The organism is Ruegeria sp. CI1, from assembly GCF_056536925.1.
Genome location: NZ_JBQFQP010000004.1, coordinates 1 through 56,728 on the forward strand (window position 1 = coordinate 1; position 56,728 = coordinate 56,728).

50 protein-coding genes (1 of these 50 cut by a window edge) are annotated in these 56,728 nt (G+C 62.4%); 24 read left to right on the plus strand and 26 right to left on the minus strand.

Annotated features, from left to right (window positions below; all coding sequences use genetic code 11):
• Positions 1-356: hypothetical protein (locus ACR0LZ_RS05590; RefSeq protein WP_480748790.1), on the plus strand; the 356-nt coding region annotated here is incomplete at its 5' end.
• A gap of 8 nt (positions 357-364) precedes the next feature.
• On the opposite strand, the gene msrQ is transcribed toward ACR0LZ_RS05590, so the two are convergent.
• From msrQ to ACR0LZ_RS05605, 3 genes are all read right to left on the minus strand, one after another.
• On the minus strand, positions 365-961 hold the full coding sequence (msrQ, locus tag ACR0LZ_RS05595) for a protein-methionine-sulfoxide reductase heme-binding subunit MsrQ (RefSeq protein WP_480749067.1): 597 nt from the start codon (positions 959-961) through the stop codon (positions 365-367).
• 4 nt (positions 962-965) lie between these two features.
• Positions 966-1,868: a protein-methionine-sulfoxide reductase catalytic subunit MsrP gene (msrP, locus tag ACR0LZ_RS05600; protein ID WP_480748791.1), complete on the minus strand. Its 903-nt coding sequence runs from the start codon at positions 1,866-1,868 to the stop codon at positions 966-968.
• A gap of 75 nt (positions 1,869-1,943) precedes the next feature.
• On the minus strand, positions 1,944-3,431 hold the full coding sequence (locus tag ACR0LZ_RS05605) for an FMN-binding glutamate synthase family protein (protein WP_480748792.1): 1,488 nt from the start codon (positions 3,429-3,431) through the stop codon (positions 1,944-1,946).
• Positions 3,432-3,537: 106 nt separating this feature from the next.
• Between ACR0LZ_RS05605 and ACR0LZ_RS05610 the strand changes: the two genes are divergently transcribed.
• Positions 3,538-3,984, plus strand: a complete 447-nt coding sequence (locus tag ACR0LZ_RS05610) for a DUF302 domain-containing protein (RefSeq protein WP_480748793.1) — start codon at positions 3,538-3,540, stop codon at positions 3,982-3,984.
• Positions 3,985-4,078: 94 nt separating this feature from the next.
• On the opposite strand, the gene ACR0LZ_RS05615 is transcribed toward ACR0LZ_RS05610, so the two are convergent.
• Positions 4,079-4,486 (minus strand): nuclear transport factor 2 family protein, encoded by a 408-nt coding sequence (locus ACR0LZ_RS05615; RefSeq protein WP_480748794.1) that lies wholly within the window; start codon positions 4,484-4,486, stop codon positions 4,079-4,081.
• Positions 4,487-4,672: 186 nt separating this feature from the next.
• On the opposite strand from ACR0LZ_RS05615, the gene ACR0LZ_RS05620 reads away from it, so the two are divergent.
• Positions 4,673-5,677: a DUF1214 domain-containing protein gene (locus tag ACR0LZ_RS05620; protein ID WP_480748795.1), complete on the plus strand. Its 1,005-nt coding sequence runs from the start codon at positions 4,673-4,675 to the stop codon at positions 5,675-5,677.
• 130 nt (positions 5,678-5,807) lie between these two features.
• Here the strand turns inward: ACR0LZ_RS05620 and ACR0LZ_RS05625 are convergent, their stop codons facing one another.
• From ACR0LZ_RS05625 to ACR0LZ_RS05640, 4 genes are all read right to left on the minus strand, one after another.
• Positions 5,808-6,677, minus strand: coding sequence for a formyltransferase family protein (locus tag ACR0LZ_RS05625; RefSeq protein WP_480748796.1), 870 nt, complete (start codon positions 6,675-6,677; stop codon positions 5,808-5,810).
• A complete protein-coding gene (locus ACR0LZ_RS05630; RefSeq protein WP_480748797.1) occupies positions 6,674-7,111 on the minus strand; it encodes a hypothetical protein in 438 nt (145 codons plus the stop codon). The genes ACR0LZ_RS05625 and ACR0LZ_RS05630 overlap by 4 nt, the downstream gene beginning before the upstream one ends.
• Before the next feature lie 122 nt (positions 7,112-7,233).
• Positions 7,234-7,851: a cysteine hydrolase family protein gene (locus ACR0LZ_RS05635; protein ID WP_480748798.1), complete on the minus strand. Its 618-nt coding sequence runs from the start codon at positions 7,849-7,851 to the stop codon at positions 7,234-7,236.
• A gap of 196 nt (positions 7,852-8,047) precedes the next feature.
• A complete protein-coding gene (locus ACR0LZ_RS05640) occupies positions 8,048-10,942 on the minus strand; it encodes an error-prone DNA polymerase (RefSeq protein WP_480748799.1) in 2,895 nt (964 codons plus the stop codon).
• 124 nt (positions 10,943-11,066) lie between these two features.
• On the opposite strand from ACR0LZ_RS05640, the gene ACR0LZ_RS05645 reads away from it, so the two are divergent.
• Positions 11,067-11,534: a DUF1203 domain-containing protein gene (locus tag ACR0LZ_RS05645; RefSeq protein WP_480748800.1), complete on the plus strand. Its 468-nt coding sequence runs from the start codon at positions 11,067-11,069 to the stop codon at positions 11,532-11,534.
• 3 nt (positions 11,535-11,537) lie between these two features.
• Here ACR0LZ_RS05645 and ACR0LZ_RS05650 read toward each other — a convergent pair whose 3' ends face one another.
• Positions 11,538-12,530 carry an ABC transporter ATP-binding protein gene (locus ACR0LZ_RS05650; RefSeq protein ID WP_480748801.1) on the minus strand — a complete coding sequence of 331 codons (993 nt, stop codon included), beginning with the start codon at positions 12,528-12,530 and terminating at the stop codon, positions 11,538-11,540.
• An 89-nt stretch (positions 12,531-12,619) separates the two neighbouring features.
• On the opposite strand from ACR0LZ_RS05650, the gene ACR0LZ_RS05655 reads away from it, so the two are divergent.
• Positions 12,620-12,799, plus strand: a complete 180-nt coding sequence (locus ACR0LZ_RS05655) for a zinc-finger domain-containing protein (protein ID WP_480748802.1) — start codon at positions 12,620-12,622, stop codon at positions 12,797-12,799.
• Between the two features lie 126 nt (positions 12,800-12,925).
• Positions 12,926-15,733: a DNA polymerase I gene (polA, locus tag ACR0LZ_RS05660; protein ID WP_480748803.1), complete on the plus strand. Its 2,808-nt coding sequence runs from the start codon at positions 12,926-12,928 to the stop codon at positions 15,731-15,733.
• 49 nt (positions 15,734-15,782) lie between these two features.
• Here the strand turns inward: polA and ACR0LZ_RS05665 are convergent, their stop codons facing one another.
• Both ACR0LZ_RS05665 and ACR0LZ_RS05670 read right to left on the minus strand, forming a co-directional pair.
• Positions 15,783-16,013, minus strand: coding sequence for a DUF2798 domain-containing protein (locus ACR0LZ_RS05665; RefSeq protein WP_480748804.1), 231 nt, complete (start codon positions 16,011-16,013; stop codon positions 15,783-15,785).
• A gap of 69 nt (positions 16,014-16,082) precedes the next feature.
• On the minus strand, positions 16,083-16,838 hold the full coding sequence (locus tag ACR0LZ_RS05670; RefSeq protein WP_480748805.1) for a hydroxypyruvate isomerase family protein: 756 nt from the start codon (positions 16,836-16,838) through the stop codon (positions 16,083-16,085).
• 167 nt (positions 16,839-17,005) lie between these two features.
• Here ACR0LZ_RS05670 and ACR0LZ_RS05675 point away from each other — a divergent pair, with 167 nt between their 5' ends.
• Positions 17,006-17,944 (plus strand): DMT family transporter, encoded by a 939-nt coding sequence (locus ACR0LZ_RS05675; RefSeq protein WP_480748806.1) that lies wholly within the window; start codon positions 17,006-17,008, stop codon positions 17,942-17,944.
• An 80-nt stretch (positions 17,945-18,024) separates the two neighbouring features.
• Here ACR0LZ_RS05675 and ACR0LZ_RS05680 read toward each other — a convergent pair whose 3' ends face one another.
• Positions 18,025-18,606: a DUF1285 domain-containing protein gene (locus ACR0LZ_RS05680; protein ID WP_480748807.1), complete on the minus strand. Its 582-nt coding sequence runs from the start codon at positions 18,604-18,606 to the stop codon at positions 18,025-18,027.
• A 64-nt stretch (positions 18,607-18,670) separates the two neighbouring features.
• On the opposite strand from ACR0LZ_RS05680, the gene ACR0LZ_RS05685 reads away from it, so the two are divergent.
• The 4 genes from ACR0LZ_RS05685 to ACR0LZ_RS05700 are packed head-to-tail and all read left to right on the plus strand — an operon-like array spanning position 18,671 to position 25,348.
• Positions 18,671-19,678, plus strand: a complete 1,008-nt coding sequence (locus ACR0LZ_RS05685) for an AAA family ATPase (protein ID WP_480748808.1) — start codon at positions 18,671-18,673, stop codon at positions 19,676-19,678.
• Positions 19,675-20,550, plus strand: coding sequence for a DUF58 domain-containing protein (locus ACR0LZ_RS05690; RefSeq protein WP_480748809.1), 876 nt, complete (start codon positions 19,675-19,677; stop codon positions 20,548-20,550). Before ACR0LZ_RS05685 ends, ACR0LZ_RS05690 begins: the two co-directional genes overlap by 4 nt.
• Positions 20,547-23,309 (plus strand): DUF4159 domain-containing protein, encoded by a 2,763-nt coding sequence (locus tag ACR0LZ_RS05695; RefSeq protein WP_480748810.1) that lies wholly within the window; start codon positions 20,547-20,549, stop codon positions 23,307-23,309. The genes ACR0LZ_RS05690 and ACR0LZ_RS05695 overlap by 4 nt, the downstream gene beginning before the upstream one ends.
• The gene (locus ACR0LZ_RS05700; RefSeq protein WP_480748811.1) at positions 23,306-25,348 is read left to right on the plus strand and encodes a hypothetical protein; all 2,043 of its coding nucleotides are present in this window, start codon (positions 23,306-23,308) and stop codon (positions 25,346-25,348) included. Before ACR0LZ_RS05695 ends, ACR0LZ_RS05700 begins: the two co-directional genes overlap by 4 nt.
• Positions 25,349-25,354: 6 nt before the next feature.
• Here ACR0LZ_RS05700 and ACR0LZ_RS05705 read toward each other — a convergent pair whose 3' ends face one another.
• Genes ACR0LZ_RS05705 through ACR0LZ_RS05720 form a run of 4 tightly spaced genes read right to left on the minus strand, consistent with a single transcriptional unit; the run spans position 25,355 to position 34,223 of the window.
• Positions 25,355-26,197, minus strand: a complete 843-nt coding sequence (locus ACR0LZ_RS05705; protein WP_480748812.1) for a 2-keto-4-pentenoate hydratase — start codon at positions 26,195-26,197, stop codon at positions 25,355-25,357.
• Between the two features lie 13 nt (positions 26,198-26,210).
• Positions 26,211-28,247 carry a penicillin-binding protein 1C gene (gene pbpC / locus ACR0LZ_RS05710; RefSeq protein WP_480748813.1) on the minus strand — a complete coding sequence of 679 codons (2,037 nt, stop codon included), beginning with the start codon at positions 28,245-28,247 and terminating at the stop codon, positions 26,211-26,213.
• The gene (locus tag ACR0LZ_RS05715; RefSeq protein ID WP_480748814.1) at positions 28,240-28,803 is read right to left on the minus strand and encodes a putative glycolipid-binding domain-containing protein; all 564 of its coding nucleotides are present in this window, start codon (positions 28,801-28,803) and stop codon (positions 28,240-28,242) included. Before ACR0LZ_RS05715 ends, pbpC begins: the two co-directional genes overlap by 8 nt.
• Positions 28,800-34,223: an alpha-2-macroglobulin family protein gene (locus ACR0LZ_RS05720; RefSeq protein ID WP_480748815.1), complete on the minus strand. Its 5,424-nt coding sequence runs from the start codon at positions 34,221-34,223 to the stop codon at positions 28,800-28,802. The genes ACR0LZ_RS05715 and ACR0LZ_RS05720 overlap by 4 nt, the downstream gene beginning before the upstream one ends.
• Before the next feature lie 136 nt (positions 34,224-34,359).
• On the opposite strand from ACR0LZ_RS05720, the gene ACR0LZ_RS05725 reads away from it, so the two are divergent.
• The gene (locus ACR0LZ_RS05725; RefSeq protein ID WP_480748816.1) at positions 34,360-36,594 is read left to right on the plus strand and encodes a response regulator; all 2,235 of its coding nucleotides are present in this window, start codon (positions 34,360-34,362) and stop codon (positions 36,592-36,594) included.
• A 19-nt stretch (positions 36,595-36,613) separates the two neighbouring features.
• Positions 36,614-37,066, plus strand: a complete 453-nt coding sequence (locus tag ACR0LZ_RS05730) for a VOC family protein (protein ID WP_480748817.1) — start codon at positions 36,614-36,616, stop codon at positions 37,064-37,066.
• Here the strand turns inward: ACR0LZ_RS05730 and yaaA are convergent.
• From yaaA to ACR0LZ_RS05750, 4 genes are all read right to left on the minus strand, one after another.
• On the minus strand, positions 37,057-37,827 hold the full coding sequence (gene yaaA / locus ACR0LZ_RS05735) for a peroxide stress protein YaaA (RefSeq protein ID WP_480748819.1): 771 nt from the start codon (positions 37,825-37,827) through the stop codon (positions 37,057-37,059). The genes ACR0LZ_RS05730 and yaaA overlap by 10 nt on opposite strands.
• 35 nt (positions 37,828-37,862) lie before the next feature.
• A complete protein-coding gene (gene recQ / locus ACR0LZ_RS05740) occupies positions 37,863-39,902 on the minus strand; it encodes a DNA helicase RecQ (RefSeq protein WP_480748820.1) in 2,040 nt (679 codons plus the stop codon).
• A 90-nt stretch (positions 39,903-39,992) separates the two neighbouring features.
• Complete coding sequence (locus ACR0LZ_RS05745; RefSeq protein ID WP_480748821.1) at positions 39,993-40,280, minus strand: YggT family protein; 288 nt, start codon at positions 40,278-40,280, stop codon at positions 39,993-39,995.
• 70 nt (positions 40,281-40,350) lie between these two features.
• Positions 40,351-41,871 (minus strand): pilus assembly protein TadG-related protein, encoded by a 1,521-nt coding sequence (locus ACR0LZ_RS05750; RefSeq protein ID WP_480748822.1) that lies wholly within the window; start codon positions 41,869-41,871, stop codon positions 40,351-40,353.
• A gap of 365 nt (positions 41,872-42,236) precedes the next feature.
• Here ACR0LZ_RS05750 and ACR0LZ_RS05755 point away from each other — a divergent pair, with 365 nt between their 5' ends.
• The 10 genes from ACR0LZ_RS05755 (at position 42,237) to ACR0LZ_RS05800 (ending at position 51,183) form a co-directional block, all read left to right on the plus strand.
• Entirely contained in the window at positions 42,237-43,604 is a 1,368-nt protein-coding gene (locus ACR0LZ_RS05755) for an MFS transporter (RefSeq protein ID WP_480748823.1), read from the plus strand.
• Complete coding sequence (gene mepA / locus ACR0LZ_RS05760) at positions 43,601-44,464, plus strand: penicillin-insensitive murein endopeptidase (protein WP_480748824.1); 864 nt, start codon at positions 43,601-43,603, stop codon at positions 44,462-44,464. The genes ACR0LZ_RS05755 and mepA overlap by 4 nt, the downstream gene beginning before the upstream one ends.
• A complete protein-coding gene (locus ACR0LZ_RS05765) occupies positions 44,437-45,321 on the plus strand; it encodes an esterase-like activity of phytase family protein (RefSeq protein ID WP_480748825.1) in 885 nt (294 codons plus the stop codon). Before mepA ends, ACR0LZ_RS05765 begins: the two co-directional genes overlap by 28 nt.
• A gap of 93 nt (positions 45,322-45,414) precedes the next feature.
• Positions 45,415-46,059, plus strand: a complete 645-nt coding sequence (locus ACR0LZ_RS05770; RefSeq protein ID WP_480748826.1) for a queuosine precursor transporter — start codon at positions 45,415-45,417, stop codon at positions 46,057-46,059.
• 263 nt (positions 46,060-46,322) lie between these two features.
• A complete protein-coding gene (arfB, locus tag ACR0LZ_RS05775) occupies positions 46,323-46,742 on the plus strand; it encodes an alternative ribosome rescue aminoacyl-tRNA hydrolase ArfB (RefSeq protein WP_480748827.1) in 420 nt (139 codons plus the stop codon).
• 63 nt (positions 46,743-46,805) lie between these two features.
• Complete coding sequence (locus tag ACR0LZ_RS05780; RefSeq protein WP_480748828.1) at positions 46,806-47,552, plus strand: SDR family oxidoreductase; 747 nt, start codon at positions 46,806-46,808, stop codon at positions 47,550-47,552.
• Between the two features lie 36 nt (positions 47,553-47,588).
• Positions 47,589-48,596: a P1 family peptidase gene (locus ACR0LZ_RS05785; RefSeq protein ID WP_480748829.1), complete on the plus strand. Its 1,008-nt coding sequence runs from the start codon at positions 47,589-47,591 to the stop codon at positions 48,594-48,596.
• Positions 48,597-48,710: 114 nt separating this feature from the next.
• Entirely contained in the window at positions 48,711-49,124 is a 414-nt protein-coding gene (locus ACR0LZ_RS05790) for a c-type cytochrome (protein WP_480748830.1), read from the plus strand.
• A 211-nt stretch (positions 49,125-49,335) separates the two neighbouring features.
• A complete protein-coding gene (gene idi, locus ACR0LZ_RS05795; RefSeq protein ID WP_480748831.1) occupies positions 49,336-49,878 on the plus strand; it encodes an isopentenyl-diphosphate Delta-isomerase in 543 nt (180 codons plus the stop codon).
• A gap of 57 nt (positions 49,879-49,935) precedes the next feature.
• Positions 49,936-51,183, plus strand: a complete 1,248-nt coding sequence (locus tag ACR0LZ_RS05800; RefSeq protein WP_480748832.1) for a flavin-dependent oxidoreductase — start codon at positions 49,936-49,938, stop codon at positions 51,181-51,183.
• Between the two features lie 170 nt (positions 51,184-51,353).
• Here ACR0LZ_RS05800 and ACR0LZ_RS05805 read toward each other — a convergent pair whose 3' ends face one another.
• The 6 genes from ACR0LZ_RS05805 to ACR0LZ_RS05830 all read right to left on the minus strand — a co-directional run bounded on the left by ACR0LZ_RS05805 (position 51,354) and on the right by ACR0LZ_RS05830 (position 55,810).
• The gene (locus ACR0LZ_RS05805) at positions 51,354-51,524 is read right to left on the minus strand and encodes a hypothetical protein (RefSeq protein ID WP_480748833.1); all 171 of its coding nucleotides are present in this window, start codon (positions 51,522-51,524) and stop codon (positions 51,354-51,356) included.
• Positions 51,525-51,640: 116 nt separating this feature from the next.
• Positions 51,641-52,069 (minus strand): glyoxalase superfamily protein, encoded by a 429-nt coding sequence (locus ACR0LZ_RS05810; protein ID WP_480748834.1) that lies wholly within the window; start codon positions 52,067-52,069, stop codon positions 51,641-51,643.
• Positions 52,066-53,457: an MATE family efflux transporter gene (locus tag ACR0LZ_RS05815; RefSeq protein ID WP_480748835.1), complete on the minus strand. Its 1,392-nt coding sequence runs from the start codon at positions 53,455-53,457 to the stop codon at positions 52,066-52,068. The genes ACR0LZ_RS05810 and ACR0LZ_RS05815 overlap by 4 nt, the downstream gene beginning before the upstream one ends.
• Positions 53,458-53,872: 415 nt before the next feature.
• Entirely contained in the window at positions 53,873-54,241 is a 369-nt protein-coding gene (locus ACR0LZ_RS05820) for a MerR family transcriptional regulator (RefSeq protein ID WP_480748836.1), read from the minus strand.
• Positions 54,242-54,340: 99 nt separating this feature from the next.
• Positions 54,341-55,105, minus strand: coding sequence for an SDR family NAD(P)-dependent oxidoreductase (locus tag ACR0LZ_RS05825; protein ID WP_480748837.1), 765 nt, complete (start codon positions 55,103-55,105; stop codon positions 54,341-54,343).
• Between the two features lie 345 nt (positions 55,106-55,450).
• A complete protein-coding gene (locus tag ACR0LZ_RS05830; RefSeq protein ID WP_480748838.1) occupies positions 55,451-55,810 on the minus strand; it encodes a winged helix-turn-helix transcriptional regulator in 360 nt (119 codons plus the stop codon).
• 224 nt (positions 55,811-56,034) lie between these two features.
• Here ACR0LZ_RS05830 and ACR0LZ_RS05835 point away from each other — a divergent pair, with 224 nt between their 5' ends.
• Positions 56,035-56,728, plus strand: the 5' portion of a protein-coding gene (locus ACR0LZ_RS05835) for an SDR family NAD(P)-dependent oxidoreductase (RefSeq protein ID WP_480748839.1). The gene runs 83 nt beyond the window's last position; the window shows 694 of its 777 coding nt (coding positions 1-694); its start codon is at positions 56,035-56,037; its stop codon lies beyond the right edge, outside the window.

A 56,728-nucleotide genomic window follows, 5' to 3' on the forward strand; every position in this document is an offset into this window, starting at 1 on the left:
CCCATCATCGCCTCAGTTTGTCGCCTCGCTTCGCAGCCAATCCAGAACTCAATCCGTCCCAGCCGCTCCATCCAGCCCCCCAACAGCACCTCAGCGCCGCCGGTGAGGGGCGTTCTAGGCCCAACCTCAAATCACCGCAAGCACAAAATCAAAAAAATCCAAAAAAAATACAAAACCCCAATAAATCAACCTGTTTTCAAAACCTTACAAGAAATACACCCACCCAAATCAAACCAAAAAAACAAACACCAAAAACTCACAGCCCAAAAAATAACAAAACAAAACCCCAAACAATCGGACTCGCCCAAGGTTATCCACAGACTCGCCGGGGGGGGGGCGCCAGTTCAAGGGCTTGATTCACCGGTCAGGCAACAGCCCTCTTTCGACCCGACGACAAGCGCAACAGTAACAGGCCGGTCACGAGACCCAGATAAATCAGAGGTTCGATCTGGAAACCCTTCACCAGCATCACGTAATGCACAACTCCAAGCAACACTGCGGGGTAAACCAGTCGGTGCAATCCGCGCCATTTGGGGCCCAGCCTGCGCACCGACCAGTTGTTGGATGTCACCGCCAAGGGCAGCAGCAGGACAAAGCCCGCCATGCCGACCGTGATGTAGGGTCGCTTGAGGATGTCCGCCCAGATCTGGGTCAGGATCTGCACGTCCAGAACCAGCCAGACCAGCAGATGGCAGCACACGTAGTAAAAGGCGAGCACCCCTATGGCGCGCCGGAACTTCATCAGGTTCAGCCCCAGCCAACGGCGTAGAGGCGTCACAGCCAGACCGGCGATCAGCAATTGCAGCGCCAAATCGCCCAGTTTGTGCTCCAACTCCTTGATTGGCTCGACCCCAAGCCCGCCGGTGGCACCCAGATACAGGAGCCAAGGCGCGGGCAACACACCGACCAGATAGATCAGCCACACCGGAACGCGGCGGAGATATGTGTTCAGAACATCCATGGCGTCAGAAGTATTTCGCCAGATCCATACCATCGTAAAGTCCCGCGACCTCTTGTTCGTAGCCGTTGAACATAAGCGTAGGCACTCGTTTGGCAAACAGTCCACCGCCAATCTTACGTTCGGTCGCCTGACTCCAGCGCGGGTGATTCACATTTGGATTCACATTGCTGTAAAAGCCATACTCGTTCGGAATGGACATGTTCCAGCTGGTAGGTGGCTCGACGTCGGTCAGGGTAATCCGCACGATCGACTTGATCGACTTGAAGCCATATTTCCATGGAACAACCAGCCGCAAAGGCGCGCCATTCTGATTGGGCAGCGGTTTGCCATAAATTCCGGTGGCCATCAACGTCAGCGGGTGCATCGCCTCGTCCAGCCGCAATCCTTCGCGATAAGGCCAGTCGAGCACCGGGTAGCGCGTGCCAGGCATCTCTTCGGGACGATAGAGGGTTTCGAAGGCCACGTATTTCGCACCTTCCTGCACGCCTGCCAAGTTCAGCAGATCGGCCAGTTCGAATCCGTTCCAGGGCACCACCATGGACCACGCCTCTACACAGCGAAACCGATAGATACGTTCTTCGATCGTCATTTCGGACATCACATCCTTGAACGAGTAATCTCCGGGTCGGTCCACCAAACCGTCAATCTTGATCGTCCAGGGATCGGTGGTCAGAACGCTTGCATAAGCTGCCGGGTCACCCTTGCCGGTGCCGAATTCATAATAGTTGTTATAACCGGTGATCTCTTCCCAGCTGTTCGGCTCTAGCGCGTCCGCTGCCGCAGGACGGCCCAGTGTGGCCGCGATACCAAGCCCCGCGGCGCCCGCGATAAACCGTCTTCGGTTCAGGAACGCAGCCTCGGGGGTCACATCAGTGAGGCTCAGGTCATTTTGCCAGCGATGGGCCATTTCAGTCTCCGGTCAATTCACATGTTTTCGATTTAGGCGTGATCAATCAAGTGCGCAAAGCAACTCCACTCACATTCACGGCATGGAATTGTAACTTGGGAGAATCTCGTTCATGGGAATCGAGCGCCCGTTGTCCTGCATGATCCGGACATGGCGGCGGCGCATCTGGCGCGGTTCACTTACACCAACTGAATGCGCAATGATTTCCACTTCGTGAGTGATCTCTTTGGCATAAGACGCCACGCGTTTGCTTTTCTTCTGCGGGACAAGCCCTTTCTGAAAGCGTGGATCATGGGTGGTTATTCCCGTGGGGCAGGTATTGCGATTGCATTTGAGGGCCTGGATGCACCCCAGAGAAAACATGAATCCGCGCGCTGAGGTGACAAAATCAGCCCCGGCCGCCAGAGCCCAGGCGACGTCCGATGGGTTGATCAGCTTGCCGCTGGCAATGATCCGGATACGGTCCTTGAGATCGTGTTCGTCGCGCAGATCTGTGATCAGGGGCAAAGCCTCGCGCACGGACATACCGACGAGGTCGATCAGCGGCATCGGCGCCGCACCGGTGCCGCCCTCACCGCCGTCGATGGTTATGAAATCAGGGGCGCAGTCGGTACCGCGCGCATTGATTGCCGCAAAGAATTCCCGAAACACGTCCTCGGTTCCGACCACGGTCTTGATTCCCACCGGCTTGCCGGTGACTTCTCGGACCCGTACGATCAGGTTCAACAGATCTTCGATATTGGAAACGTCGGGGTGCCGGTTCGGCGACAGGCTGTCCTGCCCAATGGGTATTCCGCGAATGGAGGCGATTTCTTCGGTAATCTTAGCTGCAGGCAGGATGCCGCCCTTGCCGGGTTTGGCCCCCTGGGCCATCTTGATCTCGAACATCCGCACAGTGTCATTCGCGGCCACTTCACGCAGCTTGTTATCGCTGAGCAACCCGTGTTCGTCGCGCACACCATATTTTGCGGTTCCGATCTGGAAAACGATGTCGCAACCGCCTTGCAGGTGATAGGGGCTGAGGCCGCCTTCGCCGGTGTTGAGCCAGATCCCGGCTTTCTTTGCGCCATAGCTCAGCGCCTGCACGGCGGGTTTCGACAAGGCTCCATAGCTCATGCCGGAGATGTTGAAGAATGACGGCGCGAGATAGGGGACGCGCGCGGTCGGGCCGATCAGGAGCGGCGCGGTTTTTGCGGCGTCGTCGTCCAGCGTGGGAAAGGGCGCGTTGACGAAAATCGGCGTGCCCGGAATGCTGAGATTGCGGGTTGAGCCAAAGGCAACGGTGTTGTCCTTGCCGCCCGAGGCGCGACCGACCCAATCCCTTTGTGCCCTGTTGAACGGAAGTTCTTCGCGATCCATGGCAAAGAAGTATTGCCGAAAAAACTCTCCTAATTCTGTGAAAATATTACGAAATCTTCCGATAATCGGATAATTCCTGCGGATCGCATCCGTGGTCTGGAACCGGTCGATACAGAACAGGACAAAGGCGGCAAGCACGAAGAGGCCTACTGCTGCTGCAAAGGCAAAGGCCATTACTTCGATTGCATTCATCGCAAAACCCATGCGAAAACTCCGATATGTTGATGTGGGGCAAGGACGGCCCGAAATTTCAGCTCAAACTGATCATTGGAATGCCAGGTGGCAAGCCACGACTGATCACAAAAGGAGAATGACTTTGAAACAGTTTTTCCTGACAACAAGCCTTATTTTGATGACTCAGACAGCTCAGGCACAGGATATGGTGAGTTACGCGACCCCGGATAGCTTTGACGATGTGTCTTTCGCGGTGGAAAGCGCCATCGTGGGTCAAGGGCTGGTGGTCGACCATATCAGTTATGTCGGTGACATGCTGGAGCGCACGCGCGAAGATGTGGGATCGGACAAGGTTCTGTTTACAAAGGCAAATGTTTATTCGTTTTGCTCTGCCTCCCTGTCCCGCAAGGTGATGGAGGCCGACCCGATGAACATCGCCTTTTGCCCCTATGACATCTTTGTCGCCGAGTTGGCGGACAAGCCAGGAGAGGTGATTGTCGGCTACCGGAGTTTCCCTGAAGGCCCGATGCAGGAGGTTCAGGCGTTTTTGGACGGAATCGTGCGGGATGCCGTCGGCGACTAGATGTACCCGCGATCTGTACGAATTGTACCGGCTTCGGGACCCCTCTTGTGCGAAATGTACAAGAGAATCCGAGCGTAAGCCCGATGCCGCAACCTCAATCCGGCGGCTCGAAGACCCGGCGCAGCAAGTCGGTGTCGAGATAGACGGTGATTTCGGTGATCCGGTCACCGGGCATGACCATCGCCCAACAATAGGTTTGGTCATAGCAGATGCCGGTCGTTGTCACGCCGCGGCTGGTGAAGCGCAGGAACAGCTTGTCGCCCTCGCCCGCAAGATCGACAAATGTCGTCTTCAGCGGCCCGTCGAGAATGGAGAGCAACGGGCCAAACGCGTTGTCGATGAGCGCCTGTTTGGAGTGGTAGGTGCCAGAGACAGAGGTGGTGCCGATCACTGTCCAGGTCACGTCGTCGGCGATCATGTCAAAGAACGGTCGGCTGTCGCCGCTTTCCCATGGCCGGAACGCCTCGCGCAGGCGGCGCTTGTTGGCTTCGGTTTTCGACATGGAGAGAGTTTAGGCCAAACACGGCGCGAATGCCACGCATGTCGCGTTCAGTGCCGGCGCGATACCTGCGACGCCAAGCCCGCCAGCGCGGCGATGATTGAGATCAAGGCAAATTGCGGGGCCTTGCGTTAATGTCCGGGTGATTTTCCGAAACCATGGCCTGTATTTCAGAAAGGATTCACGATGATGAGACTGCCCCTGATCGCGCTTGCGATTTGTGCCCCTGCCCTCGGCTTTGCCGAGAACGTTACGATCGGAAACCTTGTTCGGGCCGAATCCGATACCATGATCCGCGCCAACTTGGCGAGCAACGGCGTAGGCATTGGAGAGATTCTTCACGAGCGCAATCCCGTATCGGCGGAAAACCCGCAACCGATCATCCGCGCCAATCAGGACACGCTTTATTCAGCCGTCGTGCTGGATCTTTCAAAACCGGTGACAATCACGCTGCCCAACGCCGATGGCCGCTTTCAGTCCATGCTGGTGATCAACCAGGATCACTATAGTTACGTCGAGGCAACGCCCGGGACCTATGAACTGACCGAAGACGAGGTGGGCACGCGCTTTGCCTTTGTTCTGTTCCGGACCTTTGTCGACGCGGCCAATCCTGGTGATCTGTCTGTGGCGCACGACATGCAGGATGCCATCGCGTTGAGCGGCGGAGGCGACGGCCCGTTCGATGCACCTGACTGGGATCTTGAAAGTCTGGCCCAGGCGCGGAAAGCGGTGAACGATCTGGCCAGCGCGGTCGGATTTGATGTCAGCCGCGCCTTTGGCCGCAGGAACGAGGTCGACCCCATCGACCACATGGTCGGCGCGATTGCCGGTTGGGCCGGGCAACCGGCCACGACGGCCTCTGCCGTCATCGGCAGCGTTGAGGCGAATGACGGCACCATTCCGCACGCGGTCACGGTCAGGGATGTGCCGGTCGACGCGTTCTGGTCTGTCACGGTCTATAACGCGGACGGCTATCTGGAACCAAACGCACTTGGGCGCAACAGCTTCAACAACACCTCGGCAATGCCGAACGATGACGGGTCTTACACCCTGCACTTTGGCGGCTGTGACGACGGGCGGGTGAACTGCATCCCGATAACGCCCGGCTGGAACTATACGGTGCGCCTGTATCAGCCACGGCAGGAAATCCTTGACGGAAGCTGGACCTTCCCCGAGATCGAACCCGTTGGGTGATCATCCGCATTCGGCATGGTGTGACAGGCAGATCGTTGAATTCGTCGAGCAACAGGTTCAGTGCCTGGCGGAGTCCCGATCAACGGCTCAAATACGGTGTCGGTGAACCCGTTCCCTTTGTGTCTACCTGTCAGGTTGTCGGTTCCGCCATCTGTCGGATCAGATCGTCCGACAGTCTGGCTTCGAAATCCACGGCATCGACCGGACCGTTCTTTCGCAACACAGTGTCAACCAGGACACTGGTCAGTTCCGGAACGCAGGCTGACATCCGATCCACAAATTGCTTGCCGGTTGCCGTGACGTGACCCTGCGCGTTGCCGATGTTGACCGGGCAGGACACACCGATTGCGGGACCTGCGTCGAGTTCGGTCGTCATTTTGTGGATGGTCATGCGGGTCCAGGGATCGTCACGGTCCTGCAGGTCGCGAAAGGGTTGCGCCCCCGCGCCGTGCCCGCCTGGCAGGTCGGCGGGGTGGAAATTGATGACGCCGTATTTCGGCACCGACAAAAGACCATCGTCAAAAAGCTGACCGCAGCCGCAGACGAGGATGAGGTCAGGCGCCCAGGACTTGAGTTGCTGGCGGAACCAGTCGATCTTGAGTTCGCCGGTATAGACGGACAGACCGGCCTGAAGCCCGGTTTCAATGACCTCGGCCGTCATCTCGAACCGCTCATGTGCGTCGAAGAATCGCCAGAGGCGTTTGTGCATGCTCAGCTTGGCGGACTCTTCGACCGCGTCGTCGGTACAGACCGCGACAAGCCGCAGGTCTTTGGGCCGCGCCCGTTCGAACGCAATCAAAGACTCAAGCATCCGTGCCCCGAACTGATACGCGGCGACGGCCAGAACAGAAAGTCTGGCTTCATCGCGTGCTCTGGCCTCTGCCGCGGCGGGCAGTATCAATTCACCCCATCGAGATCCGGGAATGTCCTGAAATACCCGCCCCGGCAAATCGTGACGCAGCTTTCGGTTCAGCCGCTGTTGATCGAAGGCCGTCGTCATCTGAGGTCAGGCCCCTGCCTGGAACCCTGCCCGGCTTCGGCGACCCTGGTACTGTTCCCGAACGCCGCCTTTTGCAGGAATTCGAAGCGCCAGACGATCTGCAGCGGTTTGCCGATGCAATAGGCTTTGCGGCGGTAGAACTTTCCGCCCAGCGCGCCAAGCCCGCCGGTGCAGGCGCGATACCGTTCGGCGGCCCTTTCGCCGATGTCGTCCTGCATCAGCATGGTGACCACGGCCCGGTAGCCGTAACGCTCGGCCCGAACGCACGCGGTGACGGATTCCTCGGACGCGCCGCTTGCACGGTTGCATTCTGTCGCAATGAAATCCCGCACCCGGGGCGGTACCGGGATGTCCGGATCAGGCCACCGTATTTCGGCAAACGCCAGCCCCGGCAAAACGCCCAGACTCAGGAATATGATCGCAAAACGTCGCATGTTTCGCCTCCTGCCGCTCGGCCCCATCCTAGCACAAGAGGATCACGGTGTCCGTTCAAGTATCAGTCTTGAGGCGGACCCCTTCGCGGGCGACGGTCGGCTGGCGTTTGGTGGGCTGCAAGCTATGCCGCTGTGGCAGAGGTGGTTGCTTCTTCCCACTGCGCGACCACTTCATCTGCGGTCAGGAACTGGTTTTCCGGGTCCGTCGCATACCAAGTTTCAAAATACTCGAGACCACTGTCATGGCCCTCTTGGGTGAAGGCCTGCAAACAGTCAGTGACCCAGACGAGGTTGAAACCCTTTTGGAAAGCGTCGCCCGACGTGTGCCTGCAACAACAGTCCGTGTGGAGGCCGGTGATGTATAATGTATCAATGCCTTTGGACCGAAGAAGGCTTTCCATATCGGAACATTGGAAACCGCTGTATGTGGTTTTTGGGACGCTAAGGTCGCCGGGTTTCATTGCCAGCTCCGGCACGATCTCGGCCGATTTGGTTCCCTTCATCGAGTGTGGCGGCCACTTTCTCATTTCGAGGTCATCCGGGGTATGCTCGTCCGTTGAGTACAAAACCAACGCGCCTGCCTTTCGGGCACCTTCCAGGAGTTTTTGCATGGGCGGAATGATAGCCTTTGCGCGGGCCTGATAGTCCGGTCCTCCTGCGTCAGCGATAAAGTATCCCGGCTCAATAAACTCATGAGCCATGTCTACGAGAATTACGGCACTCCTTCTGGGGTCAATCATGGCCTTCTCCCTGTTGTTTGTACACTAACGATTTTATGCTCGCCGAAAGAACCGATTCGGTCAAGTTTTATTGAGAAAAACTGACTTCGGGTGGTACCGACCAACGGGCAAAACCGCAAATCTGTGAGGCTTTGCCTGCGGTTGAAAGATGGGCTGCAGGGGACTGTGCAGTCGGATTAGCCTCCGTCCCACACCCTCACGCCCCCGGTGTCAGCAGGTGGCGCAGGAGGGCGACGGGGTGGGCCTTGAGGCTGAGGCGCAGGGCGACGTAATCCTCGACCACCTCCTCGCCCAGCGACATCTGCGGCAGGTGGGCGGCGGGTTCGGAGAGGGCCTCGCCTTCGATATCCTGCGCAAAGAGCGGCAGGGGGCGCGCGGGGGCGATGGCCTTGGCGGCCCAGAGCGCCTCGCGCCGGTTGAGGCCACAGGCGGCAAAGGCGTCGGCCTCGGCCAGCCGTTCGATGACCGCGGGGGACAGGCCCGCACGGCGCCAGACGTCCTGAACCTCGTGGTATCCGTTGCCGCGCGCGGCGGTGAGCCAGCTTGCGTCCTCCTCGGCCAGGCCCTTGATCTGGCGGAAGCCCAGCCGCAGGGCCAGCCCGCCGCGCCCGTCGGGTTCCATCACGTTGTCCCAATAGCTGGCGTTGATGCAGACGGGGCGGACCGGCACCCCGTGTTCACGGGCGTCGCGCACGATCTGGGCGGGGGCATAGAACCCCATCGGCTGCGAATTCAGGAGCGCGCAGGCGAAGATGCCGGGGTGGTGGCATTTGATCCAGGCGCTGGCATAGACCAGCAGCGCGAAAGAGGCGGCGTGGCTTTCGGGAAAGCCGTAGCTGCCGAAGCCCTCGATCTGGGAAAAGCAGCGTTCGGAAAAGTCGCGGTCATAGCCGTTGCGTTCCATTCCGCGCAAAAACAGGGCGCGGAATTCGCTGACATTGCCGTGTTTCTTGAACGTCGCCAGCGAGCGGCGCAGCCGGTCGGCCTGTTCCGGGGTGAAGCCCGCGCCGACGATGGCGATCTGCATCGCCTGTTCCTGAAACAGCGGCACGCCCAGCGTCTTGCCCAGCACCTCACCCAGCGCGTCCGAGGGAAACTCGACCTTCTCCTCGCCGTTCCGGCGGCGGATATAGGGATGCACCATGTCACCCTGGATGGGTCCGGGGCGGATGATGGCGACCTCGATCACCAGATCGTAGAAGTTGCGCGGGCGCATCCGGGGCAGAAAGTTCATCTGGGCGCGGGATTCGACCTGGAACACGCCCACCGAATCCGCGCGGCAGAGCATGTCATAGACCTTTGGGTCCTCGGGCGGCAGGGTGGCCAGCGTATAGTCGGTCTGGTGGTGCTGGGCGATCAGGTCGAAGGCCTTGCGGATACAGGTGAGCATGCCAAGGCTGAGGACGTCGACCTTGAGAATGCCAAGGCTGTCGATATCGTCCTTGTCCCAGCAGATGACGGTGCGATCCTCCATCGTGGCGTTTTCGATCGGCACCAGTTCGTCAAGCCGCCCCTCGGTGATGATGAAGCCGCCCACGTGCTGAGACAGATGGCGGGGGAAGCCCACGATCTCGTAAACCAGCGCCATGGTCTGTTTCAGGCGGCGGTCTTCGGGGTCCAATCCGATCTCGCGCATCCGCTGCGCTTCGAGCCCGTCGGTCGAAAAGAAGCCCCAGAGCTGGGAGGCGAGGCCGGAGATGGTATCTTCGGTCAGGCCCATGGCGCGGCCGACCTCGCGGATGGCGCGCTTGCCGCGATAGTGGATGACGGTGGCGCAAAGACCCGCGCGGTGGCGGCCATAGCGTTCATAGATGTGCTGGATCACCTCCTCGCGCCGTTCGTGTTCGAAATCGACGTCGATATCGGGCGGTTCGTCGCGCGCCTCGGACACGAAGCGTTCGAACACCATGGTGCCCATCTCGGGGCTGACCGAGGTGATGCCGAGACAGTAGCAGACCACCGAATTGGCTGCCGAGCCGCGCCCCTGGCAGAGGATGTGGCGGGAACGGGCGAAATGCACGATGTCGCGGACGGTCAGGAAATAGGGTTCGTATTTCAGCTTGGCGATGAGGGCCAGCTCATGCGCCAGCATGTCCTGCACCCGGTCGGGCGCCCCCGCCGGATAGCGCCAAGCCAGCCCCTGATGGGCCAGCCGGCGCAAACGTTCGGTCGGGGTTTCGGTGTCGCTGCCCTCGCTGGGATATTCATAGCGCAGTTCGTCAAGGGAAAAGGTAAGCTGCTGGCCGAGGTCATGAGCGCGGGCCACCGCCCCTTCGTGGCCCTTGAAGATGCGCCGCATCTCGGACCCCGAGCGCAGGCGCTGTTCGCCATTGGCCAGCGCCCGGCGGCCCAGCTGGTCGACCCGGCAGCGCAGGCGGATGGCGGCCAGCACGTCGGCCAGTTTGCGGCGGCGCCCGTGATGCATCAGCGGCGCGGCGCTGGCGAGGGTCGGGATGCCGAGCCCGCGCGCCCCGGCATCCAGCGCGGCAAACCGGGCGGCATCGGCCCCGTCGTAGCGGGGGTGGAGCAGCAGGTGCATCCGACCGGCAAAGTGGCGCGACAGCCGCTCTGCCTGTGGTCCCCATCCGACCGCACCGCCCTGCCCCCGCTGCGCCTGTGGCCAGAGCAGCAGGTGAAGACCCTCGGAAAACTCCATCAGGTCGGACAGCTGCAGGAGACAGTCGCCCTTTTCCGCGCGCAGCCGCCCGGTGGAGAGCAGCCGGCACAGGCTGGCCCAGCCCTGCCGGTTCAGCGGCAGGGCGGTGACGGGCGGGGCGTCGGTGAAGATCAGCCGCGCCGCCGGGATCAGACGCGGCACGGCATGTACCGGAAACGAGGGCGGTTTCGGGATATGATCCGGGCGCGGCGGGCCGATGGGGGTATTCTGCCCCTCCCACGTCAGGCGTTCGCGCACCTTGCGGGCAATCTCGCGCGCGCGGGTATGGGCGCGCACGATCCCGGCCACGGAATTGTCGTCGGCGATGGCGATGGCGGGCAGGCCCAGCGCCACCGCGCGCTCCATGTATTCCTCGGGGTGGGAGGCCCCGGTGAGAAAGGTGAAATTCGAAGTGATCGACAGTTCGGCATACATGGCGATTCACCATTATATTCACGTTTTGTTCTTTTTCGAGTCCTTCCTGCCATTACGCAGGAAACGGGTCGTTCCGGCGATGCGGCGCGTGCATCTTGGGAGCAACGAAAGAAGGAGACGAAAGATGTTCAGGATCGTTGCGATGACCACGGAAGACGTTCGCGCCTATCAGGCGGGCGCGCCGGATGCCTATGGCAACCCGCCGGAACGCGCGGTGTCAGAGGGCGGCGGCAATCCGTGCCGTCATTGCCTGCGCTATATCCCTGAAGGCGAAGAGATGCTGATACTGGCACACCGGCCCTTTGCCCAGGCGCAGCCATATGCCGAGACCGGGCCGATTTTCCTGTGCGCCAAGCCCTGCGACCGGCACGAGGACGGGGGCGGTATGCCCGAGGTTCTGGCGGGATCGCCCGATTACCTGATCAAGGGGTACAGCGCGGGCGAACGGATCGTCTATGGCACCGGTGCGGTGGCGCCGACCGACCAGATCGGCGCGGCAGTGGCGCGGATATTCGAACGGCCCGACGTGGCCTATATCCATGTGCGCTCGGCCCGCAACAATTGTTACCAGGCACGGATCGAGCGGAGCTGACGCTCAGAGCCTGACCCGGTGCATTCCGCCCGGAGGGGTGGCGGTGTCGTCGGCGGGCGGATCGTCGGCGCGGCTGGAGGTGAGGGCAAGGAACACGTCCTCGAGATCGGCCTCTTCGGTGCGCACGTCGCGGATGCGGATACCGGCGCTGCGCACCGCTTCGAGCACCTGTTCGGCGCTGGTGTCGTGGTTGTGGTACTGCAATTCGAGCGTGCCGTCCGGGCGCAGCTCGGCCTGAACGCCCTGGGCCTGCGGCAGGGTGGAGATGGCGGTATCGGGCACGATGACCATGGTCCGGCTGTCGAGGCGGCCCAGAAGGTTGGCGGTGCTGTCCTGGGCGACCTTTTCGCCCTGGTTGATGATGGCGATCTCGTCGCACATCTCCTGTGCTTCTTCCAGATAGTGGGTGGTCAGGATGATGGTCATGCCCTGTTGGTTCAGCTTGCGCACATTGGCCCAGAGCATCTGGCGCAGTTCGATGTCGACGCCCGCCGTCGGTTCATCCAGCACCAGAACCCTGGGGTGATGCACCAGCGCCTTGGCCAGCAGCAGACGCCGCCGCATGCCGCCCGAAAGCGTCCGGGCATAGGCCCCCGCCTTGTCGGACAGACCGACGAGTTCGAGGATCTCGTCGCTGCGGCGTTGTGATTTGGGCACGCCGTAAAGCCCGGCCTGAACGTCCAGGGCGCCGCGCGGGGTGAAGAAGGGATCGAGGTTCAACTCCTGCGGCATCACGCCGATGGCGGCGCGGGACTGGCGCGGGAACCGGTCCTGATCGTGGCCCCAGATCTCGACCTGGCCCGAGGTCTTGACCACCAGCCCGGCAAGAATGTTGATCAGCGTCGATTTGCCCGCGCCGTTGGGACCCAGCAGGCCAAAGACCGAGCCGCGCGGCACCGTCAGGTCGATGCCCTTGAGCGCCTGTTTTTCCGGCTGTCCGCGCCCGCCGCGATAGGTTTTGCGCAGCCCTTCGATCCGGATTGCATCCTGGGTCATTTGTCGCTCTTGCCCCCGCTTGGCTCATCGCTCATAAACGCACCTAATACATGCCCGCAAGGCCGACAACCGAAGAAGGATCGCCAGCCGTGACTCTAGATGCGCCGGAAACCAAGATCGTCGAAACCGCCCGCGTTGCCTGTGACGGTGGCGAAGGCGCGCTGGGGCATCCCCGGGTGTGGCTGCAGATCCCCGAGGATCAGGGCTGGGTCGAATGCCCCTATTGCGACTGCAAATACGTGCTGGACGGGCGCGAAGCGGACGCCTGAGCGCAGGCCTGACGCGCGGGATTGAGTATTTATGAAAAGATGAAGTGACCGGGCGTGGTGACGGGTGGTTCTGTCGCCGCGCCCGTGTCATTAGTGTGCTTGGATTGAACAGGGAAAGGGCGCGAAATGACCACGACGTTCGGAAAAGGCTGCCATCTGCATCTGATCGACGGCTCGGCTTTCATCTTTCGCGCCTATCACGCGCTGCCGCCGCTGACGCGCAAGTCGGACGGGTTGCCGATCGGGGCGGTGTCGGGGTTCTGCAACATGCTGCAGCGCTATGTGGATGGTGATCACGGGGCCGATGCGCCGACCCATATCGCGGTGATCTTTGACAAGGGCAGCCACACGTTCCGCAACGAGATGTACGACCAGTACAAGGCCAATCGCGAGGCGATGCCCGAGGATCTGCGGCCGCAGATTCCGCTGACCCGCCAGGCGACCGAGGCGTTCAACATCGCCTGCGAGGAGCTGGAAGGGTATGAGGCCGACGACATCATCGCCACGCTGGCGCATCAGGCGCGCGATGCGGGCGGGCGGGTGACCATCGTCAGTTCGGACAAGGACCTGATGCAGCTGGTCGGCGACGGGGTCGAGATGCTGGACGCGATGAAGAACAAGCGCATCGACCGCGACGGGGTGTTCGAAAAGTTCGGCGTGTTCCCCGAGCGTGTGGTCGATGTGCAGGCGCTGGCCGGTGACAGCGTCGACAACGTGCCGGGCGCGCCGGGGATCGGGATCAAGACCGCGGCGCTGTTGATCAACGAGTTCGGCGATCTGGAAACCCTGCTGGACCGCGCCGAAGAGATCAAGCAGCCCAAGCGCCGCGAGACTCTGATCGAAAAGCGTGATCAGATCGAGTTGTCGAAACGGCTGGTGCAGCTGGACGCGGAGACGCCGCTGAATTTCACGCTGGACGACCTGGAGCTGCGCGACCCGGACCCCGAGAGACTGTTGGCGTTTCTGTCCGAAATGGAGTTCCGCACCCTGACCAAGCGGATTGCCGACAAGCTGGGGGTCGAGGCGCCCGTGATCGCCGAAGTTGCGGCGCCTGCGGCCGGTGAAGAAGCACCCGCCCCCGAACAGCCGCCGTTCGATGCGGCGAAATACGAATGCGTGCGTGATGCCGCCGCATTGCAGAAGTGGATCGATCAGGCGAACGAACGGGGATGGGTCGCGGTGGACACCGAGACCACCGGCCTTAACGAGATGATCGCCGATCTGGTGGGGATATCGCTGTGCATCGAGCCGGGCGAGGCCTGTTACATTCCGCTGACCCATCGCGAGGGAGCGAGTGACGATCTGTTCGGCTCGGACACCTTGGCCGAGGGGCAGATGCCGTTGGAGGAGGCGCTGGCCCTGTTGAAGCCGGTGCTGGAGGACCCGGCGGTTCTGAAGATCGGGCAGAACATGAAATACGATGCCAAGATCTTTGCCCGCTATGACGTGAGGGTCGCGCCGATCGATGACACCATGCTGATGTCCTATGCGATGCATGGCGGCGAGCACGGGCACGGAATGGACACGCTGGCCGAGCGCTATCTGAGCCACACGCCGATCCCCATCAAGCCGCTGCTGGGGTCGGGCAAATCGGCGATCACCTTTGACAAGGTGCCGATCGACGAGGCCACCGCCTATGCCGCGGAGGATGCGGATATCACGCTGCGCCTGTGGCAGCTGTTCAAGCCGCAGCTGCACCGGGCGCGGGTGACCACCGTCTATGAAACGCTGGAGCGCCCGCTGGTGCCGGTGCTGGCCGAGATGGAGATGCATGGCATCAAGATCGACCGCGAGGTTCTGAGCCGCATGTCGAACGCCTTTGCCCAGAAGATGGCGGGGCTGGAGGCCGAGATTCACGAGCTGGCGGGCGAAACGTTCAACGTCGGTTCGCCCGCGCAGTTGGGCGAGATCCTGTTCGACAAGATGGGGCTGGAAGGCGGCAAGAAGGGCAAGACCGGAAAATACTCGACCGGGGCCGATATCCTGGAAGACCTCGCCACCGAGCATGAACTGCCGCGCCGGGTGCTGGACTGGCGGCAGCTGAGCAAGCTGAAATCGACCTATACCGACGCGCTGCAGACCCATATCAACCCCGACACGGGCCGAGTGCATACGTCCTATTCAATCACCGGGGCCAATACCGGGCGGCTGGCCTCGACCGATCCGAACCTGCAGAACATCCCGGTGCGCACAGAGGAAGGCCGTCGTATTCGTGAGGCCTTTATCGCTGAGCCGGGCAATGTTCTGGTCAGCCTTGACTATAGCCAGATCGAGTTGCGGATTCTGGCGCATATCGCGGAGATCGACGCGCTGAAGCAGGCTTTTGCCGACGGGCTTGACATTCACGCGATGACCGCGTCCGAGATGTTCGACGTGCCGCTGGAGGAGATGACGCCCGAGATCCGGCGGCAGGCCAAGGCGATCAATTTCGGGGTGATCTATGGCATTTCGGGCTTTGGTCTGGCCCGGAACCTGCGCATTCCACGGGCCGAGGCGCAGGGCTTCATTGATCGCTATTTCGAACGTTTCCCCGGCATCCGGCGCTATATGGACGACACCATCGGCTTCGCCAAGGAACATGGCTATGTCCAGACGTTGTTCGGGCGCAAGATCCACACGCCCGAGATCAACGCCAAGGGGCCGCATGCGGGGTTTGCCAAGCGCGCGGCGATCAACGCCCCGATCCAGGGGACGGCAGCGGATGTGATCCGGCGCGCGATGGTGCGGATGCCCGCCGCCATCAGGGACCTGCCCGCCAGAATGCTGTTGCAGGTACATGACGAATTGCTGTTCGAGGTGACCGAGGATGCGGTGGACGCCACCATTGCCGCCGCGCGGGATGTCATGGAAGGCGCGGCCGACCCGGCGGTGAAGCTGGATGTCAGGCTGACCGTGGATGCCGGGCGGGGCGCCAACTGGGCCGAGGCGCATTAGGCACTGAACGCGCCGCTCATCAGGCCCGGCGGGCCGTCTTTGCGCCGGGTCAGGCCTCGGGCCTGACCATGCGGGCCACCAGTTTGCGGACAAAGGGGCCGGCGATCAGGATGACCGCAAAGGCGATCGGCCAGCTGGTAACCCATGCCGCCATCCAGTTCGAAGTCACACCCGGCGCAAAGCCCAGCGTACGCAGGGTGGCCACGCAGGTCACGATGCAGGACATCAGCCCCGATATGAGGAGGGCGAAAACGGTGTGCGAAAAGCGGGCGGGGATCATCTGGACATCTCGGTTTGTTGGTTCTTCACATTCGGTATATGAGATATGGCATCTGGCCGTCAGCGCGCATCATTGCCGCATCCAGTGCAGTGTGTCCACAGTGCGCGGGGTCGACGGGGTATACTCGGCGCTGACCCAGCCGTCATAGCCGCTGGTATCGAAGGCGTGGAACAGCGCCGGAAAGTCGATTGCGCCGGGCGCGGGTTCGGAGCGGTCGGGGGCTGCGCCGATCTGGATATGGGCCACCCGCGCGCGGACCCTGTGCCAGACCGCCAGCGCGTCGCCGTGGATCATCTGGGCGTGAAAGCTGTCGAATTGCAGGCCGACATTGGGACGGTTCACGCGGTCGAGGATCTCGGCGGCGAGATTGTAGTCATTGAGGAAATAGCCCGGTTGCGAGACCGGGTTCAGCGGTTCGATGGTGAAGCGCTGATCCGGAGCGTGATCGGCGGCCCATTGCAGGTTGCGCACCAAGGTGTCTGCCGCTTCGTCCCCGGTTGCATAACCGGACATCAGATGGACCAGACCGGGGCGAAGGACCTGAACATAGCGCAAAACGCGGCGGATGTCGGAGCGAAACCGGGCCTCTCCGTGCGGTATGGCGGCATAGCCGGGGTCGCCGCCGGCATAATTTGGCGGCGGTGCATTGATCAGGACCAGGTCCAGACCCGAGGCGAGCAACGCATGTTTGGTCTGTTGTGCCGGGGCATCATAGGGAAACAGGATCTCGACGGCCTCGAACCCCGCATCCGCAGCTGCCTGAAACCGGTCGAAGAACGGCAATTCGTTGAACAGCAGGGACAGGTTGGCGGCAAATCTGGGCATGGCGGCTCTCGCGTGGTGTGGCCAAGTCATAGACGGGTAAAATTTCCGGTGAAAGGGTCAGGAAACGACAGTTTGTCGAAAACAGTTCAGACCTGCGGGGGCAATTCGCGTTGCGTCGGGCAGAACCCGATTCGGGTTTTCCACCCTGACCGACCGAAAGAGCCGCCATGTCGCTTAGTCCGGACCCCGTCCGAGGATTTGCACCCGCCGCGCCGGGCCGGGACGTGTTTTCGGGAAACGCGCTGGCGGTTGCGTCGATGCTGACCTGGGCCGCCGGGTTTCCGGCGGCGGAGATCCTGCTGCAAAGCTGGCCGCCGCTGACGCTGATCGTTGCCCGTCTGGCGCTGACCGTGAGCGTGCTGGTTCCGGTCTGGCTGATGCTGGATGGCCCTGCCCGCGTGTTGCGGGCGCGGTGGGGCCGCGCCCTGTGGGTCGGCGGCATCGGGTTTGGCGTGGGGACCTATCTGTTGCTGATCGCGCAGAAGATGACCGATCCGGTCACGGTGGCGCTGATCGTGTCCTGCGCGCCGCTGTTCAGCACGATGCTGGAAATGGCCGCCGGAACCCGGCGGCTGCGGTGGACCTTTGGTCTGGGCATGGGGGCCTCGGTCATCGGCGGGCTGATCGCCACAAGTGCGCTGGCCCCGGCGCAACTGGGGCTGGGTGCAGCCTGCGCGGTACTGTCCACCGGGCTTTACTGCTGGGCCAGCATGGCCACGGCGCGCGATTTTCCCGAACTTGGCCAGACCGGACGCGCGGCGATCACCTTTGTCGGTGGTCTGTTGGCGGCGAGCGGTCTTTTGTTGTTTTCGTGGCAGGCCGGGCTGGATGTGATACCGGCCCTGCGCTTTGACACGGAACAGGCCGGAATGCTGGTGATCTATGCCCTGATCTCGATGGCGCTGAGCCAGGTTCTGTTTGTCGCCTCGGTCGGGCGGCTGGGCATTGCGGTGGCCTCGTTCCACATCAACGTCGCGCCGTTCTATGTGATGATCATCATGCTGACGCTGGGGGCCGGGTGGAACTGGACGCAGGCCCTTGGCGCGGCGATCGTGGGGCTGGGCGTGGTTTTGTCGCAGATCCGGCCCGGTCGCGCGCGGCGATAGGGCGGAAGGGGCGCTGCCCCTCTTGCCCTGCGGGCAATTCACCCCGGGGTATTTGGGACAAGAAAGAAGCGCGGGTTTGTTCAGCTGTCTTCGAGATCCTGCGACGGGAGGATCGGGAAGAACCGGCCCGAGGACCAGATGCCGAACCAGCCGTCGTGATGAGTTCCGAGCTCGATCAGCCGGTAGAAGCTTTTGCGGTCGATCCGGGCTTCGAGGTCGGCGCGGATCAATACATAGGGCGAGGGTTCATCCGTTTCCGGATCGTGAACGACGCGGATGGGATGGCCGGGACCGGCAATGGCGGTGTCGCCGACATGGGTCGTGAAGGTCAGGTGCTGCGCCGCGCCGTCACCCGTGGCGTCCACATCGACGGCGACAAACGGCGCGTCATCGACAGTGATTCCCACCTTTTCGACGGGGGTGACGAGGAAATACTTGCCGTCTTCCTTCTTGAGAATGGAGGAAAACAGGCGCACGAGCGGGAACCGGGTGATCGGCGTGCCCTGATAGAACCACGTGCCATCGCGCGCAATACGCATGTCGAGATCGCCGCAAAAAGGGGGATTCCACAGGTGGATCGGTGGCAGGCCCTTTGGTTTGGACGCCTTGACCGATGCGGCCAGGGCATCGGCGGAGGGGGTCACGGTATTTTGTCCGCTCATTGTTTTTGCCATTTCCTCCCGGCGCGATACACTTCAATCATATAACTCCACGGAAGGGAAAGCCATGTCCGAACCTGCCGAGCTCGTCGCCGAGATCGAAGCGCTTGAAGAAAAGCTGCAACAGGCCAAATCCTCGATCACCCGCAGGTTCATCGGGCAGGAGCGGGTTGTCGACCTGACGCTGACCGCGCTGTTGTGCGGCGGGCATGCGTTGCTGATCGGGCTGCCGGGGCTGGGCAAGACGCGGTTGGTCGAGACGCTGAGCACCGTGATGGGGCTGCATGGCAACCGCATCCAGTTCACGCCCGACCTGATGCCCGCCGATATCCTTGGCTCGGAGGTGCTGGACACCGCCGAGGATGGATCGCGCCATTTCCGGTTCATTCAGGGGCCGATTTTCTGTCAGCTTTTGATGGCGGACGAGATCAACCGGGCCAGCCCGCGCACCCAGTCGGCGCTGTTGCAGGCGATGCAGGAGCGGACGGTGACGGTGGCGGGCGAGGACCGGGCGCTGGGCGTGCCGTTTCACGTTCTGGCCACGCAGAACCCGATCGAACAGGAAGGCACCTATCCGTTGCCCGAGGCGCAGCTGGACCGGTTTCTGGTGCAGGTCGATGTCGACTATCCCGACCGCAAGACCGAGCGCGATATCCTGATCGCCACGACCGGGGTCGACGAGGAGCAATCATCGCAGATCTTCACCAAGGAAGAGCTGCTGGCCGCGCAGGTGTTGCTGCGCCGGATGCCGGTCGGCGAGTCGGTTGTCGAGTTGATCCTTGATCTGGTGCGCGCCTTCCGGCCCGAGGAGACGGGCGCGTCGGAGCGGGTGCGCGAGACCGTGGCCTGGGGGCCGGGGCCGCGCGCGGCGCAGGCGCTGATGATGACGGTGCGGGCGCGGGCGATGCTGCAGGGGCGGCTGGCACCCAATGCGGAAGACGTGATCGACATGGCGCGACCGGTGCTGAGCCACCGGATGGCGCTGAACTTTGCCGCGCGGGCGCGGGGCGACAGCCTGGCCGACCTTATTGAAGCCACCGCCGCGGGGCTGACCCGCAGCGAGGCGGCGGCGTGAATGCGGCGCTGACCCTTCGCGAAAGATCCGAGGCCGAGGCGTCACGGCTGCCACCGCTTTTGGCACGGGCCGAGCATCTGGCAGGAACAGTGCTGCTGGGGGATCATGGCCGTCGCCGCGCCGGTCTGGGTGACGATTTCTGGCAATACCGGCCTGCACAGGTGGGTGACAGCAAGCGGATGATCGATCACCGGCGTTCGGCACGGGGGGATCAGCAATATGTGCGAGAACGCGAGTGGCAGATCGCGCAATCGGTGATGTTGTGGGTGGATCAGGGCGCATCGATGCGGTTTACCTCGGACAAGGCGCTGCCAACCAAGATCGACCGGGCGCGCCTGCTGGGGCTGGCGACCGCGATCCTGCTGGTGCGGGGCGGCGAGAGGGTCGGGTTGAGCGGAACGTCCTTGCCGCCCCGGCGCGGCAACGCGCAGGTGGTGCGGCTGGCGCAGGCCTGGGCCAAGGACGCCGAGGCCGACTATGCCCCGCCTGAACACCGCGCGATGATCCCGCATTCGCGGGCGCTGTTCATCTCGGATTTCCTGGGTGATCTGGGCGAGGTGGAACTGGCGTTGACCAAGGCTGCGGACCGGGGCGTGCGGGGCCTCCTGCTGCAAGTGCTCGATCCGGGTGAAGAGAGTTTTCCCTATCGGGGGCGCACGATCTTCGAGAGCGTCGGCGGAAGCCTGCGGCACGAAACCCTGAAAGCGGGTGATTTGCGCCAGCGCTATCTGGACCGGTTGGCCGAGCGCAAGGACGCCTTATATCAGTTGTGCCGTGCGACGGGCTGGCAGTTTGGGCAGCATCACACCGGCGAAAGCGCCCAGGCCGCCTTGTTGTGGCTGTATCGCGCCCTGGATGGAGGCACCCGATGACCGTGCTGGCTGGCATCGGTTTTACCGCGCCCTGGCTGTTGCTGGGGCTTTTGGCGTTGCCGGTACTGTGGCTGATCCTGCGGGCGGTGCCGCCGGCGCCGATCCGGCGGTTGTTCCCCGCCGTCACGCTGCTTTTGGGGTTGAAGGACGATGAAAGCGTGTCGGACCGCACGCCCTGGTGGCTGCTGCTGCTGCGGATTCTGGCGGCGGCGGCGATCATCATCGGGCTGGCCGGACCGGTGCTGAACCCGTCACGCGACGGGGCGGGCAGCGGGCCGGTGCTGATGGTGCTGGATGCAAGCTGGGCCGGGGCGGCGCGCTGGCCTGCAACGCTGAACCAGATCGATGCGCAGCTGACCGAGGCGGGGCGTGCCGGACGGCCCGTGGCGATTCTGCGCCTCACCGACCCCGAGCCGCCGGTTTTCCTGGCGGCTGAGGCATGGCGCAGCCGGTTGCCCGGATTGGTGCCGCTGCCTTGGCAGCCGGGAGAAGTTCAGATCGACGCCTCATTGGCGGCGCTTGATACGATTGAAGGCGGATATGACACGCTGTGGTTCAGCGACTCGCTGGATTATGCGGGGCGCGACGACGTGCTGGCGGCGTTGCAGGATCGGGGCGGCGTGACGGTCTATCAGACCGGCGCACAGGTGATCGGCCTGTTGCCCGCCCGGTTCGAGGATGGCGCGGTGCAGCTGACTGCGGTGCGATCCCACCCGGCACCGGCGCAATCGGTGACAATTCAGGCCGAGGGGCGTGACCCGGCAGGCACCATGCGGGTTTTGGAAACCGCAACGGCGGAGTTTGCCGATGGGGAGACGCAGGCCGGGGTCGCGCTGGCGCTGCCGTCCGAGTTGCGGGCGCGGATCACCCGGTTCGACATCGCAGGCCAGCGGTCGGCCGCAGCGGCCAGCCTGACGGATGACAGTCTTCGGCGGCGCGAGGTCGCGCTGATCACCAACAGCAGCAACCGCGAGGGGCTGGAGCTGTTGTCGCCTCCGCATTATCTGACCCAGGTTCTGACCCCGACCGTCGATTTCGTGGATGGCGACCTGCTGGAGGTGCTGCCCGCCAATCCGGATGTCATCGTGCTTGCCGATATCGCCACTTTGTCGGCGCGCGAGGAAACCGCGCTGATCGAATGGATCGAAAAGGGTGGCCTGTTGCTGCGATTCGCGGGCACGCGCATGGCGGCAAGCGATCTGGGCCGGGATACGGACAACGCGCTGTTGCCCGTGCGCCTGCGCAGCGGCGGCCGCACGGTGGGCGGCGCGATGAGCTGGGGCGAAGCCAAAGGGCTTGCGCCCTTCCCCGAGTTTTCGCCGTTTCACGGGTTGACCATCCCCGATGAGGTGACGGTGACCACGCAGGTAATGGCGCAGCCCGGACCGGATCTTGCCGGAAAAGCCATTGCCTCGCTGACCGATGGTACACCGCTGGTCACGCGCAAACCGCTGGGATTGGGGCAAGTGGTGCTGTTCCACATCTCGGCGGATGCGGAATGGTCCACCCTGCCCCTGTCGGGCCTGTTCGTCGAGATGCTGGACCGGCTGGCGGTGACCTCTGCCGCCAAGTCGCAACAGGTGGAGCTGTTGCAAGGCACGGTCTGGGCGCCGGATCAGGTACTGGACGGGTTTGGCGACTTGTCGGATGCGGGCAACCTGCCCGGCGTCGATGGCGCGGATCTGATCGAGGGGCGCGCCGGGCCTGAGCTGCGCCCGGGTATTTATGTGAACGACACGCAAAGGCTGGCGCTGAACGTTCTGCCAGAGGGGGAGGTGCTGGAACCGGCAGCCTGGCCGGTGGATGTGCCGGTCAAGGGCGTGGAGGTCGAGCGGGACATGCCGCTGGGTGGCATCTTGCTGAGCCTGGCGCTGATCCTGCTGGTGGTGGATGTGGTGGCGTCACTGGCGCTGTCGGGGCGGCTTTGGCAGGCGCGCGCAGCGGTGCTGGTACTGGGGATCGTGCTGGGGGCACCGCAAGTGCAGGCACAGGCCGGTGACGATATCGACTTTGCGCTGTCCTCGACCAAGGAACTTGTGCTGGCACATGTGCTGACAGGGGACAGTCAGGTTGACGATGTCGCGCAGGCGGGGCTGCGCGGGCTGTCGGACACGCTGTTCTATCGCACCTCGGTCGAGCCTGCGGAACCGGTGGGGGTCGACCTGGAGCGTGACGAGCTGGCGTTCTTTCCCCTGCTCTACTGGCCGATCACGCCCGATCAGCCGGAGCCGTCGGCCGAAGCCTATGCCCGGCTGAACACCTATCTGCGCTCGGGCGGGATGATCCTGTTCGACACGCGCGATGCGGATATCGCCCGGTTCGGCGTGGCCAGCCCGAATGGCCGCAAGTTGCAGGCGCTGGCGGAGCCGCTGGACATTCCGCCGCTTGAGCCGGTGCCGCACGATCACGTACTGACGCGCGCCTTTTACCTGTTGCAGGATTTTCCGGGGCGTCATGCCGGGACCGAGGTTTGGGTCGAATCCGCGCCCCCCGACGCCGAACAGATCGAGGGCATGCCGTTCCGCAACCTCAATGATGGGGTGACGCCGGTGGTGATCGGCGGCAATGACTGGGCCGGAGCCTGGGCGGTGGACCGCAATGGCCAATCCCTGCTGCCGGTCGGACGCGGATACGCCGGAGAGCGTCAGCGTGAACTGGCGCATCGCTTTGGTGTCAATCTGGTGATGCACGTGCTGACCGGGAACTACAAATCGGACCAGGTGCACGTGCCTGCCTTGCTGGACAGGTTGGGACAATGACCGGAACCGTCATATTCGATCCGCTGATCCCCTGGCCGGTTCTGGCATCGGTTGCGGCACTGGCCGTGGCCGGGATCGTTCTGGCCCTGTGGCGGGGATTGTCGGGATGGGCCTTGCGCGGACTGGCGGCGCTGATCCTGATCGCGGCGCTGTCCGGGCCGGTCTATCAGATCGAGGACCGCGCGCCGCTGACCGACATCGTGCTGATGATCGAGGATGAAAGCGCCAGCCAGAAACTGTCGGACCGCGAGCAGCAGACGAGCGAGGCCGCCGAGCGGCTGGCCGGGATCATCGAGTCCCGTGACAACACCGAGCTGCGCCGCATTCGCGTGGGCGACGGACAAGGCGACGAGGGCACGCAGGTGATGCGGGCCTTGACCGAGGCGCTGGCCGAAGAGCCGCGTGCCCGTATTGCCGGGATCATCGCGCTGTCGGACGGGCTGATCCATGACGCCGATCAGACCCCCGACCTGCCCGCGCCGATGCATCTGCTGCTGACTGGCAGATCCGGAGACTGGGACCGGCGGCTGATCGTCCGGAACGCCCCGGCCTTTGCCATCATCGGCGAGCCGATGACCCTGATCCTGCGGATCGAAGACAGCGGCGACGCGCCTGCGGGCCGCGCCGTCGCACCGCTGGAACTGTCGGTCGACGGGGGCGAGCCCGAACGGTTCGACCTGCCGATCGGGCAGGACATAGAGGTGCCGATCACCCTGCCGCATGGCGGGCGCAACGTGATCCAGTTCACGGTCCCGGCGGCCGAGGGCGAGCTGACCGACCGCAACAACACCGCGCTTATCCAGATGAACGGCGTGCGCGACCGGCTGCGGGTGCTGCTGGTCTCGGGCGAGCCGCATCCGGGCGGGCGGACGTGGCGCAACCTGCTGAAATCGGACAGTTCGGTCGATCTGGTGCATTTCACCATCCTGCGCCCGCCGGAAAAACAGGACGGCGTGCCGGTGGACGAGCTGAGCCTGATCGCGTTTCCGACTCGCGAACTGTTTCTGGAAAAGATCGACGATTTCGATCTGATCATCTTTGATCGCTACAAGCGGCGCGGCATCCTCCCCGCCATCTATCTGGACAATGTCACCGACTATGTGAACAAGGGCGGCGCGGTTCTGGTGGCGGCGGGGCCGGATTTCGCCACCGCCGATTCGATCTTTCGCTCTCCGCTGGCGCCGATCCTGCCTGCCCAGCCCACGGCGCGGGTATTCGAGGAGCGATATGTTCCGGAAGTGTCCGATCTGGGCCAGCGTCACCCGGTGACCACCGAACTTGGCAATCCCGGCGACTGGGGCGCGTGGCTGCGCCAGATCGATGTGCGGGATCGTTCGGGCGATGTGCTGATGACGGGAATCGAGGACCGCCCGCTGCTGGTTCTGGACCGTGTCGGAGAGGGGCGGGTGGCGCTTTTGGCTTCGGATCACGCCTGGCTGTGGAGCCGGGGATACGAGGGTGGCGGGCCGCAGCTGGAACTGCTGCGGCGGTTGGCGCACTGGATGATGAAGGAACCCGAGCTTGAAGAAGAAGCCCTGTGGGCCGAGGCCAATGGCCAGAGCATGCGAATCATCCGCCGCACGCTGGAAGAGGAGGTCGGGCCGCTGACGGTGACCCGGCCCAATGGCGACAGCGAGGAGCTGACGCTGGAAGAGGTCTCTCCGGGGCGGTTCGAGGCACAGTATTTCGGGCCGGAGATCGGGTTGTATCGCCTGCGCGAAGGCGAGCGCGAGGCGGTGATCGGTCTGGGGCCTGCCGCACCCAAGGAATTCGAGCGCACGATTGCCAGCGGCGAGATCTTCGAGCCGCTGTTGGCCGGGCTCAAGGGTGGCGTCATGCGGCTGGAGGCCGGGCTGCCCGCGATCCGGTCGGTACGTGAGGGGCGGCCCGCCTCGGGGCGTGGCTGGATCGGGCTGACGCCGCGCGGAGCTTACGAGACGCGCGATGTTACCCAGGCCGGGTTGTTGCCGCCGTGGCTGGTGCTGTTGCTGGCCTCGGGCTTTCTGCTGGCCGGATGGCTGCGCGAGGGGCGGCACTGAATCCCGTTATTTGAATGCTACGCTGACCCTTGGATCACCGGGCAGGCCGATATAGCTGACCGAGGCACCGCCCTTGCCTTTTGCGGGCGGTATCAGCGGCCCGAAAGAACCGACGGAAATCAGGTCGCCGGGTTTGAACGTGATCCCCCTGGACCTCAACCAGAGGGCCGAGTTCGCCGGATGGCCCAGAACCGCCGTTCCGGGGGCGGTTGCCAGAACCTCGCCATCTGCCGCGCGCAGCGTCACCTGCATCGCGGCCAGCGCCTGCGACATGGCGGCGGGGTCGTCGACCGGGATATCTGCGCCCATGACGCCAAGCCTTGACCCGACACCGGCGGCGGTCAGGGTGACGGCGGTGAGCGGTTCACCTTCGGCCAGGATGAGATCAGGCAGTTCGATGAACGGGCGAACGGCAGAGATATGGGCCATCACTTCGTCTGGTGTGGTGGCCTGATTGATGCCTTCGTCCCCGACGACAAGGATCAGGTCGGCCTCGAAAACCGGGCGCGCACCCCAGTTGGCGGGAATTTCGGAACCGTCAGGCAGCATCATGTCGCGATAGAGAACGCCCTGCACGGGCTCGCTGACACCGAACCGGTCCTGCGCGGGTTTGCTGGTCAGGCCCGCCTTGTAGCCGATGAGCGGCCCGAGATGCGGTGTCAGCGCAGCGGCCAGTTTCGCCTGAGCACACAGCGCGTCATCCATGCTGCCGTCGGGCACAAGTGCGGAGGTTGCCGTGTTCGACAGGTAATCCGCGACAAAGGCGTCGATCTGCGCGTCGGAGGCGCAATCGGCAGTGGCGGATGTGGCGGCGAGGGTGGCGGCAAGCGTCACAATCAGGCGTTTCATGATGTCATCCCTTTCAATCGATCGCGATGGAGATCCGGTCTGACCGGCCTTTTGCATCCACGAGGACAAACGAGGCATAGCCCCGGCCCGGGTTTGGAATTTCGAACTCGGTCTGCCGGATGCCGGTGGCGACGGGGCGGCCATCGGCCAGCAGAGAATAAGGGCCTTGTCCGCCACGCAGCTTGACGGTCAGCGGTGTACCATCAGTCGCCAGTCGCGCGCCGTCGGGAGGAAACAGCAGTTGCGGCGCACCGGTTGCGGGCTGGAACGCGGCAGAGCGGGGCCGGAATCGCTGCAGCGGCGCGGGCAGGTCCGCAACGCCGACGATCAGGGTCGCGGGTGGCGGCGGCGGCAGCGGGTCGAAGGCGGGTTTCAGTCGTCCGAACGCCTCGAACAGCACGGGTGCGGCCAGATCGCCGCCAAAGGCGCCGGGTACAGGAGTGCCGTCGGCCCGGCCCAGCCAGACGCCGATCACATGCCGCCCGTCATAGCCGATGGCCCATGCGTCGCGGTGGCCGTAGGACGTGCCGGTCTTGTAGGCGAGCACATTTGCGGGGGCACTGGGCGGCGGCGCGAGACCCGCCAGAATATCGCCGACCTGCCATGCGGCCACGTCGGAAATCACCCGTGCTGTGTTGCCCGCCGGATCGGTCAGGCGGTCGCGCAGCAACGGTCCCTGACCGCCAGCCGCCAGCGTGACGTAAAGCTGCACCAGATCGTTCAGGGTGATCCCCACCCCGCCCAGCGACACCGCAAGACCCGGCGCGCCGCCGGTGAGGCGCGGGTGCGCGCCCGCCCGGTTCAGCGCAGCCATGATGCGGCTTGGCCCAAGCTCGTGCGTCAGGCGGGCGACGGGAATGTTGAGCGACATCTGCAACGCCTCGCGCACCCGTACATCGCCGCGGAACATTCCGTCGAAATTGCGCGGCGCATAGCGGCCGAACATGACAGGGCCGTCATGGATCAGGGTTTCGGGATGGGCCATGCCCTGATCGAACGCCAGCCCGTAGACCAGCGGTTTCAGGGTCGAGCCGGGCGAGCGCAGGGCGGTGGTCATATCCACGAAGCCCTGCCGCGTGTCGTCATACCCGGCAGAGCCGACCGAGGCGAGGATGTCGCCGGTCGTATAATCGGCAACCATCATCGCGCCAGAGACCCGCGCCCCGGCGCGGGCGGCGGCGCGGGCGACCAGCGGTTCGAGTTGTGACTGCAGCCGTGCGTCGATGGTCAGATCATGGGTCTGGGCCTCGGGCGCGTCAGCGATCGCGCGATCCGCCGGATGCGCGGCCAGTTGCGGAAAGGGGCGCAGCATCACGGGCGTCGGCTCGGTCAAGGCCGCCCGAACCTCGGACAGTGGCAGGGCGTTCTGGTCGGCCATCCGGCGCAAAACCCTGTCGCGCGCCTGAGCGGCCGCAACGGGGTGCCGGTCGGGCCTGCGGGTTTCAGGCGATTGCGGCAGGGCCACGAGCAGCGCGGATTGCGCCGGGGTCAGGCGGCGCGGCTCTTTCCCGAACCAGGCCAGTGTCGCGGCGCGCACGCCTTCGAGATTGCCGCCATAGGGCGCGTGGGTCAGGTAGAGGTCGAGGATATCCTGTTTGCCCAGCTGCCGTTCCAGTGCCAGCGCCACCCGGATCTGGCGCAGCTTGCCGCGCCAGCGGCCCGTCGGGCCATTTTCCAGCAGGCGCGCGACCTGCATCGTCAGGGTGGAACCACCCGACACCACCTGCCCGTTCCACAGCGCCTGTGCGGAGGCGCGGATCATCGCCAGCGGGTCGACGCCCGAATGGGTCCAGAAGCGTTTGTCCTCGTACCGGATCAGCATTGCGACAAAATCCGGATCGACCGGCCCCGGCTGCAATCGCCAGAGGCCGTCCTCGACCGGATAGGCCCGCAGCAACGCGCCGTTGCGGTCCCGTACCTCGGTCGATGTCTGCGCCAGTGTCGACGGCAGAACGGTGCGGGCAATCCACCCGTCTGCCGCGTCGCGCGCAAGTGCGGACAGGAACAGTCCCGCGGCAAGACCCAGCAAGATGCGCGCCGGACTAGCCATCGACCCAGCCTTCCCACAAGCCGGGATATGCGGTAACGAAGCCCGATCCGTGGACCTCAAGCTCGGCCTCGAAGTTTGGCGAGCTGTAACGGATGCCGGTTGCGTCGATGCGGGTATAGATCTGGTTCAGCCGTTCCAGCATGCCCAGACCGGGTTTCAGCCAGGCGGCGCTGACGTGGGCGCTTTGGCCCCGGGCCAGCGACAGGCGGCGCAGGGGAAGCAGGTTGGTGGCCGGGGTAAAGCTGAGGTCGAGATCATGGCAGTTGGCGGTGTTGTCCTGCATCTCGTCATTCAGAACCCACCCCTGCGGCCCGCGATGCAGGCGCAGCGCAATGGCGCGCCCGCCGATGTGGCCCGCCACATCCGCCGACAGGCTGTACCAGTCGGGATCGCAGCGCACGTCATAACTGAGACTGGCATCAACGCCATCGTCATGCCAGAGCGCCTGACCGACCAGCATCCAGCCCTGATCCAGTTGCGACAGGGTGCAACGGTCGGTGCCCTGGATGTCGAGCCGACGCCAATGGGCCGAGGCGACGGCCGTGCGCCCGGTCATTGCACCGCGACCCGCCCGGTGCCGGTCCAGGCGCGGTTGCGGGGGCGGTACATATCCTCGACCGAAGCCGCCGGGTGGTGAAAGCTGCCCGGCGTGACCGCGCGGGCGACATAGGCCAGCGTTATGGTGACTGGGCCGAACTGATCCACCGCTGCAAGGAACCGGTCAGACCGGAATTCGGCATGGGTGGCCTCGGAAAGGCTGAGCCAGTCGAGCGCACGCACATCACCCGATCGCAAGAGGTTGGGGTTGTCGATCTCGATCCCCGCCGGGAGCGGATCGTTGATCATCAGCCGGGCGCCGCCATCCTCGAACGGGGTCACGGTCAGAACCGTCACAAAACGTTCGCCCACGGCAAAGTTGCTGCGATCAAGCGGCGCGCCATCCATCGAGAAATACTGGCGGGTGAGGGAATACCCCGTGCCGCCCGCCTGTGGCGCGACCTCGGGCACGCCAGAGACGGTGAGGGTGATGTCGGTGCTGTGCCCGTCGGCGGCGGTGATGTTGAGCACCTCGTCCGCCGCGTCCGCCAGCACCTGCACGAAGGGGCCATCGACGGGCTCGCCATTGACCTGCAGGCCGGATCGTTCGGGCGTCTGCACCAGCGCATGGGCGGCCAGCAGGGACCAGGCGGCCTCTTGCGTCGACAGTGCGCCGGTGTCGGAACTGATCCGGGTTACCAGTGCGTCGCGGTCGATGGCGGCGCTGCCTGCCTCGGTCGCCAGCGCAAGCAGCCCGGCGGCATCACGCAGCGGTGTGCCATAATCGGCGCGCCAGAGCGTTTCGTCCTGCGCAGGGCGGTTCGCCACCATGCGCGCGGCGCGGGCAAACATGGTGTCGGCGCGGGTCTGGTCGCCATAGGCCGCCAGCGCCGCCCCCAGTTGTGCCGCCGCCAGCGGGGTCGAAAACGCCTGGCCCTTGACGTCGGCATAATAGCGCAGATCCCCCATTGCCGCCGCACCTTCGCGCGCCAGCACCATCAGGGCATAGGCGATATCCTCGCCCCCCTGATCGAAATCGGGGGCATAGCTGATGCGGTTGCGCAGGTTGTCCATCGCCTGAGCAAAGGCGCGGTCGGGAACAGCATGGCCCTGCGCGCGGGCGCGGGACAGGAAGTCACCCACATAGGCATCAAGCCAGAAATCGCCGCTTTCGGCGCGCCAAAGGCCAAAGGAGCCGTTTCCGGCCTGCCGGGTCAGGACGCTGCGGATCGCGGCGTTGATCCTGTCGGATACCGCGGTTCGGTTTCCCAGCCCCGTGGCCTGCGCCACCGAAGACAGGTAGAGCAGCGGCAGGGCCTGGCTGGTCACCTGTTCGGTGCAGCCATAGGGATAGCGGTCGAGCGTGTCCAAAAGGCCCGGCGCGTCGAACCGCGCCAGTGGCCCGGCAGACAGGACAGCCTTGCCGGAGCCGGGGTGCAGCCCGGCAAAGACATCGGCCGAGAACAGGAAGCTGTCACCCGCGCCCAGCGCGAAGCGGCGCGTCTGGGCCACGACCGGATCGTTGGCACGTACTGGCAGGGTCAGCGATTGGGTCAGAGCGCGGCCATCGGGTGTTGTGACGGTCACGTCGATCGCCGGATCGCCCAGCGCGGTAGCGCGCACGGGGATCTCGAACACCGCCTTGGCCCCTTCCTCCAACGTGAAACCGGCGGGCGTGTCTCCCAGATCCAGCGCCGCTGAGGCGGCAAGGGTCAGGCCCATATCCCCGGCGGGACCATCGGCATGGACAATCTCCAACAGCAGTCGGCTGGTGTCACCGGGAGCCAGGTATCGCGGCAGGCTGGCGGTCACGACCACGGGGTCGCGCACGGTCATCTCGGCCTCGGCCTGTCCCACCGCGCGGGCAGACCAGGCGACCGCCATCAACCGTACCGTGCCGTTGAAGGCGGGCAGAGGCAGGTCAATCACGGCCTCGCCGTTGGTGTCCACTTTCACCGGGCCGGAGAACACCGCCATCAGATCCTGCGTCGGTGGCGGTGATTGCATGCGCAGGCCCGCATCGCTGTCACCTCCAGAACGCACGGTGCCCATCGCGCCGTTCATGCCATCGATCAGACGGCCATAGACGTCGCGCAGTTCGACCCCAAGACGGCGCTGGCCGAAATAGTATCCCGTTGGATCGGGGCTGTCGAAGCCCGTGAGGTTCAGGATGCCCACATCCACAGCCGCCAGCGTCAGCCAGGCCTGTTCTCCTTCGGCAACGCCGTCAACCTTGATGCGGGCCTGTTGGGTCTGGCGCGGTTCGGCCACCGGAGGAACCTCGATCGACACCGCAAGTTCGCGCCCCGGCGCCGCGACGGCAGCATGGGCCACGCCCAGCGCACGGGCCGGGTTCTGACCGGAAGTGACATCCATCGGGCGGATCACGGTCGCGGTTACATAAGCGCCCGCGCCCCAAGCCTCGGTCACCGGCAGGGGAATGACGCTTGCGCCCTGGGGTACGTCGATGGACTGACGCAAGATCACCCGGTTCGACAGGACGGCGATCTGCGCGATACCCGCTGCGCGCGGCACAATCCGCAGCTGCGCGGTGTCGCCGGGGCGATAGCTGTCACGGTCGAGCGACATTTCCAGTCGGTCGGGCGTGGCGGTGGCATCAGCGGCCTGATACCAGCCTGCGTGGAAATCCACGGCAGCCGCGGCATAGTCGCCGTCCTGCCGTTCGATCACCAGTTCATACCGGCCCCAATCGACCGGCTGGCTGAGCGGCAGGGGATCGATGCCCAGGTCGGCCTCGCCCGTGGCGATGCGGGTGCGGCGCGTGGTGGGTTCCCAGTTCCAGTTGCCGTAGAGCTGATACCATTGATAACGCGTCTCGACGCGGTTCAGTGTCCAGCGCACGCGCATGTTGGCAGGCGTCAGATCGGGCGACAGGGCAACGATCTGAAACGCGGCCTCGGCCCCTTCGGCCACCACGTCGTCGAACATCGGCTTGATGCCGATCACCGGGGTTTGCGGCAGAACGGGCGCAGTCAGGCGGCGTTCGACCGGTCGGCCCGAGCCGTCGGCCAGACGGGCGATCACCGTCGCCTCTAGTGGCTTGCTTGGCAAATCAACCGAAGGAATTTCAACCGCCACGGTCGCCTGACCCTGAGCATCGGTGCGCGCACCGCCGAAATGGCTGGATGGGGAAGGATTCGGAGCGTCATAGCGGCCAAAACGATAGCCTTCGTACCCAGCCACGGTTTCGGCAGCGCGCAGAACCACCTGCCCGTCGATGGTCAGGTCGGAACCCGGCGCGCCAAAAAGATATCGTGCCTCGATTTGCAGCGGCGGGCTGTCACCGGGGCGCAGGGGCGTGTTGGGCAGGGCCAAGTCGAAGTCGATGCGCTCGGGCAGGAAATCCTCGACCAGCACGGTCTGGCTGGCCAGTGCGGGGCCTTGCGGATCGGTCCTGAGTTCGATCCGCCAGGTGCCGCGCGGGGCGTCGCCCGCCACGGGCATGACAAAGACGTGGCCGCCTGCTTTGCCGCCGTCCGAGACCGCGCGGCGGTATTCGACACCGTCGGGTCGGCTGAGGATGGCGGTCAGCGGCAGTCCTTCGACCGCCTGCGCCCGGTCATCGCGGGTCAGGGCGGTCAGATGAATGGTCTCGCCCGCGCGATATGCGCCGCGATCGGTTGTCAGGAACACGTCGACCGGCCCGGCGGGCGGGCGCCCCTCGACCCCGCGATCGGACAGGTCGAAGGCGGGATCGGTGAGCGGCAGGAAGGAGAAATCGCTGCCACTTTCTGCGAGGATCAACGCCGGGGCTGCCGCCCCGCGCCCGCGCGTGAGACCGGGATCGAACCGGGCATAGCCGTCGGCATCGGTTGTGGCCTTTGCAATCACGGCATTGGCCTGAGAGATCAGCGAGACTTCGACGCCCGCGCGCGAAGTGGCGTCACCGAGGCTCCGGACAGCTACATGCAACCCGTCGGTGCCCGACATCGAGCCGAGGCCCAGATCGGACAGAACGAACCACTGGGTCGCGCCGGGGTCGTCATAGGGATCGGCACCCGGTACCCGCGCAGTCAGCGCATAGATGCCCGCCGGTTGCTGCGCGATTGCGGCCCCCATCGGCAGACGGGAGGTCATGTCGCGGTTGAGCTCGGATTGCACCTCGGCGGTGCCGGTCCAGACTTCCTGAGCAATCTCTGACGTAAACTGCTGATCCTGCCAGTGACTGAGCGGGCGGCCAAAGAAGCCGTCCTGTACCGCGCGCAGCAGGTTTCGGTCGCTGATCCGGCGAAGTTTCAGATCAAGCCGGGTCAGGTTGACGGTCTCGACCGGCAGCGCCGCATCGGCCGCTTTGGGCAGAACGTAGCTGCGGCCGGGAAAGCGGACCGATGGCGCGCGGTCGCGGACATAGTGTGTCAGCTCGACATCCTTGATCAGCGCCTCGCCCGAGGCGGCGGGCAGACCCTGCCGGATGACGAGGCGGTAACGCTTGCCATGCTCGACCCCATCCACGCAAAGCTGGCGGTCATCGGCCTGTACCACGAGCTGAGGTTCGGGCAATTGCACGAATGGTTCGTAGTCGACGCCGGCCTGCACCAGCGGTTCGGAAAACTCTGCGCAGATGCGTGGCTGGGCAGCATCGCTTTCAACAGTGGTATCCGTTATGCGAAAGCCGTATTTCGCCACCGCCGCTTCGAGGGCGGCCAGGATGTCAGCGCGCGGCTGCAGGTCCGAGGCCAGCCGCAGCGCCGAGACCATGTCGCGGCCCCGATCGCTGCGTTCCAGCGCGTCGCCCATCACCGACAGGGCGGTCGCCCGCGCAGCGGGGGCTTCCGCGCGCAGATAGGCATTCACCGCTGCGTTCAGTGCCCGCATGGAATAATCGCGCTGGCGTTGCCGGTCGTCGCCCGGGATATCCAGCAACAGGCGCGCGTAGTCGGCCCACAGATCGCCCCGGTCAGTAAGCGATACCGCGATACCGGTCCAGCGCATCGCCAGTTGCGGCGTGTCGGCGGCGTGGGCCGCCGCCAGAACCGATGCCGGATCGAACCCGCCGCCGGGATGGCGTAGGCCAAGATCGCGGGCCTGGTTGCGCGCGCGCGCCAGATCGTCATCGCTCAGGAACGGCAGTTCTGCGGAGCGAACGCGGGACAGTGCGAGCGCCTCGTCGCCTGTCGCAATCTTTTGCGCCGATAGCGCGCCCTCGTAGATGTCCTGCCGCGATACGCCGGATTTCGGGAAACACGCGTTTGAACGGGTGTTGTAGGTGAAGGCGGCACATCGGCTGTTGGCGGAACAGGCCCGCACACAGGATTGCAGGTCGGTGTCGAACAGGGGGTCCAGATCCGAGCCATAAAAATCGGCGTCACGGGTGACGACAAAGCGGAAATCAGCGGTGCCGGATTGGGCATGCAGGTCGTTCGCTCCGGAAAAGATCAGCAAAATCAAGGAAATTGAGAAAAATGCAAAGCGGCGCATGGCGACCTCCTGTTTGGTCTCAAGGTGACACGGGCGGCCGTGCCTTTGCAACGCCAGAGACGCGGCCAAGACAGGTTTAAACAGTTTTTCACCTAATCACCCGATGCTGCGCCGAGACTGTCAGGGAAACCGAAGAATGAGCCTTGCCGACAAACTGGCCCGGGAACGGCGCGCGCGACTAGCGGCCGAGCGGCGGCTGGACCTCAAACAGGCGGAACTGTCTGCTGCAAACCGCAAGCTTGGCCAGCATGCGATGGCCTTGACGAAAGAGATTGGCGAGACCCGCGCCGAAGTCGCCACCGTGCGGGATGAAAATGAAAAGGTGAAATCAGATCTCACGGTAGCAAATGCCAAGATCGAAGTGGCCGAACGCCGGTTGTGGCATTCGATCCAGACCATTCAGGACGGGTTCGCCTATTATGACGCCGATCACAGGATGATCGGTGCGAACACCGCCTATCTGAGTGTTTTCGATGGTCTGGACGAGGTTGCACCCGGCATATCCTATATGCGCCTGCTTGAGATCCTGACAGATGAGGGCCTGATCGATCTTGGCGAACAGTCCGCATCCGAGTGGCGCGACATGATGCGCAACCGCTGGCTGTCGGACATTCCCGAACCGATCGTGATCCAGCTCTGGAACCGGCAATATGTCAAGCTCATCGACCAACGAGGCCATGGCGGCGATATGGTCAGCCTGGCGCTCAACATCACCGCGACTGTCCGTTACGAGGCCGAGTTGCGCGCCGCCCGCGAAAAAGCCGAAGCGGCGAACCGGGCGAAATCGGCCTTTTTGGCCAATATGAGTCACGAAATCCGAACGCCGATGAACGGCATCGTCGGCATGTCGGAACTGCTGACCGATACCGTGCTGGACGAAGAACAGCAAACTTATGTCGACACCATCCGCAGTTCGGGCGAGGCATTGCTGGTCATCATCAATGACGTGCTGGATTATTCCAAGATCGAGGCTGACAGGCTGGTGCTTTACCCCGAAAGCTTTGATCTGGAACGGTGCATCCACGAGATTGCCATGCTGATGCAACCGACGGTTAGGGAAAAGGGATTGTCGCTGCTGGTGGATTACGACCTGTTCCTGCCGACACTGTTTGTCGGCGATCCGGGCCGGGTGCGGCAGGTATTGACAAATCTGTTGGGGAACGCGGTGAAATTCACCGCCAAGGGGCATGTGCTGATCCGGGTGACCGGCGTTCCGGATGCCGAAAATGGGACATGCAGCATCCATATGGCGATCGAGGATACCGGCATCGGTATCGCCAGATCGAAAATCGACCACATCTTCGGCGAGTTCAATCAGGTCGAGGATGAGCGGAACCGCGCCTTTGAGGGCACCGGGTTGGGCCTGGCCATTTCGCAACGGCTGGTCGAGATCATGGGCGGCAGGATCTGGGTGGAAAGCGAAGAGGGGCAAGGCACCTGTTTCGGATTCCGGATCACCCTGCCGACAGCCGAAGGGCCACAGCCCGTTCCCCCCAGCCTGACGGAACGTCTGCATCATGTCATGGTGGTGGATGATCTGGCGGTCAACCGGGCGATTCTGGAAAAACAGCTTGACCGCCTGGGGGCAAGGGTGACGTCGTGCCGGTCGGGGGCCGAGGCGTTACAACGACTGGATGAGAGCGTCGATTTGATCCTCAGCGATCATCACATGCCCGATCTGGAAGGGCTGGAGATGGCGCGCCTGATGCGCGAGCGGGGATGGGATGACGTGCCGATCGTCATCGTGACCGCGAATCCCGGTGCGATCCACGGCGATGCAAACCGGCATCTGGTTCAGGGCGTCATGCAGAAACCGGTGCCGCGGGCGGAACTGTTCTCGCGTCTCGAAGCGTTGGGAGCAGTGGTCTTTGATCGGATTCCCGCGCTGGACGACCGGGCGGAAACGGCCGATACACCTGAGCCGGCCATTCCCTCGGGGCAGCTCCGGACGATGCGGGTTCTGGCGGCCGAGGACAACCGGACCAACCAGCTGGTCCTGAGCAAGATGGTCAAGGATCTGGATATCGAACTGCGGTTCGCAGGCAATGGTATCGAGGCGGTGGAAGCATTTTCGGCGTTTGCGCCCGACCTGATCTTCATGGATATCTCGATGCCCAAGATGGATGGTAAACAGGCCGCCGGCGAAATCCGCCGTATCGAGGCAGACAGCGGGCGGCGCGTGTCCATCGTCGCCCTGACCGCGCATGCCATGGCCGGGGATGCCGAGGGGATATTGGCGGCAGGTCTGGATCATTATCTGACCAAGCCGCTGCAAAAGGCCCTGATCCATGAAATGATCATCGAGCATCAACCGTCGGACGCGCGCCCGGTGGTCCCGTCCAGGCCTGAATTGCCTTGTGCGCCCATCTGACCCGACATAGCTTTGAGCCATGATCGAAGACCGTGGATTCCGGCCCCGAGCCTTGGGCGAAATTGCCATCCGCTGCGCCGATATGGCGGCGATGATTGCATTCTATGAGACCGTCATCGGGCTGGAACGGGTGCGGGGGGATCGCGACAGCCCCATCGTTTTTTTCAAGATCGCCGAAGGGTTCGGCGGGCATACCAGCGTGCTGGCCCTGTTCCATCACGACACCGCGCCTCGCCCCGGCGATGCGGGCGGGCCGGTGACGGGCGGCAACTCGGCGCTGCATCACATCGCCCTGTCGCTGCCGTTTGACGAGCAGGAGGCCGTGATGCGCTGGTATGACCAGATCGGCCAGTCCTATCGGGTGGAACAGTTCGGCTGGATCGGCTGGCGCGGCATTTTCACCGCAGACCCCGAAGGCAATACGGTGGAGCTGGTGGCCTTTGATCCGTCGATGCTGGACGGTCAGGCCTGATAGGGGCGGACAAAGACCGGCTTGTCAGGTTCGGACAGATCGGGGCGATGGGCATATCCGCCGCTGTCGAAATCGGTCAGCGAGGCCGGATCGGTCAACCGGTGCTGGATCACGTACCGCGCCATAGCGCCACGGGCCTTCTTGGCGAAGAAACTGACGATCTTTGGCGCACCGCCCTTGTCCTCCATGAAGACGGGCGTCACGACGCGTAGTTTCAGCGCCTTTTGGTCGACTGCGCCGAAATACTCCTGACTGGCGCAGTTGACCAGAATTTCGGAACCGATCTGTTCAGCCTGATGGTTGAGCGCCTTGCTGAGCTGATCGCGCCAATACTCATAGAGGTTTTTGCCGCGCCGGGTTTTCAGCTTGCTGCCCATCTCGAGCCGATAGGCCTGCATCGCGTCGAGCGGACGCAGCACGCCATAAAGCCCCGACAGGATGCGCAGGTGATCCTGCGCCCATGCCATTTCGTCGGCGTCCAGCGAGGTGGCCTCGAGCCCCTGATAGGTATCGCCAGCAAATGCAAGGGCTGCGGGGCGGGTCGCGTTACGATCCGGCGTATCGGAGAAGACCTGAAAGCGGTCGCGGTTCAGACGGGCCAGATCGTCGCTGAGACTCATCAGTTTCTTCAGGTCACCCAGCGTCAGGTTACGGGCACTTTTCGCCAGCCTGATCGCATCCTCCTGAAAGGCGGGTTCGGTCGCCTCGACATCCCGCTCCGCCCAGTCCAGCCGCTTGGCCGGAGAGATCACTACCAGCATATCCGCCCCCAAATTCCCTTGCCATTCCGCCGTATCTAGCCCGCCGCCCCCAGGACGTCCAGAAAGGCCGTGCCGAAACGTTCCGCGCGGCGTTCGCCCAGCACTTGTTCCAGACCGCGCACATCGCCGGGGCGCAGTTGCGCCACCTTGGCCAGCTGTGAGGCCGAACAGGTCAGCGGCTTGTCGATCCCGTCGGGACCACGCGCCAGTTCCGATTGCACTTCGAGCAGGCGGTCATAGACGCCCGCGGTCTCGCGACCGGCCAGTTTGCGCCGCGCCGGATGCAGCGCCGCCGCCTCGCCCGAGATCACTTGGAGGAAGGTCGCGCCATAGCGCTCCAGTTTTTTCGCGCCAACACCGCCGACACGGGCCATGTCATCGAGCGACCTGGGCCGTTTTTCGGCCATTTCGATCAGGGTCCGGTCGGGGAAAATGACGTAGGCAGGCACGCGCGCGGCCTCGGCCAGTGCACGGCGTTTGGCCTTGAGCGCCGACAGAAGCGGCGCGTCCTCTTCGCTCACCATGGTCTTGACGGCGGGTCGGCGGACGGCCTTGTTGATCGTATCCTTGCGCAGGCGGATCGTCGCCTCGGCCTTGAGGATCGGTTTGGCAGCCTCGGTCATGCGCAACGCGCCGTGGCGTTCGGGATCGGGGCGGATCAGGTCGTGCCCCATCATCTGCCGGAAAATCGCCTGCCACTGGGGCCGTGACCATGCCTTGCCGACACCAAAGGTGGGCAGGTCGTCATGGCGGCGGGCGCGCACCTTGTCGGTGTCGTTGCCGGTCAGGATGTCGATCAGGTGGCCCGCGCCAAACCATTCTTCGGTGCGCAGAATGGCCGACAGGGCCATGCGCACAGGGGTGGTGCCGTCGAACACATCTGCCGGGCTGTCGCAGAGGTCGCATTTGCCGCAGGGCTCGGCCTGTTCCCCGAAATATCCCAACAGGGTCTGGCGACGGCAATCCAGCGCTTCGGCCAGCCCCAAAAGCGCGTTGAGCCGCGCGTGGTCAGCGGCGCGACGTTCGGGTGGGGCCAGCCCCTCGTCGATCTGGGACCGACGTAGGCGAATGTCGTCGGGGCCGAACAGGGTCAGGGTCTCGGCGGGCGCTCCGTCGCGACCGGCGCGCCCGATTTCCTGATAGTAGGCCTCGATGGACTTCGGCAGATCGGCATGGGCAACCCAACGGATGTCGGGCTTGTCGATGCCCATTCCAAATGCGACGGTGGCGACGACGATCAGCCCGTCCTCGCGCGCGAAGCGGGTTTCGACAATGCGGCGATCCTCGGCCTCCATGCCGCCGTGATAGTGACAGGCGTTATGCCCGTCTTCGCGCAGGGCCTGGGCCAGCACTTCGGTCTTGTTGCGGGTGCCGCAATAGACGATGCCGGACTGACCCTTGCGGGCATCGGCAAAGTCGAGAACCTGCTTGCGCGGGCCGTCCTTGGCGGCAAAGGCTAGGTGGATGTTGGGCCGGTCGAAACCGCGAAGAAACGTGCGCGGGACCTGACCGTCGAACAGCTTTTCGACGATCTCGTCACGGGTTTCGGCGTCTGCCGTGGCGGTGAAGGCCGCGAGCGGGACGTTCAACGCGCGCCTGAGCTCTCCGATCCGCAGGTAGTCGGGGCGGAAATCGTGTCCCCATTGGCTGACACAATGGGCCTCGTCCACGGCGATCAGGGTGACGTTGATCCGACGCAGCATGCCCAACGCGGACCCGGCAGCGAGGCGTTCGGGCGCCATGTAGAGGAGTTTCAGGCGCCCGGCCTGAAGTGCCTCCCAAACAGCATCGGTTTCCTCGACCGTGTTGCCCGAGGTGAGCGCACCGGCTTCGACCCCGGCCTCCTGCAAGGCACGGACCTGGTCGCGCATGAGCGCGATTAGCGGCGAGATGACAACCGTCACCCCGTCGCGCAACAGCGCCGGAAGCTGGAAACAGAGCGACTTGCCACCGCCGGTCGGCATGATGGCCAACACGTTTTCGCCCGCCGTCACAGCATCGACGATCTCTGCCTGTCCGGTGCGGAAGTCGTCGAATCCGAAGACATCTCGCAGCAATGGCGCGGCGTCCAGCATGTTCGGGTGGCCCTGTTCACAACTTTTGGTGTCTGCTCTTGATGGGCAGTTTCACACACTAAGATTCGGTGAACAAGTGCGCAAAAGAGGTCAGTAGAAATAGACCGCGTTGTTCACCAGAACGATCCGCAACGCATAAACGCCGATCAGCACCACCAGCGGCGCAAGGTCGATGCCGCCCATCGGTGGCAGGATGCGGCGGACGGGGCCATAGATCGGTTCGAGAATGCGGTTCAGCCCATACCAGATCTGCGCCACGAATTGCTGATGCAGGTTCAGAACCTGGAAATTGATCAGCCAGCTCATGATCACATGCGCCAGGATGAAGAACCAGACAACGTCCAGGATCAGCAGCAGGATTTGGATCAGCGACAGCATGGGCACTCCGTTTTCAGACTAGCCGAGACCTAAGCAGGCTCGACCAAAAGAGCAACCCTGCACGTGATCGTCATTGCGTCAGGCGCAGTTTCTGGATCGAGGAAGCGATGGACACAAATGCCTTTTCGATGTCCAGCCCACTCACATCATAGACGTGGCTGTCGGAGCTGGCGCAGTTTTCGATAACTCTAAGACCCTCGGTTGGCGCTTCGAATGCGATGCCGTAGACGATGATGCCCTCTCGTTTCGCGATCCGGCAGATGTTCTTGGTGCGCTGATCCTTGGCGGTCGCGTTAATCCTGGAAAAAGCGGCTTCAAACCACCTGCCGGCGTAACCGTTGTTTATCGGATAGTAGTTGTACAATGCGTTCCAATAAATGGACGCGCGATTGAACAATTCCTGATAGGTCAGCCGGACGGCATCACCCGGCTCGTTGTCACCGTAAGGATGGTCAGACGTGTCAGGCGTGGTTCGAAAATTGTTTTTGTCCGGCCAGTAATACTGGTGATTGTTTCCTTGTGAGAAAAACACCGAATACTGATCTTCCTCGGCGTTGTACCAAACATCAGACAAACCCGACCTTAGCGATGGATTGAGAAGCGGCTGGTCGGTGTTTTTACCATCGGTCATGACGATTACGATCTTGATCACGTCCTTGTCGTAATCAATTGGCCGGCTGGCAAACTCTGCCGGGACGACGCCATCGGCGCTGAGGTCGCCCACGATATCGCGCATGCTGGGGTCCAAAAGTGCGACCCCCCATTTCATGCCGATTTCGATGGACGTGTTGCCCTTGGCGGTCAACTTGTCGATCTGCTCTTTCAGTTTAGTCGCGCTATTGGAAAATGCCGTAATCTCGCTCCCGTCACGGATAGGACAAACCGGGCTCGTTATCGGATCTTCGCTATCGGTAAACGGATCGAAATGCGCGGTTCTTTCAAGCCGATCGTTGCGGTGCAGGTCGGTGTCGCTGAACTGTTCCGGAATAAAATTCACACAATGGGAATAGTCGTGTTCCTGCGTAACGTTGGTGAACTTGTCCAGCAACGTCTCGCCCGCATTGACCTGTGTAGCGTAGGGCACGATCGAGATCGAGGTTTCATCACTTTCGGATTTTTCCAGCAAAAGTTCGACAAACTCTTTTGCCGCGCCCTGCAACAGCGCGATCTTGGTGCTGCCATCCCGGCTGGCTTCCCCCATCGACCCCGAAATATCCAGCACCAGCGAAATCTCGACAGCGCCGATCGATTCTTCGGCGATGCTGCCCGCAACCGCACTCAGGCTGTCCACGCCGGACATATGCATGAAATGCGTGGGCACGACGGTTTCCGCGGTGGCCGTGATCTTGCGGAAGCCAAGGCCCTCGTCCACCTTGACCGCCTTAAGCCGATCTTCCAGCCCCGCCTTCTTCAGGTAGTCCCTGACAACAGCTTCGGGATCGAGTGTCTGGTCGAGGTCCGCGGCACCCAATGTCGCGCGGTCGAGAGTGGATTGCAGGAGGACCCGTTCCCGTTCGTACCGCATCAGGTCAACCCCAAGCCCGACGGTGATCAGGATGATCAGAAACAAAAACAAACCAAGGATCGTCATGGACCCGCGTTCGTTCTTGCAGAATTGCCAAGCCGCAAGGGCAATTGTTTTTGGTGATCTGCCGCAGCAGTCGCGCAACTTATTTGGGAACAACGTCATGAGGCAATCCTCACTGGGCGGATACGGGTTGGGGCTTAAAGTGTGTGTCGGGCCTAGTACCCGACTGTGGCGGTAATTTGGCGGAACTGTCGTAAATCCCATCACTTTTTTCGTAACGCAGGGTAATTTCGGAACAATGTGAAAAACTAATGGAAACAGTTTCCAAATTAGGATCAACGATTCGCGAAGATGCGGAACGCCCGGAAAGGCTTGCCTCATCCTGTGTACTGCCCGCATAAGGAGAACAAAAGGCAGGAGGGGCAGGAATGGCAGCGGTATCCAGGCGCAGGCGCATTTGGGGGTGGTGGTTTTTCGATTGGGCCAGCCAGCCCTATCACACGTTGCTGGTCACGTTTGTGTTCGGCCCTTATTTCGCGGGCGTGGCCGCCGAGTATTTCGCGAGCACCGGGCTGGACGCGCAAAGCGCGGCGGCGCATGCGCAAAGCGTCTGGGCAAGGTGCCTGACCATAACCGGCCTGATCATCGCATTTGGCGCACCACTGCTGGGGGCACTTGCCGACGTGTCCGGGCGGCGCATTCCGTATATCTTTGCCTTTTCGGTGATGTATGCGGCGGGATCGGCGGCGCTGTGGTACACGATGCCCGACGGGTCGAACATGTGGTTGATGCTATCGGCCTTTGGACTGGGCTTTGTGGGCGCGGAATATGCGCTGATCTTCATCAACTCCCAACTTCCCGATCTGGGAAACGAGCACGAGGTGGGCGAAATCTCGGGATCGGGGTTCGCGTTCGGTTATTTCGGAGGGTTGTTGTCGCTGGCGATCATGCTGGCCCTGTTTGTCGAGCAGCCAAACGGCAAGACGCTGATCGGAATGGACCCTATGTTCGGGCTGGATGCGGGTCAGCGCGAGGGAACGCGCTTTGTCGGCCCATTCACCGCCGGGTGGTTCATTCTGTTCATGGTGCCGTATTTCCTGTGGGTCCGGGATGAGGACCGTGGCGACCGCAAGGGCAGCGTGGGTGAGGCGCTGCGTCTGCTGGGGAAATCGGTGTCGAACCTGCGCCATCGCGGCAGCCTGTCGGCTTATCTGGGATCGTCGATGTTCTATCGCGATGCTCTGAACGGGCTATACAGTTTCGGCGGCGTCTATGCGCGACTGGTTCTGGAATGGGACCTGATCAGGATCGGTGTTTTCGGCATCGTCAGCGTGCTCGCCTCGGCGGTCTTTGCCTGGATCGGCGGCAAGCTGGACCGCAGGTTCGGCCCCAAACCGGTTATTCTGGTGACAATATGGGTTCTGATCCTCGTGTGCGTCACCATCGTGTCGATGGACAGAACTCAGATCTATGGCATCGCCCTGCCCGAGGGATCGGGCTTGCCGGACATGGTGTTTTTCGGCTGCGGTATCCTGATCGGGGGCATGGGGGGCATCCTGCAATCTGCCAGCCGGTCGATGATGGTGCGCCACACCGACCCGAAGGCACCTGTCGAAAGCTTTGGCCTTTACGGCCTGTCGGGCCGCGCCACCGCCTTTGCCGCGCCGCTTTTGATCGACCTAGCAACAATCGGCACGGGCAGCGCGCGTTTGGGGGTTTCCCCGATCGTGGCGTTGTTTATTCTGGGGCTGTTCCTGATGCGTTGGGTCAGACCGGAAGGGGACCAGAAACAATGATTTTTTTACGTCTTTTTGCAGTTTTCGGAATTTCGATTCTGGCCTGTTCAGCCAATGCCGCACCGTTAGCCAAGGAATTGTTCGGGGCAAAACAGCAGGCCTCCCGGCAGAAACCTGCCGCCTATGGCAGCTATGCCAAAGGATGCGCGGCGGGGTCGGTACAACTGCCTGAAACCGGCCCGACATGGCAGGCGATGCGGTTGTCGCGCAATCGCAACTGGGGACACCCGGAAACCATCGACTTTGTTCAGGACCTCAGCCAGTTTGCCGCCAGGCAGCGCGGCTGGGGCGGGCTGTATATCGGCGATATCAGTCAGCCGCGCGGCGGGCCGATGCTGTCGGGCCATCGCAGTCACCAGATCGGGCTGGACATTGATATCTGGATGCTGCCGGCCAACAATCTGCGCCTGACCCGGCAGGCGCGCGAGAAGATCTCGTCCATCTCGCTGCGCCGGGCGAACGGGGCTTATGTCAACAGCAACTGGACAGCCAACCATCACGCGATCATTCGCGAGGCGGCCAAGGACAAGCGAGTGGCGCGAATTTTCGTCTTTCCCGGCGCCAAGGTTCAGATGTGCAATGACGAAAAGGGTAATCGCGCCTATTTGCGCAAGATCCGCCCTTGGTGGGGCCATCATTACCATTTTCACGTCAGGCTGAACTGTCCGCGCGGGGCAAAGGGATGTGCCAATCAAAACCCGCCGCCCAAAGGGGACGGCTGTGCAGAAGCGCAACAATGGGTCAACAATATCCTGAATCCGCCACCGCCCGATCCGAACGCGCCGCCCCCAAAGAAACGCCGTGAATACGTGCTGGCTGACCTGCCGAACCAATGCGCCGCTGTCTTGCAATCGGATTGATATCCGCCCTGTGCGTCGCGGGTTCGGTTCAGGCTGTGGACATCAAGCAGTCCACATATCTGAGCAGTTTTACCTGGCGGCACAAGGCGATCTGGTTTGGAGGGTTCTCTGCCCTGGAATTGTCCGACAACGGATCCGACATGACGGTTCTGAGCGACCGAACATCCATTTTGACCGCCCGGATTCTTCGCGACGGCGATGCGATTACAGGAGTGGACATCGGGCCGCGTTTTCAGGTGCGCTCCAGCCAGAACCGGGTTCTGCCCGGGTGGGTCGGAGATTCCGAAGGGCTGGCCATCGACCGCGATGGGACGATCTATATCTCCTTTGAGGGTGTGCATCGCGTCGCGCGTTACGAAACGCTGGACGGACGTTCGAACGTTCTGCCGCGTCCCGAAGCCTTTACCAAGCTGGCGCGGAACGGTTCGTTCGAAGCGCTCGCAATCGACGCGCAGGGGCGGGTTTACACGATGCCGGAAAGCAGCCGCACCACCGATGGGTCAATCCCGGTTTACAGGTGGGATGGTAAACGGTGGTCGACACCGTTCACGCTGAGCCAGATCGGGGGGTTTCTTCCGGTCGGCGCGGATTTCGGACCGGACGGAAAGCTATACGTGCTTGAACGGGATGCATCGCTGATTGGTTTCCGTTCGCAGATACGCCGCTGGAGCATTGACGACACCGGCGTGAGTGGAGAAGAAATCCTGTTGAAAACCGGTGTCGGCACCCACGACAATCTGGAAGGCTTGTCCGTATGGCGTGACCGACTGGGCCGTCTGCGCGCCACAATGGTGTCGGACGACAATTTCCTTGGCCTGCAACGTACGGAGTTGGTGGAGTACATTCTGCCCGACTGACTTGCCTTCGCGACCGTTTTCCAATAGACGACCGCCTTGCCCGCGAAGCAGCGGGCCAAGTTGCCGCTACCTTGCCAAAACGGGTCCCGTATCATGAAACGCGCACATCTTCCCGGCATTCTTGCCATGGCCACCATCGTGGTGGCGTCGAACGTTCTTGTCCAGTTCCTGATCCTCGACGGGCTTCTGACCTGGGGCGCGTTCACCTATCCGGTCGCATTTCTGGTCACCGACGTGATGAATCGCGTCTATGGCGCGGCGGCGGCGCGGCGGGTGGTCTTTGCGGGCTTTCTGACCGGAATCGTCTGTTCGCTGATCGGTAGCCAGATCATGCTGCAGGGCGACGGATTCACCTATGCTGCCGTGCCGTTGCGGATCGCCGTCGCCTCGGGCACCGCGTTTCTGATCGCGCAGCTGACGGATGTTGTGGTGTTCAACCGATTTCGCGGTGGGCGTTGGTGGCGCGCGCCGTTGGTGTCGACGCTGATCGGCTCGGCGCTGGATACGGTGCTGTTTTTTACCATCGCCTTTTCCGCCTCGATCACGGTCTTTGGCGCCAACGCGGATGCAGCCATCAATTGGGCATGGGAGCCGGTTCCTTTCATGCTGAACGGCCCCGAAGCACCGCTGTGGGTAACGCTGGCTTTTGCCGACTGGCTGGTCAAGCTGGCGCTGGCGTTGATCGCGCTGGTTCCGTTCAGGGTGATCGTGGCGCGACTGACCGCACGGCCTGTGTAAAAAAACGCTTTGAGATTGGCACAACTTGTGGCACGCTTCTTTTCAACCGCAACAGATAGAAAAGGAGGTGATCCAGTGTCGAGAAAGAGATTGGAGAGAGGTGTCGGAACAACCGGGGGGATCGCCTGTTAAGGCAGCCCTTGGCGGAGCGCTCGCTCCGGCTGGTCGAATGATCTAACCGACCCGACCTCCTGAACTTTCGAAGGGCCGTCCCGCCGGGGCGGCCCTTTCTGTTTCTGCATGCGGCCTGTAAGGTCCGGCCCATGTTACGCGTCGCTGACAATATCGCCTTGCAGGACTGGGAACTGACCGAGAGCTTTATGCGCGCCTCGGGTCCCGGCGGGCAGAATGTGAACAAGGTTGCGACGGCGGTCGAGCTGCGATTCGAGGCCGAGCGTTCGCCATCCCTGCCGGGGCCGGTCAAGGCCCGCCTGAAACGGCTGGCTGGGCGGCGCTGGACCAAGGACGGGGCAATCGTGATCCAGTGCGACGAGACCCGGTCGCAGGCGCGAAATCGCGAGATTGCCCGCGAGCGCCTGGTCGAACTGATCGGGCGGGCGCTGGTTAAGCCCAAGCGGCGCGTCGCAACCAAACCGACCTATGGATCGGTTAAACGCCGCCTGACCGCCAAGAAGGCACGCGGCGAGGTCAAGGCGCTGCGCGGCAAGGTGTCCGACGAATAATCTGGCATCTTTCGGGCGTGTTGGTACTCTTTCCTCAAACGACAGGAAGGGAGGCACAGGGTCATGAGGCTGGAGGGAAAAACCGCAATCGTCACCGGCGGTGCATCGGGGTTCGGAGCGGGAATCGCCGCCAAATTCATCGCCGAAGGCGCACGGGTCATGGTGGCCGATATTCATCATGAAGCGGCCCGAACCATGGCCGAGAACCTTGGCCCCAACGCAACCGCTGTTCATGTCGATGTGGCCGATGGTGCGTCGGTGCAGGATATGGCCGATGCGGCGCTGCGCTGGTTCGGGCATCTGGATATCCTGGTCAACAACGCCGGGGTTACCCATCTGCCCGCCTTGCTGGAGGACGTCAGCGAGCAGGATTTCGACCGCGTGTTCAACGTGAACATGAAGTCGGTCTATCTGACTGCCCGTGCGCTGGTGCCTCATATGAAAACCCAGGGCTCGGGCGCCATCCTCAACGTGGCATCGACCGCAGGGCTGTCGCCGCGGCCGAAGCTGAACTGGTACAATGCTTCCAAGGGCTGGATGATCACCGCGACCAAGACCATGGCGGTGGAACTGGCCCCGTCAGGCGTGCGGGTCAACGCGATCTGCCCGGTGGCCGGGGAAACGCCTTTGCTGAAATCCTTTCTGGGCGAAGACACGCCCGAAATGCGCGCAAAGTTCCTGGCGACCATTCCGCTGGGCCGGTTTTCCACCCCCGAGGATATGGGCAATGCGGCCTGTTTTCTATGTTCGGACGAGGCTGGCATGGTCACCGGCGTCGCGATGGAGGTTGATGGCGGGCGGTGTATCTGAATGCCTGTCCCCCAACCCGGCAGACCAGAGCCCGTTATGACACCCGGCCCCCGCAACCTCATCACCGATGTTCCCGGCCTCAGGGTCGGAAACGCGCAGGATCATGTACTGAAATCCGGTTCAACCGTATTGGTGGGAGAACGCGCCCTGACCGGGTCCTACTGCGTCATGGGAGGAGCACCCGGCACGCGAGAAACCGATCTGTTGGAAGCCGACAAAACGGTGGCGCAGGTCGATGCGATCGTTCTGTCGGGCGGTTCGACCTATGGGCTGGATGCTGCATCCGGTGTGGTTGCGGGGTTGCGCGAACAGGGGCGCGGTTTTCCGCTGCTGAACCTGCGTATACCGCTGGTGCCCGCCGCGATCATTTTCGATCTGCTTAACGGCGGAGAGAAGGACTGGCGCGACAATCCCTATCCGGCGCTGGGACGGCAGGCTTTGGATGATGCGCGCGCTGATTTCGAAATCGGCAGCGTCGGGGCCGGGACGGGTGCCTTGACCGGAACCCACAAGGGCGGGCTGGGATCCGCCTCGCTTGTTCTGGCTTCGGGCATGACTGTCGGCGCCTTGGTCGCGGTCAACCCGGTCGGTGCTGTCACCACACCCGGCGGCAGGCATTTCTGGGCCGCGCCGTTCGAGGTCGGGGAAGAGTTCGGCGGCCTTGGCCCCGATCCGCGTTCGGGGCTTGGGCGCCAGTTCACCAGCCTGAAGACCGCCGCGTTCGAGGACCTGGCCAACACCACGATCGGCATCGTCGCAACCGATGCCGCCCTGACCAAGGCGCAGGCCAAGCGCATCGCAACCGCCGCGCATGACGGCATCGCCCGGGCCATTGTGCCATCCCACTTGCCGAACGATGGTGACCTGATCTTTGCGGTTTCGACCAATGAGCGTCAGATCGACATGCCCGAACGCGATATCCTTCAGATCGGCCATGCCGCCGCGCTTTGCATCTCGCGGGCAATCGCGCGGGCGGTATATCATGCGACACCCGCGGACGGCGACCTTTTGCCGTGCTGGTCATCCCCTACAGGCAGAAACTGATCACAATTGCCTGAAGGGTGCGACACAGTGCCGGTACAAATCCCCTCGCAGGTTGACTATGCCGTCTGACAGCGTTCCTTTTGGGACAGCCGAACCAAATCTGGAGATTCCGCCATGAACCGTATTCTTGCCACCGCCCTTGTTGGCCTTCTGGCCGCGCCTGCCTTTGCCGAAGGTGATGCCGCTGCTGGTGAAAAAGAATTCAAGAAGTGCAAATCCTGCCACATGATCGAAAGCCCCTCGGGCGAAGCGATCGTGAAGGGTGGCAAGACCGGCCCGAACCTCTATGGTGTTGCCGGACGCCCCGCAGGTAGCGTTGAGGGCTTCAAGTACAGCGACAGCATGGTCGCCGCGGGCGAAAAAGGCCTGGTCTGGGACGAAGCCACGTTCAGCGAGTTCAGCATGGACCCCAAAGGGTTCCTGCAGACTTACCTGGACGACACCTCGGCCAAGTCTAAGATGACCTTCAAGCTGAAGAAGGGCAATGAGGACGTTTTTGCCTATCTGCAGAGTGTCGCAACCGAATAAGACGGCATCCCGTCCATCCGAAAGGCCGCACGCCCCTGCGGCCTTTCGTGCGATTGAACGACGCGCAAATCAGCGTCACTTTGACAAGGCGGGTGATCTGTACGGTCATGCCGAACCTTGACGAGAAAACCGACACAAGAACAGAGCCAGACCGGCCGCCCCAAGTCCGTCAGCGTCATACGCGCAGAGAACGGCAACAGGAGAGTTTGACATGGGACTCATGATTCCGGCGTGGATCGACGGTGAACTGGCACCGGTCGACAAGCTGGAAGCCCACGAGAAGGGCCTCAAGCACAAGGCGGTGTCGGTCTTTGTCGTGCGCGGGACCGAGATCCTGATGCAGCGCCGGGCGCTGGGCAAGTATCACACACCGGGCCTTTGGGCCAATACCTGCTGCACCCATCCCGACTGGGACGAGACCTCGTCCGCCTGCGCCGTGCGCCGGATGAACGAAGAGCTGGGGATCACCGGGCTGTATCCCGAATACCGGCACCGGCTGGAATATCACGCCGACGTCGGCAATGGCATGGTCGAGAACGAAGTCGTGGACGTGTTTCTGGCCCATTCCCGAGGCCCGCTGGATGTCGCGCCGAACCCGGATGAGGTTATGGACACCCGCTGGGTCGATTATCACGATCTGTTGGCCGAGGTGCACCGCCACCCCGACCGTTTTACCCCGTGGCTGAAGATTTATCTGCACAACCACGCCGACACGATCTTTGGGCCTGACCTGATCATCTCGGCCAAGTCCTGAGGCTTGCGCGCCGCCTTTGCGCCTGCTTTTTTGAGCGCAGGCAAGGGGAGAGACGAGATGACGGTTCTGATCGCCGGTGCAGGTATCGCGGGATTGAGCCTGGGGCTGACGCTGCACCAGATCGGCGTACCCTTTCGCATTTATGAATCAACCCGCGAAATCCGGCCTTTGGGCGTGGGCATCAACCTGCAACCCAATGCAGTGCGGGAGCTTTTTGACCTCGGCCTGAGCGCTGAGCTGGATGCAATCGGCGTCCGAACCCGGCAATACGGGTTCTATTCCAAGCTTGGCAAAACCATCTGGGAAGAGCCGCGCGGCACCTGGGCGGGCTATGCCTGGCCGCAATACTCGGTGCATCGCGGGCGGCTGCAAATGATGCTTTACCATGCGCTGGAGGCACGCGCGGGAACCGGCTGTATCGAAACCGGCGCGCGGGCGGTCGGGTTTGACGGGGCCGCTCTACTGCTGGAGGACGGGCGGCGCATTGAAGAGTCGCTGCTGATCGCGGCGGACGGCATTCATTCGGCCATCCGGGCGCAGATGTATCCGGACGAGGGCGCGCCGATCTGGAACGGGCGGGTGTTGTGGCGGGCAACCACACGCGCACCGGTCTGGTTCGGCGGGGCAGCGATGGTGATGATCGGCCACGACGATTTGCGGCTGGTGGCGTATCCGATATCCGATCCGGATGCCAACGGTCTGGCGGAGATCAACTGGATCGCGGAGAAGCGATTTCCGCTGGATGCGTCGTGGAAGAAAGAGGACTGGAACCGCGCCGCCAAAATCAACGATTTTCTGCCGGAGTTCGAAAATTGGATTTTCGACTGGATCGACGTTCCGGCGCTGATCCGGGGGGCGGATGTAGTTTTCGAATACCCGATGGTCGACCGCGACCCGCTGCCGCAATGGACCCACGGCCCGGTCACATTGATCGGGGATGCAGCGCACCCGACCTATCCGGTGGGCTCGAACGGCGCCAGTCAAGCCATCATCGACGCGCGGGTGATCGGGGCCAAGATGCTGAGCCATGGTGTGAACCCGTTGGCGTTGAGCGCCTATGAAGCCGAACTGCGCCCTGTCACCACCGCCGTAGGGCAGGCCAACCGGGCGGGCGGAGGCCCGGACGCTGTGCTGCAACGGGTCGAGGATCTGTGCGGCGGCGATTTCGAGGATATCGATCAGGTGATCCCAAAGGCGGACCTTGCGGCCCATGCGGAGAAGTACAAATCCATCGCCGGGTTCTCGATTGCCGAACTGAACGCGCGACCAAGAACGGTTCCCGAGGGGGCCTGGGTTGGAGAATAGGTTCTGCCTCTGTCGTACTCCATTGTACGAAGTATGATCTGCTTTGCGGACGAAGCACCAATTCGCCTCTCCTGCACCAATGGCCGGTTTAGGAGCTTTGCAATCGCATTGCATATCACCTCGGGCGGATTCCGGGCTTTCGCCGCAGACGCAGACTCACCCTAGAGCGATTACGGGAGCGACCATTCAGATACTGACGACTGCGTCGCCATCGATGGAAGCAAGTTCAAGGCAATGAAAAGCCGGAACCGGAACTTCACAACGGGCACCACCCAGTCCTCAAGCCGATCAGAAAGCAGCGACGACTGACTGCGCTCGATACCCTCGATAAATCCCGACATGCCTGCTCCTGCCGTTTCGACAAAGCAAATTTCACAACGGAGGTTTCACACAACCTCGGCCGTTTTTGGTACTGCACTGCAGGTGGCGTGATCTTTCTTTCCGAATGCGGGGATGACTAGTGGTGCAACTTCATGTGCGGTACACCGTCAGACGTTTTTTCTCGGGATGCGCCAACCGGGCCAACAACAGCCTTGATGCGCTTACGCAGGCCGGAAAAGCCGTCGAACTTCACGACGTCGATCGCTTCGTCCAGTTCCAGATCCAAACGGTACCAGCCCGGCCGAACCCGCTGGGCGGACTTAATTGTCGCACGAAAGGGCTGTGACAGATACTGACCGGCGACACGCCCGCCAGGATGCCAGCCATAAGGCGACCGGTCTCCTATTGCGGCGACCAGGGTATTCCAGTCTCGAAAACCGTGCTGTTTCGCCACTTGTTCCAGTGCTGCGGAGTGGCTGACGATCACTCCCTCCGCCGCAAGTCGCTTACGCAGTTCCCGGGCGAACAGCTTTGCCTGCACCGCCGTCAATTCGAGATCGGTCATGGCTGCGTCCCCACCCTGTCGTGCAGCAGGCCCCAGCGAAGTTTTCGGGTGCGCATGCTCTGAGCTAGTACGAAGCCCGTCAGACCCAGCAGCAGCCCTTCGGCAGCAGGTGCCGCGAACCAGATGCCCTTCTCTCCAAATGCCATCACCAAGGCAAACGTCAGTGGTATTGTGAAGAAGTAGGGCTTTGACAGGCTCAACACAGCTGCGCGCGTCGCATCTCCGATGGCCTGAAAATAGGACGCGATCATCATCAGAGGGCCTGTCAGAAAGAACATGGCGGTGAGGGTCGGCAAGATCCGCCCGACCTCGGCGACAACACCGGCATCCGACACGAAAGCAGATCCTATTTGCCCGGCGAAAATCGACATGGCGGCTTGCGCCGCCACGCAGTAGACAAGCGCCGCGATAATCGCGAACTTCAAGCTGCTGTCCGACCGGTGCCAGTTCCGTGCGCCAAAGTTGTTGCCGATGATGGTCTGCATTGCGTGCGAAAGCCCCAGAAGCGGGAAGAAAGAGAAGATCAGCACCCGCGTGATGATACCATAGGCCGACATCGTGTCGACAAAGTGGGGAGTGCCGCTCAGTTGCAGTGCGGCGATGACCGCGGTCGATACGAGTGCCAGCCCAACGAAGTTCAGGCTTTGAGGTGCGCCCAGAACGAGTATTCGGCGCCACCCGTATGTCAGCCTGCCCTGGGCGAGCGCCGACGGTGCGAGCTGAGTGTCGCTTCGAAAACGGAACGTCAGGAGGACGGCAAAGGCAAGCGACTGGGCCGCAACCGTGCCATAGGCCGATCCAGAAACACCCAACCCCATCTGTGCGATGAACAGGTAGTTGAAGCCAATGTTTGCAATCGAAGTCAGAAGGCTGACGACGGTCATGAGCCCAATCCGGCCCTCGTTTCTCAGCGCGTCGGAATTTACCGACAGGATATAGAGGACAGGCGAGAAAAGCACCGTGATACGCAGATAGGTCAGCGCCATTCCGGCCAGCTCTTCTGACCCGCCGGTTACGGTCGTCGTAAACCACGGACCGAAAATGAGAAACAGGAGGATCAGCCCGCCGCTTGCAAGCAGGGCAAGTCCGTGCGCCCCCGCGAATATGGAGCGTGCGGCTTCAATATGGCCTGCCCCGAGGTGGCGGGCCAGCACGCTCGACATGCCGCTGGAAACCAGGGTCGCAATTGCGCCGATCAAAATATACGCGGGGAAAACCGCCGTGATTGCCGCGAGCGCCGCAGCACCGACGAAATATCCCAGAAACAGGGCATCGACGATGGCAATCAAGCCGTTCAGGCTCATGACGAAAATGATCGGAAGGGCGGTTCTCGCATAAAGACCACAAATCGATGCACTCAGGAACGTGTTCGGGAGGGAGGCTGACACGGCTCTGGATTCCTCTGACAAGATCGCGCTTATCAAGATGGGAACCCGCATTGCCATCCGCGCGAACTGCTCGGAGGATCAGAAAGAAAGTTCTATGCAGCACTTCACCAAGACAGAATTGTCAGCGGGTGGCGGGCGTCTGCGGCCTGCTACCTAGCTATCTGCGCATTGTCGATCCGTCAAGCCGGTGGCACGCCATCGAGGAGCTACACCTATTGGTCGCCCTCAAGTCTTGCATTCCAGAATGCTACCAATCGTGCATGGCGTGAAACATCCTGGTCAGGGCCATCTGAACCTCCCCCACTGAATTGGCCCGCCGTTATGTTTAGGGAAACGAAGGATCAGAATGGCCAATAAACGACAAAAGCCTGCATCGACCTGGTCCGCGAAGAATTGGGTGTCTCGAAGCCGTCGTTCAATGGCTAACTATGGTAGAAAGGCCTTTTCGCAGTGCCGCCAGTCGTTCCAGAACAGCGCTGTGCTTCTCATCAAGCTCTGCTCTGAGCCGGTCAATGTGTTGCAGCTTCTCTGTCAATTTATCTATGCCGCCGTCGCATGGACCAGAGCCCTCGTCGGAAAGGCAGGCACTCATGGCCCGTATTTCGCGCGTAGAAAAGCCCGTCGCAATGAAATCGCGGATCCGGCCAGCCCTTCGAAGATCGGCTTCGCCGTAGCAACGATACCCGTTCGGCGCTCGTCCAACTTGCAGCAAGCCTTTTTTCTCGTAGTGGCGCAACATGCGCTGCGTGATCCCAAGCCGCTCTGCAGCTTCCTTTGCGTGCATGTGGGAACCCTCCGCTAGACCCGACAGAGATGTAAGTCACATACGTGACAGTCAAGGGTGAACCGGATGGTTTGTTGCAATCATCCGGACCCCAAGAGATCAGCTTCGCAGCGACCAACCGCCATCGACGGTCAGAACTTGTCCTGTCAGCCATTCATTTTCGGCGCTCCCGAGGTGTAAAATCCAGGGTACGATGTCAGCCGTCACGCCGCGACGTCCCAGCGGGATTTGGGCGGCTTCCCGTTCCTCAACCTGCTGCGCCATCTCTTCAGGCAGACCCATGAAGCCAGTCAATGCCCCACTTTTGACCGGCCCCGGCGCTATCGCGTTCACACGAATTCCGTCACCAGCAAGCTCAACAGCCCAGGATTTGGTCAAATACTCCAGGGCTGACTTTGTCGCGCCGTAATGCGCCAGCATCGGTGCTGCGTTCCGTGAAACCGCTGTTCCGATATTCACGATTGCGCCCTTACTCTCTTTCAGCGCTGCCTTGCCCGCCTTTACCAATTGCGAAGGTGCGCCGATGTTTATAGCTGACATTTTTGCGATAATATCCACGTCATAGGCATCGATGGGAAGAGGTTGCCCTGCACCGGAATTGTTGACAATCAGATCGATACGCCCCCAACGAGATAGTGCGGCTTCAACGATCCGTGCCCCGCTAGTCCGGTCGGAGCTATCTATTTGCAGCACTTCGTTGTTATCGCTCGCAGCCGCCATTGCCGCCAACTTGTCCGCGTTTCGGCCGGTGATCAGTACATTCGCACCCTGCTTTGCAAGCTCGGTCGCTGCCGCCTTGCCAATACCAGAGCTGCCTCCGGTAACAATTGCCACCTTACCCTGCCATGCACCATTCTGTGTCACTTCTCTTCATCTCCATCCTTGGATCAATTCGTGTCGATCGGAGATGTGCCTAGCGCCTTGACACTAGCGTCAAGGTCAAGCGCTTTTCATAGCGTTGGTTGGGAGCCTATGGAGGTTCGGGCATATGTGCATTTCGGGTCCCGGCCGGACTCTGTTGAAAAACTCGGTTATCGGGCAAATTCGGGTCAAAATGCCCCTACAGGCCCGTTGGGAGCTTTCGGCTGAGGGGTTCGGCCAACTCCGACACTGACCGCTTGGGGATGCGCTCAACCGGTTCGGGACGAGGCATTGTCGATCCGTCAAGTCGGTGGCAGGCCATCGCGGAGCTGCACCTTTTGGCTGTCCTCAAGTCTTGCATTCCAGAAGCCACCAATCGTGCATGGCGTGAAACATCTTGGTCAGAGCCATCGCCTTTTCGGTGGCCGTATACTCGACCCGCGGTGGCACTTCCGGAAACACCTTTCGGGTGACCAGCCCATCGTCCTCCAGCGCCCGAAGTTGCCCGGTCAGCATGGTCTGCGTTATCCCGTCCACGTCCCGCCTGAGCTCGCCGAAGCGCTTCGTGCCCTGGAAGATCAGCACCTGAAGTATGATCAGTTTCCATTTGCCACCGATCAGGCGAGCGATTTCGGGCATGGGGCAGCGCTCGGCAAAGGCATCGCCCGACGGCCGTGGTTCGTCCCTGTTGCTTATGGTGACATTCATGGCGGCCTCCACAGTACTGATTTGCTACCAACTACCATTTTATGAGTATCCTCACAAATCAAACCTTTTGTATGGAATTTTACCGGGTTGCCCCATCGCGCGGCCGAGAAATTGCCACCAATAGTAGCAATTATCTGACTAAGTATGAAAAAAATGCCGTCTTTTCAATTTGTTGTAATACCCCATATTGCTGGCACGCAAACAGAAACAGGGAAGAACAAACCATGCTTTTGGAAGGGAAAACCGCAATCGTTCTCGGTGTGAACGGGCATATAGGACGTCATGTAGCGGAGCGTTTTTTGCGGGAAGGAGCGATCGTGTTCGGTGCCGGTCGGAACGGTGCCAATGCACCTATCGCTGAAAAGCTTGCCGATTACCGAGATATTGACGCCATCGACACTTCGGCGGTGTCCGACTTTGTGGACGCAGTCTGGGACAGGCAAGGCCGCATCGACGTTGTGGTGAACCTCGCAGGCGCACGACCCACGGACTATCATCACGGCAAACCGAGCGTCGAGGTATCCTCTGAGCAGTTCCTTCTGCCACTGTCCATCGACACCTGCGCTCAATTCAACTCGGCCAAAGCGGCCTATCCTCACATGGCCCGGCAGGGATTTGGTACGGTGATCTTCAACACCTCGACCCTGGCCAAGGTCGGAGCACCCTGGTCAGCGGCGGCTTCGGCCTCACATGCCGCGACCGAAGGGTTGATGCGCGTGCTGGCGCATGAATGGGGCCCGACGGGTATTCGGGTTCTCGGCGTACGGTCCGAGGCGATGCCGGAATCGCCGACCATTGACTACACATTCAAGACGATGGGCGGGCAGATCGGCCTCGATTACGCGGGCATGAAGGATTTTGTCGAGCAGAACAAGACCGCGCTCAAACGCCTGCCATCTGCCGAAGACACTGCCGGGG

What these genes read in the sequence shown, in the direction of transcription:
- pbpC (WP_480748813.1), bottom strand. Translation starts at nt 28,247, where the DNA reads ATGGCTAGTCCGGCGCGCATCTTGCTGGGTCTTGCCGCGGGACTGTTC.
- polA (WP_480748803.1), top strand. Translation starts at nt 12,926, where the DNA reads ATGACCACGACGTTCGGAAAAGGCTGCCATCTGCATCTGATCGACGGC.
- msrP (WP_480748791.1), bottom strand. Translation starts at nt 1,868, where the DNA reads ATGGCCCATCGCTGGCAAAATGACCTGAGCCTCACTGATGTGACCCCC.
- ACR0LZ_RS05680 (WP_480748807.1), bottom strand. Translation starts at nt 18,606, where the DNA reads ATGAGCGGACAAAATACCGTGACCCCCTCCGCCGATGCCCTGGCCGCA.
- ACR0LZ_RS05615 (WP_480748794.1), bottom strand. Translation starts at nt 4,486, where the DNA reads ATGTCGAAAACCGAAGCCAACAAGCGCCGCCTGCGCGAGGCGTTCCGG.
- ACR0LZ_RS05665 (WP_480748804.1), bottom strand. Translation starts at nt 16,013, where the DNA reads ATGATCCCCGCCCGCTTTTCGCACACCGTTTTCGCCCTCCTCATATCG.
- ACR0LZ_RS05810 (WP_480748834.1), bottom strand. Translation starts at nt 52,069, where the DNA reads ATGACCGATCTCGAATTGACGGCGGTGCAGGCAAAGCTGTTCGCCCGG.
- ACR0LZ_RS05645 (WP_480748800.1), top strand. Translation starts at nt 11,067, where the DNA reads ATGTTCAGGATCGTTGCGATGACCACGGAAGACGTTCGCGCCTATCAG.
- yaaA (WP_480748819.1), bottom strand. Translation starts at nt 37,827, where the DNA reads ATGCTGGTAGTGATCTCTCCGGCCAAGCGGCTGGACTGGGCGGAGCGG.
- ACR0LZ_RS05805 (WP_480748833.1), bottom strand. Translation starts at nt 51,524, where the DNA reads ATGTCGGGATTTATCGAGGGTATCGAGCGCAGTCAGTCGTCGCTGCTT.
- ACR0LZ_RS05635 (WP_480748798.1), bottom strand. Translation starts at nt 7,851, where the DNA reads ATGATTGACCCCAGAAGGAGTGCCGTAATTCTCGTAGACATGGCTCAT.
- ACR0LZ_RS05605 (WP_480748792.1), bottom strand. Translation starts at nt 3,431, where the DNA reads ATGGGTTTTGCGATGAATGCAATCGAAGTAATGGCCTTTGCCTTTGCA.
- ACR0LZ_RS05625 (WP_480748796.1), bottom strand. Translation starts at nt 6,677, where the DNA reads ATGACGACGGCCTTCGATCAACAGCGGCTGAACCGAAAGCTGCGTCAC.
- ACR0LZ_RS05725 (WP_480748816.1), top strand. Translation starts at nt 34,360, where the DNA reads ATGAGCCTTGCCGACAAACTGGCCCGGGAACGGCGCGCGCGACTAGCG.
- arfB (WP_480748827.1), top strand. Translation starts at nt 46,323, where the DNA reads ATGTTACGCGTCGCTGACAATATCGCCTTGCAGGACTGGGAACTGACC.
- ACR0LZ_RS05650 (WP_480748801.1), bottom strand. Translation starts at nt 12,530, where the DNA reads ATGACCCAGGATGCAATCCGGATCGAAGGGCTGCGCAAAACCTATCGC.
- ACR0LZ_RS05675 (WP_480748806.1), top strand. Translation starts at nt 17,006, where the DNA reads ATGTCGCTTAGTCCGGACCCCGTCCGAGGATTTGCACCCGCCGCGCCG.
- ACR0LZ_RS05730 (WP_480748817.1), top strand. Translation starts at nt 36,614, where the DNA reads ATGATCGAAGACCGTGGATTCCGGCCCCGAGCCTTGGGCGAAATTGCC.
- ACR0LZ_RS05745 (WP_480748821.1), bottom strand. Translation starts at nt 40,280, where the DNA reads ATGCTGTCGCTGATCCAAATCCTGCTGCTGATCCTGGACGTTGTCTGG.
- ACR0LZ_RS05670 (WP_480748805.1), bottom strand. Translation starts at nt 16,838, where the DNA reads ATGCCCAGATTTGCCGCCAACCTGTCCCTGCTGTTCAACGAATTGCCG.
- ACR0LZ_RS05700 (WP_480748811.1), top strand. Translation starts at nt 23,306, where the DNA reads ATGACCGGAACCGTCATATTCGATCCGCTGATCCCCTGGCCGGTTCTG.
- ACR0LZ_RS05780 (WP_480748828.1), top strand. Translation starts at nt 46,806, where the DNA reads ATGAGGCTGGAGGGAAAAACCGCAATCGTCACCGGCGGTGCATCGGGG.
- ACR0LZ_RS05765 (WP_480748825.1), top strand. Translation starts at nt 44,437, where the DNA reads ATGCGCCGCTGTCTTGCAATCGGATTGATATCCGCCCTGTGCGTCGCG.
- ACR0LZ_RS05610 (WP_480748793.1), top strand. Translation starts at nt 3,538, where the DNA reads ATGACTTTGAAACAGTTTTTCCTGACAACAAGCCTTATTTTGATGACT.
- ACR0LZ_RS05630 (WP_480748797.1), bottom strand. Translation starts at nt 7,111, where the DNA reads ATGCGACGTTTTGCGATCATATTCCTGAGTCTGGGCGTTTTGCCGGGG.
- ACR0LZ_RS05640 (WP_480748799.1), bottom strand. Translation starts at nt 10,942, where the DNA reads ATGTATGCCGAACTGTCGATCACTTCGAATTTCACCTTTCTCACCGGG.
- ACR0LZ_RS05830 (WP_480748838.1), bottom strand. Translation starts at nt 55,810, where the DNA reads ATGAATGTCACCATAAGCAACAGGGACGAACCACGGCCGTCGGGCGAT.
- ACR0LZ_RS05770 (WP_480748826.1), top strand. Translation starts at nt 45,415, where the DNA reads ATGAAACGCGCACATCTTCCCGGCATTCTTGCCATGGCCACCATCGTG.
- ACR0LZ_RS05800 (WP_480748832.1), top strand. Translation starts at nt 49,936, where the DNA reads ATGACGGTTCTGATCGCCGGTGCAGGTATCGCGGGATTGAGCCTGGGG.
- ACR0LZ_RS05750 (WP_480748822.1), bottom strand. Translation starts at nt 41,871, where the DNA reads ATGACGATCCTTGGTTTGTTTTTGTTTCTGATCATCCTGATCACCGTC.
- ACR0LZ_RS05790 (WP_480748830.1), top strand. Translation starts at nt 48,711, where the DNA reads ATGAACCGTATTCTTGCCACCGCCCTTGTTGGCCTTCTGGCCGCGCCT.
- ACR0LZ_RS05685 (WP_480748808.1), top strand. Translation starts at nt 18,671, where the DNA reads ATGTCCGAACCTGCCGAGCTCGTCGCCGAGATCGAAGCGCTTGAAGAA.
- ACR0LZ_RS05705 (WP_480748812.1), bottom strand. Translation starts at nt 26,197, where the DNA reads ATGAAACGCCTGATTGTGACGCTTGCCGCCACCCTCGCCGCCACATCC.
- mepA (WP_480748824.1), top strand. Translation starts at nt 43,601, where the DNA reads ATGATTTTTTTACGTCTTTTTGCAGTTTTCGGAATTTCGATTCTGGCC.
- idi (WP_480748831.1), top strand. Translation starts at nt 49,336, where the DNA reads ATGGGACTCATGATTCCGGCGTGGATCGACGGTGAACTGGCACCGGTC.
- ACR0LZ_RS05715 (WP_480748814.1), bottom strand. Translation starts at nt 28,803, where the DNA reads ATGACCGGGCGCACGGCCGTCGCCTCGGCCCATTGGCGTCGGCTCGAC.
- ACR0LZ_RS05695 (WP_480748810.1), top strand. Translation starts at nt 20,547, where the DNA reads ATGACCGTGCTGGCTGGCATCGGTTTTACCGCGCCCTGGCTGTTGCTG.
- ACR0LZ_RS05785 (WP_480748829.1), top strand. Translation starts at nt 47,589, where the DNA reads ATGACACCCGGCCCCCGCAACCTCATCACCGATGTTCCCGGCCTCAGG.
- msrQ (WP_480749067.1), bottom strand. Translation starts at nt 961, where the DNA reads ATGGATGTTCTGAACACATATCTCCGCCGCGTTCCGGTGTGGCTGATC.
- recQ (WP_480748820.1), bottom strand. Translation starts at nt 39,902, where the DNA reads ATGCTGGACGCCGCGCCATTGCTGCGAGATGTCTTCGGATTCGACGAC.
- ACR0LZ_RS05720 (WP_480748815.1), bottom strand. Translation starts at nt 34,223, where the DNA reads ATGCGCCGCTTTGCATTTTTCTCAATTTCCTTGATTTTGCTGATCTTT.
- ACR0LZ_RS05820 (WP_480748836.1), bottom strand. Translation starts at nt 54,241, where the DNA reads ATGCACGCAAAGGAAGCTGCAGAGCGGCTTGGGATCACGCAGCGCATG.
- ACR0LZ_RS05755 (WP_480748823.1), top strand. Translation starts at nt 42,237, where the DNA reads ATGGCAGCGGTATCCAGGCGCAGGCGCATTTGGGGGTGGTGGTTTTTC.
- ACR0LZ_RS05620 (WP_480748795.1), top strand. Translation starts at nt 4,673, where the DNA reads ATGAGACTGCCCCTGATCGCGCTTGCGATTTGTGCCCCTGCCCTCGGC.